Here is a 41,142-nt window from a genome sequence, read left to right as displayed (position 1 = left end):
CTCTCTGAAAAATAAATGTTTTTATTGCTTATTATCCGCACCCAAAAAGTTGCATTTATAAGTTGAACTCAAGTTTTATATTATCCGTAAATGTTAAATCTTTTATGAGATTAATTGAAAATATATCGCCATCTGCTAATTTCTCAATGAATAATGGCCAACTGGCTTTGTCCATTTCAGTGCATACTTTCAATAATGCAGCATATTCTTTTGATTCTGCATATTTGCGTGGATTGCTATAAACTGCTACTGCAATATTATTCCATGTTTTTTTCCATGCTGAATATGCTTCTTCAAACTCTGTAATTTTTCTTGAAGGGAGGGATGCTTTCAGAGATATTCTGTTTTTCAATGAAAGTGTATTGACAGTGTCTTTTGTAATGGCCTGACTGATAGAATATACATTGGAAGTAGGCTTATAATAGTGAGCAATTTTGCCATAGCTTTTCCCATCAAGGGCATCACGGGTATGCATTACTCTTTCTAAACTGCCACATTTGCTTTCCCATTCAAAACCATGTGGTTTCTTTGTATTTGCATTTTTTCTTATTGAAGCATGAGTATATTCTCCATTTAATGCCCATAATGCTATACCTGCGTTATCTGCTGTTGCTCCAGAACGTGTATATCCGTATGCTGCATACAACTTGTCAAAAGCGGTAAGGAGATTAGGATGATAATAGCTTGAACCTCTGTCTCCTGGCCATTCCCAATAATCGGTTCTCTCTACCGACCAACTTATGCAATTATATATAGGACTCATTAAACCGGATTTAAATGAATTATTACTAGGTAAATTGGGAAAAAGACTACGAATTTGGGAACTACTGAAATCTAATCCTAAATAAATATCTGCACATCTTTCTGGAACAACTGGATTTGTTGTATATACAAAAATATACGAAGAAGGACCTTCATACTCAAGAAAACTTGTATGGTCGTAAATATTGAACTCATAAGGAGGATTAGGATATGTTCGTAAAAAATGTGTTCTTTTAATCACTTTGAAATTTTCATCAATCAGTGATAAGGGAACACCTCCTGCATCGTTAAGTGTGTGAGTTACCATATAAATTTTTCCAGAAAGATTTCTATTTATAGGAAGTGTACTTCCTCCAACAAGTACATCTCTATCTTCAATCATACCTGTAAAATTGTCCTCACTATCTCTGTATATTATATTTGCAGTGCCTATAGTTCCAGGATTCAAAGCTCTTATGCGTATATTGTAAAAGCCCCATCTGGGAGTTACCATTTCCAAAAATGCACTTGATGTACCGGATGCAGCCCATGACCAGACATTTCCTTTTTTGTCTTGTTCGTAAACTTCAATCACATGTGGGATATTGCATGTCGTTGTTAAAGTCAAATGTATTCCTTCGGGCCATGGGTCATAGCATTCGTCATAAGTATGTGGAGCTATAAGATTCAGTGTGTAGTCATATATTTCTTCTGATTGCAAACTTGTTGTATAAGCAGCTGATTTTTCTTTGTTAAAGTTAGAGTTATTCTTCACTTTATTAAGAAAATCCCTATATACTGAATCGTCTATTTTAGCATCAAGTACATTAGACGATATTTTTAGTTGTTCTATTTTAATTGTTCTTTTACTAGTAGAGACTATTGATATAGTATTAATACCTTTTTTTAATTGTATCAGAGATGGGGTCTTATTTTTATCTGTGATATATAAAGATTGTAATCCACCTATGCTTGGCTTTAGTGTGTTTTCATTGATTATTCCATTTATTTCTACCTCGTATTCGTGTAAACTTCCATTGATAATAGGAATTCGAACTAATACACATAAATAATAAAGACCTTCCTCCAAGCATTCAACTTCAAATTGAGTATGACCAATATTATTTATACGATCAGAAGAAAGTGCATTCACATTAGAAAAAGAATGTGTAGTACTAATTCCAGAATTTTGTTCTGACAACATTGATTTGTCATCACAAGATGACATAATAAATGTCATGAAGAATGTAAAAATCAAAAAATGCTTCATAATATATTGCAATTTAAATTAATAAAAGGTTTTTGCCATTTTACTATTTACTTGCTTTTAGAGAATGATTACAATGAGAAATGATTTCTTTAACTGAAGATAAAGAATGCCCAGACTCAATGTTTTGTTGCTTTATTCCCCGAAAGCACTAAAACTATGTTGTCTTGGCAGGTCTTCTGACTCATCCCTCTTTGAATGCCTTCCCATCCCGGATACTGGACAGTGACTTATAGAATATTCAAAGATTTTGAAAGGATTTACAGCAGCGGGTCTGTTCAGGACTTGCACCTGATTCCCTTTTTCATCACTCTTCTCCAACGGAATCGGGAGAGGTGAAACCAAAACTGCGGGCAAAGGTAGCAAAAACACTTAATAAATACTCAATCTCTGCAAAAAAATAAAGGAATGCCTCGTTCATGATAGAATCAAGAGTTGTTATTTGTTGCATATCGAACCCAGGTTATATTCGGGTAAAAAAGTAATGGTAGAATGAAGGGATTATTATTAATCCGGAAATATTTTAATAATTTTGTGTCTTTTTATAAAAATAATAATACCTTTACCTCCGTTTTGGTGAAACAATAGTATTTCTAGCTATTTGTTTAAAAGGGAATCCGGTGAGAAGCCGGAACAGTACCCGCTACTGTGAACACCTTAATAAAGAGGAATATTCTATCTACATGCCACTGTCGTAAGACGGGAAGGTTTTATTCCTTGGGTGAAGTCAGGAAACCTGCCAAAAAAAACTATTGGATGTCTATTTCCCGGGGTTAGGAAATGGCTGAAGGTTCTGGTCGAATCTACAAGAAGGTTTGTACTTTTTAAGTGGGCAGGTGAAAATCTGTTCTCTGTTGTTTGCTGTGAGCACACATGTACATCTCTGCTATTTTTTCGTATCAGGTCTCTAACGATAATAATTAAAATATGTAAAAGACAAAGCCATTGGTTTTAAACTGAAATTTTTATAAGTTTATGATTAGAAAAATCGTCTTTAATATCCATTTGATATTGGGATTATTGCTTTGTGTGCTTTTTCTGATGTGGTTTCTTTCAGGATTTGTGATGATATATCATAGTTTCCCAAGAGCCTCTCAAGAGTACAAACTGCAAAGACAGCAGCCGCTTCAAGGTGCATTGCCGGCAATAGATAGTATAATAGCTTATGTGCCGGACTCTGCCAAGTTACAATCTCTCTCCATAGAAATGCGTTTTGATCGTCCTGTGGTTAGTTTCCGCGGGAAAGACGTACCGGGAGATAAGTATTTGGATACATTGGAACCTGTGGAAGACTTTAATGAGGAAGTGCGGCAGAAAATAATAAGCCTATGGTGCGACGCTTCTGTCCATCGCATTGATACTTTGCAGGAAGTGGACCAGTGGATACCTTTCGGCAGGTTAAGTGAGGAAATGCCGATTTATAAATATTATTTTGATGACCCGGAGCAGCATCAACTTTATATGACTTCCCGCGATGGAAGAGTATTACAGTTTACGGATAAAAACAGCCGGTTCTGGGCATGGTTGGGAGCAATCCCGCATTGGGTATATTTCACCTCATTACGTCAGCATCAGACGGCTTGGATAGAATTTGTCAAGTGGGCTGCTGGAATAGGTTGCATTATGTGTTTTGCCGGACTTTGGTTGGGTATTCAAGACTGGTGGAAACAACGCAAGCTGGGCTATTTTCGCTCTCCCTATCGTAAAAGTTGGTATAAGTGGCATTTTATCAGTGGTGTGTGTTTTGGCTTGTTTGCCATTACTTTTGCTTTCAGCGGACTTATGTCGCTGACAGATATGCCGGACTGGATGAAGAAAGCTCCGAAAGAGAAGCAGAAGCAAATGTTTTCCGGACGTTTTCGTCAAGACAGTATGTTACCCGTCGAGGCTTATGCACTGGACTACCGGACTGTGCTGTCCACCTCTGATTCAATAAAGAGAATTACTTGGAACAGCTGGCGAAGAAATCCTTATTATAAAATCAGAATGAACAATACTGTACAGAACATAGATTCGTCAGACACTATTTCCGTACGTCCTTTTCGGTTGACTGAAGAGATGATCCGTATGGATGTCAGACAGCAGTTTGGTGACAGTGTTCGTTGGAAAATGGACTTACTTTCTGAGTATGATGCCGATTATTATGGTAAGGAGAAGGAGCGCAATCCGCTTCCCGTTTACCGGGTAATTGTAGACGACGACATGCATACCCATCTGTATTACGATCCGGAGAATATCTCGCAAAGGCGTATAGATGATGATGGACGTACCCGTAGGTTTTTATACAGTGGCTTACATAGTTTGAATATCAAATATCTCACAGACCGCCCCATTCTTTGGAATATTGTCATGTTTACCTTAATGATAGGTGGAACTTTCCTTTCTTTGACGGGGGTAGTCTTATCCGTTAAATGGATTCTTAGGAAGATAAAGAAGTTTAGGAAATAGGTAATAGATTTTTTAATTTAAGATGTAAAGATGAACAAGAAAGTATTTTTAGTATTAGCTGCTGCTTGCCCATTATGGGTGTTTGGGCAGAGTAAAAGTCTCACAGACAGCATTTTTAAGATTAATGAGGTGGAGATTACGGCCAAGCAGAAGAGACCTTTGCAAGAGCAGCCGGTAGATATGTTGAATATGGCTGTTCCGTTGAAGTATCTTCCCATGACTGTGACCAAAATAGACCGTGTCACCCTGCAGCGTAAGCATATCACCAACATGGAAGATGCTGTACGTTTCTTGCCTGGGGTCGTTTTAAGCTCGAATCAGTTAGGAGCCTTCCAGCGTTACAGTATCCGTGGAACTTCTGATGCTGTGATTGCTTATGACGGTATACGTGATGAACGTTCTTTGACGAATACAATACCTTTCGGCGACCTCTCTTCGGTTGAGTCCATAGAGGTTATCAAAGGGCCTGCTTCTATATTGGCAGGCCATTCTGTGATGGGTGGGATTATCAACATCATTCGAAAGAAACCATCAGAACGCTTTACGGGTAATGCCAGTATAAGCTATGGCAGTTGGGAACAAAAAGAAGCTAACGTGGGATTTGGTGGCAAGTTGGCAGGGCCGGTAAATTATCGTGCCAATATTTACTATGCCAACGGTGATGGTTATCGTATGGTAAATGCAGACCGCTTTTCCGGAATGTTTGCTATCGGCTCTCAAGTCGGTAAGAAAGGATATCTGGATGCAAGTGTCAATTTCAATGATGACCATTATACCACAGATATAGGCGGTGCTCCTACCATGCCCGGAGATGTCTATAGCGTGGACGGAGACAGACTGTTTGCTAAAAATGGTGAACGTAACCCGCTTTGTGACTATGAAGATGTATTTAATGACATCGCCAACAATAGCATGCGCCGCCGCAATGTAGATGTACTGGCTACCTATACTCATGAATTGGCGGGCTGGCTGACCTTGCGTGACCGTTTTTCTTATAATCACAGTAACTTAGACTACTCTTGTGTCGAAAAAGTCAGTTACCGTACCAGTGATGAACCTATATATGACTGGTATTACAAAGATAGTAGAACCGGAAATATAAAATATATAGAAGTGGATTCAGTACGTAGCGGATCTCCTCTTTGTTTTAATCCCGACCATCGTACCACCAGCAATATGCTCGATTTTACCGGTAAGTTCGAGACTGGCAACGTCAAACATAACTATACACTTGGATGGACTTATTCCTATTTCAATTTCACCCAATATAACGGTTATGGCGATGGAGATGTGTGGGGACCGGGATTGAATGAAATGGTGTCTGTTGCCAATCCTCATTATGTACGTGATTGGTGGGATAGTAAAGTTTCTGCCGCTTCCATCAGCCATTATACTACGAATGCAATTTACCTGACGGATGTTTTTGATATTAACGAACACTGGAAAGGTATGCTTAGCGGTCGTTTTGATACCTATAGATACAAAAAGGCAACAGCGACTATCAGTGACGGACGTCAGCATTATGATGATGCCAATCGTACAGACTGGCAGAAAGTTTCAACTTCTGCTTTTACCTACCGTGCCGGATTGGTGTATTTGCCGATTCCAGAAGTCTCGCTTTATGCTTCTGCCGCTTCTTTCTTCAAACCATATAATACCATGTATAATAAAGATGTGATTTATTATGATCGCAACGGGCACGAATTTATTCCAGATGATGCCGGTGGTGAAGTATTCAAGCCGCAGCGTGGTAATCAGTTTGAATTCGGGGCACGGTATGAAAGCAAGTGGATAGATGTAAATGCCAGTGTCTATTATATCCGTAAATTTAATGTAGTAACCAAGATTGGTGAACAGACCGTACAGGAAGGCGACGAGGTGATAAAGAAGACGGTACAAGCTCAAGTCGGTCGTGCCACTTCCAAGGGATTTGATTTTGACATCACACTGCATCCTGTGACCAATCTTCAGATTGTAGGAGGTTTGGGATGGTCCGATTATCGCCAAATTGCCAGCAACATGGATTGGATTCCTCAAGATGCAGACTGGGTTACTTTGGACGAGGATGGAAAGATTAATATTCGTGCAACTGGTGTTCCGCGTACTACTTTCTATACCTATGCTGACTATACCATTCCACGTGGTATACTGAAAGACTTTTCTTTCCATTTAAGTGGTACCTTCACCGACCGTATATATAGTAGTATTGAAAATAATGTTTATGATCCGTCACGCTATATTGTGGATGCAGGTATTTATTACACTATAAAAAATAGTATAACATTGTCTTGCAACATCAATAATATTTTCAATAACCATTACTTCAGTAGTGCTACAAAACTTGCAAAACCCCGTAACTTTATAGCAACCATCGCTTATAATTTTTAACTCCAATAAGTAGTGGCAGGATAATCTTTTATTCGATGGTTACCTCTTGAAATAGTGTTTGTATGAGGAACGGCACATTTTCTGAAAGAAAATGTGCCGTTCTGTTTTTTTAATCTGTCTGAACTATATAATTTTTGCAGGATAAATGTCTTATAAGGAATGCTTCGTTCATGAGTTATTATTTATAGTAAATGGAAGTTGAAAAGTAATTGATAAGATTTCCTTGGATAATGCTTGGATTTCGTGAGTTCTTTTTATCTTTGTCTCCCGAAAAATGGTTTTCGAGTCACCTTGGCGTGATAAGGAATTAAAAGGGAATCCTGTGAAAGTCAGGAACTATCCCCGTAGCTGTAAGCTTTGGCTCCTTTGCAGGAGAGGTGTTGCGACACTCTATAAGCCACTGGTCCGATGACGGACCGGGAAGGCGTCGTAACAGAAGCAAGTCAGAAGACCTGCCGTTTTTACATCATTCATTCAATGCTTTCGGGTGAAAAAGCTATAGAACGAGTCCATTGAAGATTCATTTTATTACTTGGTTTCTGTGCATTGTTGTATGAATTGTCGTTGATAATTTTTTAAATCTTAAATTATAGACATGATTAATTCAGAAACTTTTATCGTCAAGAGGGATGGTAAGAAAGAGGCTTTCTCGCTTGATAAAATCAAAAATGCAATCAGTAAGGCATTTTTATCGGTGGGCAGCTTTGCTACCCAGGATGTCATTACCAATATTCTCAGCCGCGTGAGCATCAGCGACGGAACCAGTGTGGAAGATATACAGAATCAGGTAGAGGTGGCTCTGATGGCCGAGCACTACTATGCTGTGGCAAAGTCATTCATGCTTTACCGGCAGAAACATCTGGAGGACCGGGAAGTGCGTGACAAACTCCGTTTCCTACTGGACTATTGTGATGCCTCCAACCCTGCCACTGGCAGTAAATATGATGCCAATGCCAATGTGGAAAATAAGAATGTGGCTACTTTGATAGGCGAGCTTCCCAAACCGAACTTCATCCGCTTGAATCGTCGTCTGTTGACGGACCGCCTCAAAGATATGTATGGCAAGGAGATATCCGACCGTTATCTGGAGCTGCTGAATAACCACTTTATCTATAAAAACGATGAAACCAGTCTTGCCAACTATTGCGCCAGTATCACCATGTATCCCTGGCTGATAGGAGGTACCATGTCGGTGGGAGGTAACTCTACGGCACCCACTAATCTGAAATCTTTCTGCGGTGGTTTTATCAATATGGTGTTTATTGTATCGAGCATGTTGAGTGGCGCTTGTGCCACACCGGAATTTTTGATGTACATGAACTACTTTGTTGGTAAAGAATATGGCGAGGACTACTATTTGCATCCCGAAAAGGTAGTGGACCTTTCCTCTAGACAGCGGACCATAGACAAGGTAATCACGGACTGCTTCGAGCAAGTGGTCTACTCCATCAACCAGCCTACCGGCGCAAGAAATTTCCAAGCCGTTTTCTGGAATGTGGCATACTATGACAAGTATTACTTCAACAGTCTTTTCGAGCATTTCATGTTTCCCGATGGCAGTAAGCCCGATTGGAATTCCTTGAGCTGGCTGCAGAAACGTTTCATGAAATGGTTCAATAAGGAGCGCACTAAAACTGTGCTTACTTTCCCGGTAGAGACTATGGCATTGCTGACGAAAGACGGTGATGTACTGGATAAGGAATACGGTGACTTCACGGCGGAGATGTATGCCGAAGGCCATTCTTTCTTTACCTATATGAGCGACAATGCCGATTCTTTGAGCAGCTGCTGCCGCTTGCGCAATGAAATTCAAGACAATGGATTCAGTTATACGTTGGGTGCCGGAGGTGTGTCTACCGGTTCGAAGAGTGTCCTTACCATCAACCTCAACCGCTGCATCCAGCACGCTGTAAAGTCGGGGCTGCTTTATCATTTCTTCCTTGAAGAAGTGGTAGACCTGGTGCACAAAGTGCAGATGGCTTATAATGAGAATCTGAAACAGTTGCAGAGTAAAGGCATGCTACCACTGTTCGATGCGGGATACATCAACCTCGGACGCCAGTATCTGACTATCGGTGTGAACGGGCTGGTGGAAGCTGCACAGTTCATGGGCATAGACATCAATGATAATCCTAAATACGAAGCTTTCGTGCAGGAGATATTGAGTATTGTGGAGAAGTACAACAAGAAATACCGTAGCAAGGACCTGCTGTTCAACTGCGAGATGATTCCCGCCGAGAACGTCGGTGTGAAACATGCCAAGTGGGATAGGGAAGCCGGGTTCCAGACATTCCGCGACTGCTACAACAGCTACTTCTACATTGTGGAAGATAGCTCGCTGAACATTATGGACAAATTCCGCCTGCACGGTCGCCGCTACATCGAGCATCTGACCGGAGGCTCTGCACTGCACATGAATCTGGAAGAACATTTGAGCAAAGAGCAGTACCGACAGCTGCTCCGGGTAGCCGCTACCGAGGGCTGCAACTACTTCACCTTCAACATTCCGAACACCATCTGCAATGACTGTCATCATATAGACAAACGTTACTTGAAGGAATGCCCGAAATGTCATAGCAATAATGTGGACTATTTGACTCGAATCATCGGCTACATGAAGCGTGTCAGCAACTTTTCTCAGCCACGGCAGAAGGAGGCCGCACAAAGATACTATGCTCCGGTACACTGATTATGACATCGTATTTCAAGAGATACCGGACGAGGTGACGCTTGCCATCAATATATCCAATTGTCCCAATCGTTGCAAAGGCTGCCATAGTGCCTATCTGATGGAGGATGTGGGCGACTTGCTGACGGAAGAGAGCCTTTCCGCACTTCTCCAAAAGTATGGAAGTGCGGCAACTTGCGTCTGCTTCATGGGGGGAGATGCCGAACCGATGGAAGTGGAACGGTTGGCAAGGTTCATTTCCTCCGGGCAGGCTTTCCCTGCTGTAAAGGTAGGCTGGTACTCCGGTAAGGAGGAGCTTCCCGAAAGATTGGATACACGGTACTTCCAGTATATCAAGTTGGGACCGTACGTCGAAAGCCTTGGCGGCTTGAAATCGGAGCATACCAACCAGCGTCTCTATCGCATAGAGCAGGGAAGGATGGAAGATATTACTTACCGTTTCAGACGGTAACAGTCAATAGATATCTGTTGATATATGAAGGGAAATTTGAAAATACCAATAAATATGTAGTCTGATTTTTTGCATTGCATCCGGTTTCCATTATCTTTGCCCACGAATTGGTTCCGGATGCATGTTTCCATCATCTGGATTAAAAGGGAATCGGGTGCAAATCCCGGACAGTCCCGCTGCTGTGAAACTCCGTTTTAAATCATGAAAAACACCCTCGCCACTGATATGTGTTGAACAATCGGGAAGGCTTCAGGATTAGGAGTCAGTCAGAAGACCTGCCATTCATTAAAGGCTGCCTTTGCTCGTGGGATTAGGAAGACAGTACGAAAATTTTAGTTTAACTTCTAAAGAAGAAAGGGATGCCTATGCTAAAGGTATGTCCGCATTGTGGTGCAACGTTTGAGTGCATGCACGATGATATTGTACACTGCCATTGCGCATCAGTCCGATTAACTTCGGAACAGCGCGCGTATCTACAACAGAACTTTTCCGATTGTATATGTCCGCATTGTCTGGATGAGGTAAGCCGTTCGTTCAGCAATAGCAAAATATACCCTTTATATATTAAAGAAAAAGTAAAATGATTAAGAAAGTATTGATTGCCAACAGAGGTGAGATTGCCTTGCGCGTCATGCGTTCGTGCCGGGAGATGGGACTGCTTACGGTTGCCGTCTTTTCCGAGGCTGACCGCACCTCTCATCATGTGGCTTATGCCGATGAGGCCTATCCGATAGGACCGGCTGTGGCAAAAGAGAGTTATTTGAATATAGATAAAGTGATTGCCACGGCAAAGCGATGCGGTGCCGATGCCATTCATCCCGGTTACGGCTTTTTGTCGGAGAATTCAGAGTTTGCCCGCCGTTGCAAGGAGGAAGGGATTATCTTTATCGGTCCCGCTGCCGAGACGATGGAGGCGATGGGCGACAAGATAGCTGCCCGCAAGCGAATGATTGCGGCAGGCGTACCCGTGGTTCCCGGAACGGAACAACCTTTGCAGAGTGCCGAAGAAGCCGTGCGTATCTGCAACGAGATAGGCTACCCCGTGATGCTGAAGGCGTCTATGGGTGGCGGTGGTAAAGGTATGCGCCTTATCCATAACGAGAGCGAAGTGGTGGAAGCCTACAACACGGCACGCTCCGAGTCCATGTCCTCCTTTGGAGACGACACGGTCTATCTGGAGAAGTTCGTGGAAGAACCGCATCACATCGAGTTCCAGATATTGGGCGACAACCACGGCAACGTTATCCACCTTTTCGACCGCGAATGCTCCGTGCAACGCCGCAACCAGAAGGTGGTAGAAGAAAGCCCGTCACCCTTCCTTACGCCGGAATTGCGCCGGGAAATGGGAGAGAAGGCGGTTGCCGCAGCAAAGGCAGTGAACTACTCCGGTGCAGGTACCATCGAGTTTCTGGTAGACAAGAACCGCCGTTTCTATTTCCTCGAAATGAATACGCGCCTGCAAGTGGAGCACCCCATCACGGAAGAGGTGGTAGGCGTAGACCTGGTGAAAGAGCAAATCCGTATTGCCAACGACGAGGTGTTGCACCTCAAGCAGGAGGACCTGTTCCAGCGCGGTCATGCCATAGAGTGCCGCATCTGTGCCGAAGATACGGAAAACAACTTCATGCCGTCTCCCGGTGTCATCAAGCAACTGACGGAGCCGAACGGAATCGGTGTGCGTATAGACAGCTATGTGTACGACGGCTATGAGATTCCCATCTACTACGACCCTATGATAGGTAAGCTCATCGTATGGGCAACCACCCGCCAGTATGCCATCGAGCGTATGCGCCGTGTGCTCTATGAGTACAAGATTACGGGCGTAAAGACCAACCTTGCCTATCTGAAGCGCATCATGCACGTGCCCGACTTTGTGAAGGGAGAGTACAACACCCTCTTTATCGAGAAGAACGCCCGCATGCTGGTACGCACCAATACCACCAACGAAGAGTTGGAGAACATTGCCATGATAGCCGCCTATATGGACTATCTGGTTAATCTGGAGGAGAACGTTTCGGCACAGCTGTCCGATGGCCGCCCCATCAGCCGTTGGAGGGAATTCGGCTTGCAGAAGGGAGTGCTTAGGATTTAAGGAATGGAAAATTGATAATGGAGATTTAATAATGGAAATACATATAGGAGACCGTATAGCAGACATTACCCTGGTGGGTAAGGAAGGGAATAAGGTACAACTTACCATTGACGGAAAGCCCTACGAAGTGGACATTGTGATGGCGGAGAACGGAAGTTGCTCCATCCTGCACAACGGAAACTCGTTCAACGCAGGCCTTGTGCGCGGCGAGGGAGGAAAGAGCTATGACATCAGCATGCTCCAGCGTTCCTTCCACGTAGACATTGTAGACACGCAAGCCAAGTATCTGCACATGAAGAAAGGAGCCGACGAGAAGCAGGGCGACAAGATTCTGGCACCGATGCCGGGCAAGGTAGTGAGCATCCCCGTCAAGGTGGGCGACCGACTGGCTGCCGGAGACATTGCCGTGGTGCTGGAAGCCATGAAGATGCAGAGTAACTATAAGGTAAATGCCGACTGCATCGTCCGCAACATTCTCGTGAGCGAGGGCGAACCGGTAAATGCCAATCAAGTATTGATTGAATTGGAGTTGATAAAGGAGGAATAATCCCGAGTCGCATTCAGTCCGTATATTATAAATCACTAAATTGTAAATGCAAATATGAACAGAGAAGAAATATATCGCCAGTTTGAGGAACTGGACAAACGTGCCTCGCTGGGTGGGGGCGTAGACAAGATAGAGAAACAACACGCCTCCGGCTGCATGACTGCCCGCGAACGTATTGACATGCTGCTGGACAAAGGCTCGTTCAATGAACTGGACAAGTTCGTGAACCATCGCTGCACCAACTTCGGCATGGAGAAGAAGCAGATTGCCGGAGACGGCATGGTGTCCGGTTACGGAAAGATAGACGGCCGCCTTGTATTTGTCTATGCCTACGACTTCACGGCGCACGGCGGTTCGCTCAGCGAGACGAATGCCGCAAAGATTGTGAAGGTGCAGCAGCTTGCCCTGAAGAACGGCGCTCCCGTCATTGCCCTCAACGATTCGGGCGGCGCGCGCATTCAGGAAGGTGTGAACAGCTTGGCAGGCTATGCCTCCATCTTCTATCAGAACACCATTGCGTCGGGTGTCATTCCGCAGATATCCGCTATTCTGGGTCCGTGTGCCGGTGGGGCATGCTACTCTCCGGCGCTTACCGACTTTATCTTCATGGTAAAGGAGCAGAGCCACATGTTTATCACCGGTCCGGACGTGGTAAAGACCGTGACCCACGAGGAGGTGGACAAGGAGGAACTGGGCGGTGCCTATACGCATAGCAGCAAGAGCGGCGTTACCCACTTCATGTGCAATACGGAGGAGGAGACACTGATGAGCATCCGCGAGCTGCTGAGCTTCCTACCGTCCAACAATATGGAGGATGCTCCCTTCACTCCCTGCTCCGACGATATCCATCGCCGGGTAGAGACGCTTCAGACCGTCATCCCCGAAGACCCGAACATGCCTTATGACATCAAGGATATTATAGAACCGGTGCTGGACAACCAGTACTTCTTCGAAGTGATGCCTCACTTTGCCAAGAACGTCGTTATCGGTTTCGGTCGTCTGAACGGGCGTTCGGTAGGTATCGTGGCAAACCAGCCTGCCTATTTGGCGGGTGTGCTCGATATTGATGCCAGCGACAAGGCGGCACGTTTCATTCGTTTCTGCGACTGCTTCAACATCCCGCTGATAACCTTCGAAGATGTTCCCGGCTTCTTGCCCGGAACGATGCAGGAGCACAACGGCATCATCCGCCACGGCGCCAAGATTGTCTATGCCTATGCCGAGGCCACCGTGCCCAAGATAACGCTGATTACCCGCAAGGCATACGGCGGAGCCTACATCGTGATGTCCAGCAAACCGACGGGTGCCGACGTGAACCTGGCTTATCCGCAGGCGGAAATCGCCGTGATGGGTGCCGAGGGTGCGGTGAACATCCTCTACCGTAAGTCCTCTGCCGAAGAGAAGCAGGAGATTATCAAGGAGTACGAAAGCAAGTTCTCCAACCCTTACCGCGCTGCCGAGCGTGGCCTCATAGACGAGGTCATCATGCCGCGCGATACCCGCTACAAGCTGGTGCAGGCATTGGAGATGGCGCACAACAAGAATCAGAGCAATCCACCGAAAAAGCACGGCAACATGCCTTTATAATAGTAGTTATTTTTTATGTGTGAAATGCGTATCCCCGGAGAAGTGATTTCTGTGGGGATACACTTTTTAAATAGAGAATTAAGAATTAAACAATAAGGCTGAAAAGTAAAAACTAAAGATAGAAACTATGGAACTATTAAGAAACCTCTTTGAGGGTTATCCCAATCTTTGGGGCGGAGGAGTGGCACACTCTGTCCTGATTCTGTCCCTGGTCATCACCTTCGGTATCATGCTGGGCAAGTTGAAGGTGGCAGGCATCTCGCTGGGTGTCACCTGGATTTTGTTTGTGGGCATTGTCTTCGGACATTTCGACATGAACCTCGACGAACATCTGCTGCACTTCCTGAAGGAGTTTGGCTTGATACTGTTTGTCTATTCCATCGGTCTGCAAGTGGGACCGGGATTCTTCTCCGCTTTCAAGAAGGGCGGACTTACGCTGAACATGGTAGCAATGCTTTCCGTCTTTCTCAGCGTGCTTATCACCATTGTGTTGCACTTTGCCACCGGAATCCCCATTACTACGATGGTGGGTATCTTGTCCGGAGCCGTGACCAATACTCCCGGTCTGGGTGCTGCCCAGCAGGCAAACAGTGACCTCAACGGGGTGGATGCTCCGGAAATCGCACTCGGATATGCCGTTGCCTATCCGCTGGGTGTGGTGGGCTGCATCCTGGCGCTGCTAGCCTTGAAGATTTTCATGCGGATTAATACCCAAAAAGAAGAGGAGGATGCCGAGCACGGGCTGGGCCATCTGCAGGAGCTGACCGTGCGTTTGTCATCTCCCGCATCCGGCACACCGGCAGTCAAGAAACCGTGAGCCATGCGGAGAAGGTGCTGGGTAACTCGCTGAAGCGTCTCAACCATCCCAATTTGATTCCTATCTTCCTGGGTATTGCCCTGGGATGTATCTTGGGCAGTCTGCCGTTCATGTTCCCCGGCATTCCCCAACCCGTGAAACTGGGACTGGCCGGTGGACCGTTGGTGGTTTCCATCCTCATCAGCCGTTTCGGGCCTCAATATAAGCTGATAACCTACACGACGATGAGTGCCAATCTGATGATACGCGAAATCGGTATCGCCTTGTTCCTGGCCTGCGTGGGGTTGGGTGCAGGAAAGGGATTCATCGATACCATTATCTACGAAGGCGGCTATGTGTGGATTGGCTATGGGGCCATCATCACGGTTGTCCCGTTGCTGGTGACAGGATTCATGGGGCGCTATTTCTGGAAGCTGAACTACTATACGCTGATAGGTGTGCTGTCCGGAGCTAACACCAATCCACCTGCATTGGCCTATTCCTCGGACTTGACATCCTGCGATGCCCCTGCGGTGGGATATGCCACGGTCTATCCGCTGGCTATGTTCCTGCGGGTGCTGACGGCTCAGTTGCTGATACTGGCGTTGGCGTAGTTTCACCATAGATAATCTATGGTACATAGGTTGATTTGATAACAAGTAATGTAAAGGGAGCTAACAAGTAATGTTAGGCTGCTTTACATTACTTGTTATTTTTGTTTGTAGTATTCCTCCGCTTGTGCCAGTGTCTCCGGTTTGCCGATGTCGAACCAGCGGAATCCTTGCAGCGGATAGCCTTGTATGTGCACCTTTGTGCAGGCGGACAAGTAGAAAGGAATGATGGAGAACTTGCCGTCCCATTGCCCATCATCCATCAGGCGGAAGAGGGAGGGGGAGATGACATGGATTCCTCCGAAGGCGAGTTCCCGGTACTTCGTTTCCCGGTAGTCGAAGCCTGCCGGTTTCACCTCTCCGGTGGACTTGTTTATCCAGCCGTGCAGGTGGTAGTCGTCGTCAAAAAGGAGATAGCGGGAAGTCTTGCGCTCGCTCACAAGCAGGGTAGACTCCGCATCGCTCTCCAGATGGTGGCGATAGAGACCTGCAAGGTCAATATCCGTCAGAATATCCGCGTTGTGCACCAGAAAAGGTTCTTGTCCGTCCAGAAAGGGGCGTGCCTTTTTGATGCCTCCTCCGGTGTCGAGCAGCATGCCGCGTTCGTCGCTGATGTGAATCTCCGTGCCGAAGTTGTCGTGGGTACGGAGGAAGTCGATAATCTGCTCCCCGAAGTGGTGGATATTGACCGTTATCTCGTTGAATCCTGCTTCCTTCAACCGCAGTATCACCCGTTCCAGCATGGGCTTTCCTGCTACGGGAACGAGGGCCTTGGGCATGTGGTCCGTCAAGGGGCGCAACCGGGTGCCCAGGCCGGCGGCGAAAATCATGGCTTTCATATTGGCATATTCTCACATTAGCACATTAAACTTTGGCCTTAAACGTCTGTTCAATATTCTGTTCTCTATGTATCAGGTTCACTTGCACGCCGAACTTCTTGTGCAGATGTTCCGCCAGGTGTTGTGCTGAGTACACGGAGCGGTGCTGTCCGCCGGTGCAGCCGAAGCAGACAGACAGATTGGTGAAGCCGCGTTCCATGTAGCGCTTCACGGAAGCGTCGACAAGGGCGTAGGCATGCTCCAGGAATACGGCTATCTCGCCGTCGTCTTCCAGGAAGCGGATAACGGGTTCGTCCAGTCCCGTGAAGGGTTTGTAACGCTCGTACTTGCCGGGGTTGTTCACAGCGCGGCAGTCAAAGACGAAACCTCCTCCGTTGCCCGTGGAATCTTCGGGGATACCTTTTTTGTAGGCAAAGCTGGTGACTTTCACCACGAGGCGGCGCTTTTGCAGGTCGTCTGTAAACTGTTTCAGCTCGGTAAGTTCGCGCAGAATCCGGCAGAGGTAGGGATATTCGGGATAAGGCTCTTGGAGCAGCTGGCGCAGGTTCTCGATGGCGAAGGGGACACTTTGTATGAAGTGGGGCTTCTTCTCGAAGTAACCGCGGAAACCATAGGCACCCAGCACCTGCATGGTGCGGAACAATACGAAGTGGCGAAGCTGGGCATAGAAATAAGCCTCGTCCACGGGCTGGTACTTGCGCAGGGCGTCGATGTATTCCTTCAGCAACTCTTGGCGCAGGCTGTCGGGATAGTTTGCTTTGGCTTGCCACAAGAAGGAGGCTACGTCGTAGTAAACCGGACCTTTGCGTCCGCCCTGGAAGTCGATGAGCCACGGCTCGCCGTCCTTTATCATAACGTTACGGCTCTGGAAGTCGCGGTACATGAAGGTGGCGGAGCTGCTACGGAGCAACACGTCTGCCATCTTCTGGAAGTCGTCCTCCAGCCGGTCTTCCTGAAAGTCCATCCCCGTAGCCTTGAGGAAGCAGTATTTAAAGTAGTTCAGGTCCCACAGAATGCTGCGGCTGTTGAACTCTGCCTGCGGGTAGCAGTAGGAGAAGTCCATGCCGTCGGCTCCGGCAAACTGCACGGCGGGCAGCAGACGGATGGTCTTGCGCAGTAACTGCTTCTCATCCTCGCCGAATACGCTGGTCTTGCGGCCTTTCTCGATGGCATTGAATAGGAGCGAGTCGCCCAGGTCTTCTTGCAGATAATAGATATCATCTTCGGAGCGGATGAACACTTGCGGTACGGGCAGTCCTTTCTGGCGGAAATGTTCTGCCATGTAGAGGAAGGCGCGGTTCTCCTCCACAGACTCTCCGCTGACGCCGATAAGTGTAGGACTTCCGATGAGGCGGAAGTAACGGCGGTTGGAGCCGGAGGAGGGGAGTTCGTCAATCTGTTCCGGTTCGTGTCCGGTATGTGCGATGTAGAGTTTCTTAAGTTCTTCGGTTATCATGGTGGTATGTTTTATTTTGGCAGCTAAGATAAAACTTTTGTCGGAGATATGCTTATCTTTGCACGTTGAAAATGTGCTAATGTGCCAATATGCCAATGTGCCAATGACCTGCGGCATGGGGAAGTAGCGCAAGTATAGCGCAGCCGATTAGCACATTGGTACATTAAATCATTAGCACATTAATTATGCGTTCCATCTCTCAGTTTCTCATAGCCGCCCCTACATCGGGCAGTGGAAAGACCACCGTCAGTCGTGGACTGATGGCATTGTTTGTGAAGAAAGGTCTGAAGGTGCAGCCTTTCAAGTGCGGTCCCGATTATATAGATACTAAGTATCACGAGGCGGTATGCGGCCGTCCTTCCGTCAATCTGGATACTTTCATGGCATCTCAGGAGCACGTAAGCAGTCTGTATGCACGCTATTCGGCGGATGCGGATGTTGCCGTGGTCGAGGGGATGATGGGGATGTACGACGGGTACGACCGCGACCGGGGCTCGTCGGCAGAAGTGGCACGGCTCTTGGGTATTCCTGTGGTGCTGGTGGTTGATGCCAAGTCGGCTGCCTATTCCATGGCTCCTTTGTTGTCGGGGTTCATCAATTTCCGTCCGGATATACGTATTGCGGGAGTTATCTTCAATCGTGTCGGCTCGCTCCGCCACTACCGGATGCTGCAGGAGGTCTGTGAAGACTTGAACGTGACTTGTCTGGGCTATCTGCCCAAGCAGAAGGAACTGGAGCAGGAGTCACGCCATCTGGGGCTGGATTTCAGCCGTTCTAAGGAGACGGAGGGGCTGGACATGCTGGTAGGCTTGCTGGAGGAACATGTGGACTGGGAACTGCTGCTCTCGACAACCGGGCTTCCATTGCCTGCGGCGGCTGTGGAGGAGAAGCCGATACTATCAGAGCCGGGGAAGCTGCATATCTCGGTAGCGCGCAACGAAGAGTCCTTTTCCTTCCTCTATGCGGAACATCTGGATATTCTGCGCCGTATGGGCACGGTCACTTTCTTCAATCCGGAGCAGGACCGGGCTGTTCCGCAAGAGACGGATTTGCTCTATCTGCCCGGCGGCTATCCCGAGAACCGTCTGGAGGAACTTGCCGGGGCAAGGCTTGCCAGGGAGTCTATCCGCAGCTATATAGAGGCCGGTGGCAGGACGCTGGCGGAATGCGGGGGGATGATATATCTTTCGCAGTCCGTTCTTTCTGATGGGGATATGGACGGGGGAAGTTTTGATACCGATGGAAGAATCGCCGGAGATGGCGGGAGAAGCAGCGGAAGCGATGGAAGAAACGCCGGGAGCAGTGTAGGCAATATCAGAAATGAGATGGTAGGAGTATTACCTTTCAGCGTTACAAACGAGCGTAAACGCAGGAAACTGACATTGGGATACCGCCGGTTCGACTATAACGGATGGCGGCTTAAAGGACACGAATTCCATTATACGCAGTTTGCCGTGCCCGAAACTGATGGAAAAGAAGGTGGTGCGTGCAGTCTTCCTCCCTCGATAGCGCAGGTTTACAATGCCAAAGGAGAGAAGGTAACCACTCCCGTCTTTCGCTATAAGAACCTGATAGCCAGTTATACGCATCTGTATTGGGGCGAGGTGGATGTGATGGCTTTGTTCGGTGAACTCTAAAATAGCGCATTGATATTTTATGTAATTTCGTTTGTGTTCTTGAAATAGTGGAGTATCTTTGTTTTCATTTAAATATATTATGATTATGAAACTGAATACTTATCGCTTGTCTTCTTTGGAAGACCCTACTGATTTATCAAATAGAGTATGAAAAGAGTCTATACCAAAACTGGAGACAAAGGAACAACGGGTATTCATGGTGGCGCGCGCGTGCCGAAAGATGACATCCGTATCGAGGCAAACGGATGCCTTGATGAATTGAATGCCGTGATTGGTATCGTGCGCTCCATGCTGGCGGCAGAAGATGGATGGCAGGAGTTGCTGCATGCTGTCCAGCGGGAACTGATGGTGGTGATGAGCCATGTGGCCACTCCCTCGGGAGTGGTGAACCCTAATCCGCTTTCTGCCGCAGAGCTCACGCTGCGCTGTGAGCAGGAGATGGATGCCATGACCGTCCTGCTGATGACGGACAACGGCTACTTCCTTTTGCCTGGTGGCACTCCCATATCAGCCCAACTGCAGTTTGCCCGTACCGTGGCCCGCCGTGCCGAACGCCGTTTGTGGACACTCCATCGCCAAGACCCTGTGAACGAGGATATTCTGCGCTTCATCAACCGCCTTTCGGACTTGTTCTTCGTCATGGCCCGCATGGAGATGCAGCGGCAGGACTGGCCGGAGGAGAAATGGCAAGAGTTTGCCTACAAAAGGAAAAGACAGTAAGCACTTATCGCTAACCGCCGGGAAGCTGTTTTCAGCATAGGGGTTCTATTTGCTGTCCGAGCCTTAAATCATACAGACATGCCCGTACTTCCGCTTCGCTGCCGATATGCTTTCCTGCATCGTCGGACAGCTTCACGCATTCGCGCCATTCCTGGTTGACGTTCATCTTGCATTGCGTCAGTTTCATTACGATGTTGGAGGGCTTGAATCCGGTATCATTCGTCAGATTGGTGCCGATGCCGAAGGAGCAGCGGATTTTGCCCCTGCAATGCTCCTGGATGTCGAGTGCCTTGCCAAAATCGAGCGCATTGCTGAAGACGATGGTTTTAGTGGTAGGGTCGATGCCCAGTTCGCGGTAGCGGGCAACGAGCTTGTCGGTGAAATCGAATTCATCGCCGGAGTCGCAGCGTACACCGTCGAATAGTTTGGCCTGCTTGCGGCTCAGGTTACTTAAGAAAATGCCGGAGGTATAGGTATCGGACAGTGCGATGCCCAAGTCACCGTCGTACACGTTCACCCAGTTTTCCAAGGCCATGTAGTTGGCGTGTTTGTAGCCGAACTGTGCGCCGTGGAACATGAACCATTCATGCGGATGCGTCCCCATAGGCTTCATGCCGTATTTCATGGCGAAGTGGCAGTTGGAAGTCCCGGTACAGTATTCGGCGGCTTCCTTCAGACGGTCTATGACTTTGTCCTGTACCTCGAACGAGAAGCGTCTCCGGGTGCCGAACTCCGAAAAATACAGCTGGTGTCGGTTGGAGAGTGCCACCTTTTCGGACAGTTTGCAGAGTATGCCGTCCATGTCGGCCACGTTTCCCAAAGAACGGTTCTTTATTTCGGATACGATGGAAAGCAGGGGGACTTCGTAAAGGGTGGCCTTGTACAGATAGTCCGTGATTTCAATGTTCAGGTGCCGGTCCTCGTCCAGATGGATGCTTACCTTCTCCGGCTGGAAGCGGAAGGAGGAGAGCCACTCCCAATAGACCCTCGGCAGGAAACGGCAGTGGCGGGTCATGTATTCCAGCTCTTCGGCAGTAAGTACGGTCTGTGCCAGGCTGTCCACCGCCTCTTGCAGTTCCTTCAGAAACGTGTCCGTATAGGCGGTGTCGTCTCTGTCCTTGAAGCTGAAAGTGCCCATGGCATAGGGAAACAATTTGATGTAGGCATACGAGGTGGTGAATTTGTAAAGGTCTGTATCGAGTATGGTATGAATCATGGCAAAATATTCTTTAGTTATGATGTTCGATTTTGGGGATGAAGATAGTGAAAATTTCTTATTTGACCAGCCTCTATCTGTTAACAACGGCATATTCCTATTAAACCATGTTATAAATGAGACCGTCATGGACAGAAATTTTGGATATTTCGGGGAAGTCCGTACATTTGCAATGTGTTTTTCATAGTATTAGATTTAAGGTTAACAAAAGATTGGCTGTCTGGGATAGATAGCCTTTTTTTATGCCTTCACTTTTCCTTTTCCGTAGAGGTGGCGTGTAGTGCAGAGCGCCAAAGTTCCATAGACCAATACTTGTATCCACATCGTCAGCATCTGCGGCCATACGTCGGCCAGCGTTCCACCCATTGAATTCAGTTTTACAAAAGCAAGTACGGCAGGACCTGCCGGAAACAGATAATGGGCTGTCTGCCAATACCACGGCATCAGCTCCAGCGGATAGGACACGCCCGAAAGGAAGATATAGCCCACAGAGAAGAAGGCTATCATCAGCAACGGCGCTTCGGAGTCTGTAAACCAGCGGGAGACGGCCAGGGCAAGGAAACTCGTGCCCAGCAGGAAGGGTATCATCATTGTGACGATGTCTCCTCCGCTGCCGATGTGTGGGATGCTGAACAGGTGCGGCAACAGTCCCAGCAGGAATAGGGAAAACACCACGTAGAGCATGAAGTATACGAAGGTCCTGCCTCCGACAATCCGTAATGTATCCTTCAATGAGTCGGCACGCATCAGCCGTATTCCTTTTCTTCGGGCTTCCGCTTCCTCGCCCGTCAGCATGGCAATCACCATCAGCATCGTCTGGAAGATGATGACAATTAGGACGGCGGGAATCAGATAGGAACCGTAGCCCTCTGTATAGTTGTAGAGCGCCGTGCCGGACACGCTGACGGGAGCGGACGAAGCCACTGCCAGCAGTCCTTGCGGAGGTAGGAATACGGTGCCCTCCATGCGGTGGGCATCGTTCACGGCAAGCATGACGCGCGCACTGGATTCTTGCAGTCCTTTGAAGTTGAGGAAAGCGTCCGTGGCGGCATAGAGCACGAAGACCGAAGTCTCGCCCCGTGCCACACGTGCCTCGAAGTCGGCAGGCAGGTAAAGGATGCCTGCCACGTCGCCCTGCTTCATCCATTGGCGGGCTTCGAGGATGTTGGGTGTCTGGCCGTAGACGGCGGTCTGGGGAGTGGCGTCGAGCAGTCGGATGTATTCGCGGCTGAGGGCGGAGTGGGAGAGGTCTACCACTGCGACGGGAGCCTTGCGCACTAGGTTGGGGGCGTACATGTAGTTGTAGAGCAGTCCGTAGAGGAAGATACCGCCTGCCAGCACGAGCAGGATGGCGGGATTGGTGGCGATGGCATGCCACTCGTGGCGGATGACAGAAGCTGTTGACAATGCGGTAGGTGGGCAAGGTGATGGGGAGGCGGAGATTGCTTCTTCCCTTATCTCTTTTTTTATCCACCATTTCAGCAATGGCAGTATCAGCAGTGCTGCCAATAGGAAGATGAAGAGTGTAGCTACCGACTGCCAGAAGTAGGCAAACCCTGCATCGAAGTAAATCATGGCTTGTGCCGCCTCCGTGAAGTGCCGCACGGGGAAGAGGTAGGAGGCCGCATGCACGGGCGCATACATGGCTGTAACGGGAAACGTGACTCCGGACAGCGTAGCCCCCAACGACCCCACCATGGATACTACACTGATGATATAGGCAATCTTGGGAAAGACAGAATAGATAAAGACCGCCAATGCCTGGGTAGCGATGATGAAGAGCACGGTCACTGCATTCATCAGCCACAGACTGCCAGCGAAGGGGATATGTAGCGGGCCGAACAGTACATAGTTTGCCAGGATACCGATGGACGAGAAGATGAGGGTATAGGGCAGCAGTTTCCCTGCTACGGCAGTGAGGATATTGCCTCGTGCCATCTCCAGCCATTCGCCGGCGCTGCCGAATTTCAGTTCGCTGCCTATGGAGTAGACGGTGGTGAGCAGGATGAGTATCTGGAACAGTACGAAAAAGAAAGGCTGGCTCAGGTAGATGGAGTAGTCCATGTCCGGATTGTAGAGGGGATGGGTACTGGCTTCTACGGGGAGCAGAAAGGTCTGTATCTGTTCTCCGCTGACTCCCAGAGCTTCGGCCTGCATCACGATGGGCGAGAGCGCCACGGGGGCAAGCGTATTCTCGAACGCTGCCATCAGCTCGCTGCCTACCGAAAGAAGGGCATAGTGGTAATAATAGGTGAGCGTTGCGCCAGTTCCCGTCACCGCCTTCTGTTCGAAGCGGGGCGGGATGACGAGGTAGCCGTATATGTCCTTCTGTTGCAATGCCCGGCGGGCGTCGGCTTCGTCGGTGAAGTGCTCCGTCACACGGAAGGTGGGGGCGGCAGAGATGCGTCGGGAGATATTGCGCGAAGTGGCAGTGTTGTCCAGGTCGACGATACCCACGGGAATGTTCTCCATCTGTCCGTTTCCAAAGATGGTGGCCATGAAGAACAGACAGAGTAAGGGTAGCACGACGCAGACGCCGAGGTATAGACGGCGGGAGGTCATGCGGTGCCATTCGCGACGGATAACCATGCGAAGCGCTTTCATTGCGCAGCCAAATTCTTTATCTTTCATTTTTCATTCTTCATTTTTAAAAGTACGGACATCCCCGGTCTCAATCCCTCTACCTGCTGTGTGGGACGTGCGTGTATCTCGAACGTCTGCATGTCATAGCTGCCCGTCTGTTTGGTGGATTTCCAGGTGGCGAAGCTGCCCAGCGGACTGATGTAATAGATGCGGAATTCAATGTCCTTGCCGTCGATGGCGGGGACATCGGCACGGAAAGTGCCTCCCATCTTGAACTGCGGCATCAGGTCCTCGCGTATGTTCAGTACCACGTGTGCATCGTCCATCACGACAAGGCTCATGATGGGAATGCCGGGGGCCACCAGCTCTCCGCGTTTGGGGAAGATGGTGGCTATCTGGCCGTCTTCGGGAGCAGTCAGGCGGGAGTCGACGAGGAGGGAGGAGACTTCATCGACGGTGCTTCGCGCCGCTTCCACCAGGCTGCGGGCCGAGGCGCGGTCCTCGCTCTGCGCTCCGTCTACGGCCATCTGGTATTGCTCGTAGGCGGCACGTTCGGCGGCTTGGGCGGCTTTGTACATGGCTTCCACCTCGTCACGCCGCTGGGAGGTGACGACACTGTCCTTATAAAGCGTTACAATGCGCTGGTAAGTGGTCTTGGCGAGGGCAAGGTCGCTCTGCGTCTTGTTCCAGAGTTGCCGGGCGGTGGCCACAATCTGGCGGCGGGTACCGGCGTCTATCTTCTTGTTCTGCTCCTGGGCCACCTGCTCCAGGGCATTCACCTGGCGGTATTTGGCTTCGATGGTGGGGCTGTTGATGACGACAAGCGTATCGCCTGCCTTCACCCAGTCGCCCTCTTGTACGAGGAAGGAGTCCACACGTCCGGGTAGCTTTCCGCTGATACGTATTTCCGTTGCTTCCACTTGTCCTTGCAGGACCAGGGGCTGCCGGCTCATGAGTAACATGCCGGCAAGTGAAATGATGACCGTTGCAGCCAGGATAATGACGAATGCAATGCTGATGCTTTTATTATTGATTTTCATAAAGGGTAGGTTTTAATAAGTTGTCTCGAAATATTTCTCGAACCGTTCCGGCGTTCCGCAGATAGCCAGCAGGTTCATCAGTGCCACATCATATTCGTAGTAGGCTGCCAGACGCGCCACGCGGACGGTTGCCAGCATCGTTTCCGCATCTACGACCTCGGTACTGGTTGCCATGCCTTCGGCAAAGGATTTCTTGCGGATTCGCACCAGCTCTTCGCTCAGCTCGATGGTGGTATTCAAGGCGCGTACGTTGTCTTGTGCCTTTTGCAGTTGGGTGTAGAGCTTGTCGATGCCTACGCTCAGGTCTTCTTTGGCTTTTTCTTGTCCCAGGGCAAGGGTCTGCTGGGCTATCTTCGACTGGCGGATGCGCTTCTCACGCGCCAGTCCGTCGAACAGGTTCCAGGTGAAGCCCACGCCTACGATGGTGCGGGGGACGAGGTTGCTCTGTATGCCGTGGGCATAGAGGGTCTGCTTGCCGAATACGGCGATGTCCGGCAGGTAGTCGCTCTGGTCGATGCGGAGCTGCTGGCGGGCAATCTGTGACTGCAGTTGCAGTTGGTTCACGGTGTAGTTCTCCACCCGCATGGCTTGCAGGAACTCCTCTTTGGCGGGCAGTTGGTCGTTGATGAAAAGCTCCGAAGTAGGATGGATGCTGCATGTGTCTTGCAGGTTGAGCAGGGTGCGCAGGGCACTTTGCACGACGGAGGCCTCCTTCCGGGCAGCCTCCAGTGAACGGGCAGCTTCATCCATATTCACTTGGGCAAAGAGCCGGCCTGCCTTGTCTATCATGCCGGCAGCTTCCAGTTTAAGGGCATTCTGGTAATGGCGTTGCAGGCTGTTGTAAGTCTCCTGCCGCACGCGTACTACCTCTTGCGCAAGTTTCAGCCCGAAGTAGCTTTCTGCCAGCAGGGTGCGTTGCGTGGCATCGGTCTGTCCCCGGTTTTCGCGGGCAATGTCTATCATGGTGTTGCCTATCTTCGAGGCCCGGATGCGCTTGCCGCCGGAGAATACGACCCATTCGGCGGTCAGGCCGACGGAAGTCAGGTTGCGTGGAGCCAGTGGAAAGGCAAGGGTATGGGAGCCTATCTGGTCGAGTATGCTGCTGATGAATTGGTCGTCCGGCACGATGTTGTGCACAAAGTCCTTTGCCGGGTCGGTGAACTGGGAAAGGGGCTGTTTTACCTCTATCTTTTCGGAAAGATGCACGAACGTACCGGCACCTTGCAGGGAGGGGTACCAGAGGGCATTCAGTTTGTCACGTTCCGCACGGGCGGCTTCAATTCCCTTGTCGGCTATTTTCAGGCTGCGGTTGCCGTTTTGCATCTGCCTTAGGGCATCACCGAAGCTAAGGGGAAGGGAGGTTTGTGCGGCCACTCCACCGATGGCAAGCAGTACGCAGGCAGCAGCCGGAAAGAATCTCCGGCATAATAGATTATTCATAAGTTCGTTCGGTTTAGGGGTTCTTGTTTCTCTAAACAAGAGGAGGTGGGAATTGTTCAGTAGTCATCTTTTTGAATAGAACGTTACAAATATAACGAATAGTTTCCGAAGATATGGCTTATGAATGGGAGAGATATTCGGATTTGCACTATCTTTGCATTCGCTAAAATGGAATTTATGGAGAAACTTCATCCGATTATGTTTGCCGGGACGGGTAGTGATGTGGGAAAGAGCATCATTGCTGCCGCCTTCTGCCGCATCTTCAAGCAGGACGGCTATCAGCCCGCACCGTTCAAGGCACAGAATATGGCGCTCAATTCATTTGCCACTCCCGAAGGGCTGGAGATAGGCCGTGCCCAGGCTGTGCAAGCAGAAGCCGCCGGAGTGCCTTGCCACACGGACATGAATCCGCTACTGCTGAAACCACAGTCGGACCATACCTCGCAGGTTGTTCTTAACGGGCGTCCTATCGGCAACCGCAATGCTTATGATTATTTCCGCAAGGAAGGACGCGACGAACTGCGCCGGGAGGTTTGTGCTGCCTACGACCGCCTTGCCGCCCGCTATAATCCCGTCGTGCTGGAAGGCGCGGGAAGCATCTCCGAAATCAATCTGCGGGATACCGACCTTGTCAATCTGCCGATGGCCCTGCATGCCGGAGCCGATGTAATTCTTGTGGGCGACATTGACCGTGGCGGTGTGTTTGCCAGCGTCTACGGTTCGCTGATGTTGCTTCGTCCCCATGAGCGGGAGCGAATTAAAGGAATTCTTATCAACAAGTTCCGGGGGGATATACGTCTCTTCGAGTCGGGCATTACGATGCTGGAGGAGCTTTGCGGCATTCCCGTTGTCGGGGTGGTGCCTTACTACCGTGATATCTACATTGAAGAAGAAGACTCCGTGGCGCTTGCCGCAAAGTCTGTCCGTGCCGAGAAGGGAAAGGTGAACATCGCCGTCATTCTGCTGCGCCACCTCAGTAACTTCACCGATTTTAATGTCCTGGAACGTGACCCGCGCGTACATCTCTTCTATACCAACAATGTGGATGAGCTGGCAAAGGCCGACGTCATCCTGCTGCCCGGCTCCAAGAGCACGCTTGATGACCTTTACGAATTGCGCCGTAACGGTGTGGCGGCTGCCATCATCCGTGCCCACCGTGAAGGTGCCACCGTGATGGGTATCTGCGGCGGCTATCAGATGATGGGGCAGGAGGTGCTCGACCCTGAGCATGTGGAGGGGGACATTGAACGCCTGCCCGGACTGGGGCTGTTGCCCATCAGTACCCGCATGTCGGGAGAGAAGGTGACCCGCCAGGTGAAGTTCGGTCTGTGCAATCCCCATTCTCCATCTTCCACTCTCCATTCTCCATTAATGCAGGGCTATGAAATCCATATGGGAGTGACCACCCCTGTGGAAGGTACTCCCGATTCTCCTTTGAATCTTCTGGAGAACGGCTCTACCGACGGTTACTACGTGGACTCCACCTGCATGGGGACCTATATTCATGGCATTCTCGACAATCCGGAATTCATAGATTTCCTGCTTGTGCCTTTTGCAGACAAACTGTCCGGGAATGCCGGCGCTTTCGATTACCATACATTCAAAGAAGAACAATACGATAGGCTTGCCGAGCACGTGCGCCGCCACGTCAACCTGCCGCTTATCTACCAAATATTGACAAAGAACCATGATTGAAGGACACGGAGACGATTCCTATAAATACAGCCGTCCCATTACGGCAAACTTCAGCTCGAACGTTTACAGCAGGGTAGACCTCTCTGCCTTGAAGGCGCATCTGTGTACCCGGATTGACGGCATCGGCAACTATCCCGAACCGGAGCCTTACACGCTTGAGGCCTGTCTTGCCCGCCACCACCGTCTTCCTGCCGAGGCAGTGTGCGTGACGAATGGAGCTACCGAAGCCATCTATCTTACCGCACAGACTTTCCGCGGGACAAACACCGCCATTGTGCAGCCCACTTTCAGTGAATATGCCGATGCCTGCCGCATGCACGGCCATCGGGTCACTTCCCTCTATTGGTTTCCTGCGGAGAGCGAGGGGTATCGCTTGCCGGAAGAGGTGCGCATGCTGTGGCTGTGCAATCCCAATAACCCTACCGGAACGGTCGTGGAGAAGGAATATCTGGCAACACTTATCAGTCATAATCCGCAGGTATGTTTCGTCATCGACCAGTCCTACGAATTTTTCACCTTGCGTCCGCTTTTCTCTGCTGCCGAGGCTGCGGAGTTTCCCAACGTCTTGCTGCTGCACTCCATGACCAAGCGTTATGCCGTTCCCGGTCTGCGACTGGGATATGTCACCGGCGCTCCCCACCTGCTGCACCGTCTGCGTACCAACCGTATGCCCTGGTCGGTCAACCAGCTTGCTATTGAGGCAGGGCTCCATCTGCTGGAACACGATGTTCCCAATCCGCTGGATGTGGCGTCTTACTTGCAAGAGGCTGCCCGCCTGCGCAGTGCGCTCGAGGCATTGGGAGGACTGGAGGTATGGGCCACCGAAACCCATTTCATGCTGGTGTGCCTCCGTATGGGTAGGGCTTCCGCCTTGAAAGACTATCTGGCAGGGGAGCATGGTATCTTGATTCGGGACGCCTCCAACTTCGACGGACTGAATGAACACTTCTTCCGCATAGCCGCCCAGAGCCGGGAGGAGAATGACAGGCTTGTAAAAGCAATAGGACAATGGCTTGAGGAGGAATAACCGATGGAAGAAGATGTGCTTATACTTTTGGGTGTCGCCTTCAACTTGAACCTGCCGCTTCTCACTGCCTGGCTGCTCGACCATTGGCTGGGCGACCCGGCGTGGCTACCCCATCCGGTGGTCGCTTTCGGCAAAGCCATCTCTTTCTGTGAGCACCGGTTGAACCGGGGCGATTCGCGTTTCCTGAAAGGTGCGTTTGTGGCGGTGTCTCTTGTCTTGGGGGTATATGTCATTACGCTTTTGTTGCTCCGCTTGGCGGCACTCTTTTCTCCGGGCATGCTTCTGACGGTGCAAATATTGCTGATATTCTATTGCTTGGCGGGCACTACGCTGGTTCGCGAGGTGCGTATGGTGTTCAAGGCGGTGGACCGTTCCTTGGAGGAAGGGAGGATGCAAGTGGCACGTATCGTAGGGCGTGATACGTCTGCACTCTCGGCGCAGGAGGTGAGAACCGCGGCATTGGAGACTTTGGCAGAGAATTTGAGCGATGGGGTGGTTGCTCCCTTGTTCTGGTATCTGCTGTTGGGAGTTCCGGGCATGCTTGCCTATAAGATGGTGAACACGCTGGATTCCATGGTCGGCTACAAGAATGAACGCTACCGCCGGTTCGGCTGTTTTGCTGCCCGTTTGGATGATGTTGCCAATTATATTCCTGCTCGTCTGACAGCCTTTCTGATGGTACTGGTTTCCGGTCGCCTTTCCTTGTTTGCTTTTGTGGGCAGATATGGCAGCCAGCATGCCAGTCCCAATTCCGGTTATCCGGAAGCCGCCCTTGCCGGTATTTTGAATTGCCGTTTCGGGGGTCCGCACAACTATTTCGGCGAGGAGGTGTGGAAACCTTATATCGGTTCTAATGAACGGCCTCTGAAGACGGAAGATATGCGTATGGCTGTCCGCATCAACCGGCGTGTGGAGTGGTGGATGGTGGTTGCCGTAATAGTGACATCGACCTTGGCTTCCTTTTGTTTTTAAAATGTTGTTATTTTAACTGATTCTTTGTCCGTTCCAAAAAGATATAATATCTTTGCAAGACCGCGTTGCATTAAAAATGTAACTTTTAAAGCAGACAAAGTCTTATAAATGAGGATAAAGCAACTATATATATTCCTTTTCTTTATTTGGTTCGGGAGCACAATAATTGCATCGACAACAGATAAAGCGGATTCTTGGACTAAAGAAAAGGAAAGTATAGTCCATGAGGTCATCTCTACTTTTCACAACAGCCTCGGTTTCGACTATCTGACCCGGGAGGAGTGTGACTCGCTGAATGCCGACGGCCTTTTGTCCCAATTGGATGAATCCCAGCGCTATTACACCTATTTCGAACTGGAAAGAATACTTATAAAATCCTCCCTTTTCCGTGGAGAAATCCGTATGGCCATTGCCCAGAGCGACCAGATGTACTCCAAAGCCCGCGCGCTTGCCTACCCCTTCGGCAATGCCCTTGCGCTGAATGCCATGGGAGAGGTGTACAGCTATACCGGCAGGCTCCGGGAAGCCGGTGCCGCTTATGAAGAGTCCTTGAGACTGCTGGATGGGATGGACGGGGAGGATGTGCATATCCGTATGCTACTGGTGGAACTGATAGATTATAACCTGCGCATACGGAATGTAAACGGTGCCTCGCGTTATCTTGCACGTCTGAACCTCTATCCGGAAGACCGGCTTTCTCCGCTGGAGCTGGCCATGCGTCACATCTCCAATGCTTCCTGCCAATTATTCAAGGGTGACTTGAAAGCTGCCAGCCATTGTCTGGCACAGATAGGCCAGCTTGAAACGCAGCTGATTCCGGAGATACGGCAATACCTTCTGATTATAGATGCCCGTTATCTGGTGGCCACCGGAGAGCATGAGGCAGCCTTGACCGCCTACAATGATTTCCTTCAAACCGAATATGCCCGGATAAACCGTAACATCTACAAGGAAGCTCTGCTCGAAAAGGCGGATTTACTGGTGAAGATGGGGAACAAGGAAGAAGCCTACGGACAGTACGGCAAGGTCTTTTCGTATATCAAGACTTCGTTCGAGAAGAACTATCCCAAGGAGATAGACCGGCTCTGTACCCGTTTCCAGGCCGACCAACTGGCCTACCAGAACGAACGCGACCGCATTGTATCCATGCGTTTCTATCTGGCAGGCATCATTGTGTCCGTACTGTTTCTGATATTCCTCCTGGTGCTGGGCTGGAAGAAGATATTCCGTTTGAAGCGTTCCCAAATGCGGCAGGAGGCGATGAAGGAGAAAGCGGTGCAAGCCATACAACGGAAGAATATGTTTCTTTCGAACATGAGCCATGAGGTACGTACGCCGCTGAATGCCATTGTCGGATTCTCGGCGGTACTGACGGATGAGGACGAGTCGTTCGATGACGAATCGCGCCGGGAGTTCTCCGAAATTATCAAGGTGAATTCCTTTCAGTTGCTGAAACTTATCAATGACATTCTGGATTTCTCGGATTTCGAGAATGACAATATAACCTTCAACATCCGCACGCATGATGCCGTGAAGTTGTGTAATGAGGTCGTGGAGACCGTGATGGCCTCGCGCAAGCTGGAGGTTGAAATGCGTTTTGACACGGATTTGTCCGTCTTGATGCTGGATACGGACGATGCGCGCCTCCGCCAAGTCTTGATAAACCTGCTGGTGAATGCCGCCAAGTTTACGGAACAAGGCTCCATCGTGCTGGAACTGAAGATGGCTGATGCCGGTACGGCACTTTTCTCCGTGACGGATACCGGATGTGGCATTCCACCGGAAAAGCAGCACTTGATTTTTGAACGCTTTGAAAAGCTGAATGATTTTGTGCAGGGAAGCGGACTGGGTCTTTCCATCTGCCAACTGATTGTGAAATATATGAACGGCAAGCTGTGGGTGGACAGTGGGTACACCCGTGGCGCGCGTTTCTGTTTTACGCATCCTTTGAAGTATAATCCCGCATTACACGGAGGAACGGCGCAATGAAACGAATACTGATTCTCATCCATGTTTTGTTTTGCGGATATATTTGTCCGCTGCTGGCAGAAGACACGGGGGCTGTCCGGTATCAGGACAGCATCCTGAAGGTTGCCGATACCCTGCCGGCCACCCTTGTCCGGCTGACGTATCTCCGTGACATGGCCTACAAGCACCAGTATGCTCCCTATAACATGACTTTTTCCACCCGTTTGTACGAGGAGGCGCGGCGGCAGAAGAACGCTTTCTATGAGAATATGGGCGCTTACTATCTGGCGGCATGTTATGACAAGAAACACGACCCGGACAGTCTGTCGTATTGGGTGGATGTGCTGAAGGATTTTGTCTCCCAGGTAGGCACTTACGATTATTATCTGGAGCAGAAGGCTGCCATCAGCCGCGCCCTGGCTTCCAAGAGACAGATAGAGAAAGCGGTGTATGTGGCTAAGGAGACGTTGGAGGAATCAAAACTCCGCCATAGCAATAACGGGATGATAGCGGCGTATAACAGTCTGGGATGTGCCTACGGAGTGTCCAGCCGCCCGAATGAGGCACTGGACTCTTTCTTGGAGGCTTACCGGAATTTCTCTCCCCAGACAAAGGCCAGCCTGAAGGTGGATATACTGTCGCGTATTGCCCAGGTATACGGCAATGGCGGTAAAGACAGTCTGAAGCTGCCCTATTTGCATGAAATGGACACGACGTTGCAGACGGTTATTTCCAAAGAACCCGAGACACGGAAGAACTGGAGCAATTTCGAGATTGACTGCGAAGTGAAGTATATCCTGCACTACATGAACCAGAAGAACTTTACAGTGGCGCACGAGCATATCGAGAAAGTAAAGAAACTGCTTGAACCGCATGTAGATCCCGTCTTCTGGCTGAATGTCCAGTTGATACAGCTTCAATACTATGCCAAGACCGATGAGTATGACAAAAGCATCGCATTGATAGACGAGGTGACCCCTACGGTACTGAACAACTACGTCTCCACCTTTGCCACTTTGATAAACTACAAGGCGAGTACGCAATATGACAAGGGGGACATTGACGGGGCCATCGAGACCCGGCGCTACCTCATACGCAAGCAGGATTCGCTGAACAATGCCTTCTCGGCCAACCAGTTGAAGCAGGTGAAGGAGATTTACCACATTGACGAGCTGTTGTTGGAGAAGCAGAAGATTCAGGACATGAATTACCGTATAGGATTTATACTCCTGGGCGTCTGTCTGCTGCTGATGCTGCTTTTCTATCTGTATACGCGCTATGTCTCCGGAAAGATTGCTGTCGTAGAGAAGAAGACGGCTGAAGCCGCTTTGCAGGCAGAGACGGACAACATCGCGAAGGAACGTCTGAAATCGGAAATCAGCCATGATATACGTACCCCGCTGAGTGTGGTGGTGGGCTTTGCCGAATTGCTGACCGGGAAAGAGGAGCTGGATAAGGAGACTAAGAGGGAGTACGGACAGATGATTCAGACCAATGCGGAGAGCCTGCTGAATTATGTCAACAGCATTCTGGAGTTGTCCCGCCTGGAGTCCGGCAAGATTCAGTATGAGGACGAGGAGTGTGACATTATTCGGTTGTGCAGTGAGGTGCTGGATAAAGTGAACGGCCGTGAGGAGAGCACCGTGTCTGTCAGCCTGCAGACCGACCTCAAGGAACAGCTTGCAAGGACGGACCGGAAGTGGTTCGATACATTGCTTTTCAGCCTGCTGACTCCGTCAGAGAATGACACTTCCCGTTATGAGGCGGTTATCCGTATCAGACGAGACCGCAGTAGGCCGGTTCTCTATTTCGATGTGGTCAACGCTCCGTTTGCAAAGGTGCATTTTGAGAATAAAACAAGCTTGATTCGCCATGAAATCAATGCCCATTTTATTCATTATTTTGGAGGTATCTACAAGGTGCAAACCGAAGCGGAGGAAGGCCCTACTATTTCGTTCACTATTCCTTGTCGAGATTGATGCGGACGATGCCGCCGTAGGGCGTCAATGCGTCGAAGGCTTCTTCGGCTTTGAGGGTTCCGGCATAGAGTTGCGCGCAGATGAGTACGCCGCCATGTGCGAAGATGGCAACGCGTGTATAGGGCTTCTTCCTCAACTCATCCAGAAACTGGCCGACACGTCGGTATTGCATGGCAAAGGATTCTCCATCGGTAGCTGCCACGTTCATGTAGTCGGCATACCATTCCTGCAGGCGTGGGTCTTCATTCTGTTCGAACGGCTTCATCTCCCAGTCGCCAAAATTGATTTCCATAATCCGTTTGTCCCGTTCTGCATCGGGATAGCCGCAATAGGTGGCGAGGCGCACGCAGCGGGTCAGGGGACTGGTGTAGACGTGGTCGAACGGAAGGTATGCCTTCAGGTTTTCTGCTGTCACGGCGGCTTCCGCTTCAAACGTGGGTTTCAGGGGAACATCGGTCTGTCCGTAGCATACGCCCGGAGGAACATCTACCGAAGTGTGTCGAATGAGTATTACTTCCATCTTTAATTTTTGGTTTTAATTTATAATTAGGATAAGGCTTCCCAAGTAGAAGGACAGTTCGCATAGCAGGAAAGTGGCCCCGCAGCAGTCCCCCGTATATCCTTGCAGGCGTCGCTTCATCAATCGGTAGAGCAGGAAGAAGGTGAGCAGTGGGAAGAGGGTGGCAATCCACAGTTTTATAGGCAGCAGCAGTACGAAAGGAAGCAGGCCGCAAAGAAATCCGGCCAGTAACTCGTGCCGGCTCATGCGGTTGTAGACGGTTTTGCTTTTGCTGTCTTCCTCTTTCCGGGCATAGGGCAGGTAGTTGACAATCTGGGAGGCACAGAACTTGGACCAGCAGTCACCGCTGAGCACAAGGATGCAGAGAAGTCCCAGTGGCAGGTGATGAAGTTGGAACAACAGCAGGAAATAGCATATCAATCCGATGACACCGTAGCTTCCGATGTGGGAATCCTTCATGATGGCAAGAGTCCGTTCTCGGGTGGTGCCGCCGCCGAAGCCGTCGAAAAAGTCCGCCAGTCCGTCTTCGTGCAGGCAACCGGTGACAAGCAGGCGTGCGATGAGGGCAAGAATCCATGCCAATGACACCGGCATAATCTGTCCGGCAAGCCACAGCACTGCCGCCATCACGCCTCCCGTCAGCCAGCCTACAAGCGGCCAATAGGGAACCACATGCTTGAAACACTCTGCCGGTACTTCCTTGATTTTCCAGAAGGGCAGTCGGGTGAGCATTATGAATGCAGCCAAGACATTGTTCATGTTAAAAGTATTTGGTGATGGAGGCATGTGCAAAGTTATCCATTTCATTGAGCATCCGCACGGCCGAGTCGACAATGGGATATGCACAGATGGCCCCCGTTCCTTCTCCCAAACGCAGCCCCAGATTCAGCAACGGACGGGCATGCAGGGCGTCGAGTACCAGTTTGTGGCCCGACTCGTCTCCGCAGTGTCCGAAGATGGCGTAATCCGTCACTTCCGGGTAGAGCCTGGCGGCGGCAAGCAGGCAGTTGGTCATGATGAATCCGTCAACAAGGATAATCATCCTCAGCTCGGCAGCTTGCAGCATGGCGCCTATGGCCATTACCATTTCCAGTCCGCCAAAGTAGCGGATGATGTCTCGGGGAGAGCCGTCGCCCTTGTAGTTCTCCATAGACTGCTTCAGCACTTCGTATTTGTGGCGGATGCCCGCGCTGTCGAGTCCGCTGCCTGCGCCGACACATTGTTCCAGAGGAATACCGGTAAAGCAGGTCATCCACAAGGAGGATGAAGAGGTGTTTCCGATACCCATTTCACCGAAGCTGAGGACATTGCTGCCTTCTTCATGGCATTGGCGCACCACCTCGGCACCCCGTTCCAGGCACATCTCCATTTCCTCTTCCGTCATGGCTGCCTCGTGCAGATAACTCCGGGTACTTTTGCGCACTTTCATATTGATGATGCCTTTCTCGTAGGGGAGGTCGTAGTCTACTCCTGCATCTACTATTTTCAGGGTAAAGCCGTGCTGCCGGCAGAGGAAATTGACACCTGCCCCTCCATGAAGGAAGTTGCTGATTTGCTGCCAGGTGATTTCCTTTGGAGACAGACTGACCCCTTCTTCTACAATGCCGTGGTCGGCGGCGAAGATAATGTTTTGCGGATGTTTCAAGGTGGGGGATAATGTCTGTTGTATGAGTCCGATTTGGAGTGCCAGTTCTTCTAAAATGCCCAATGAACCTTTGGGTTTGGTCAGGTTGTTGATTTTGTCAATCAATGCGGGACGGATTGACTCGTCCGGACGGGTGATATGAAATGTTTTCATCAGTCTGTTGAATTTTAATTGTCTGTTGTTTTATGAATGAGTGTTTTTTACGGTAAGTGGGATGCCGGATACCATCAGTATCACTTCGTCGGCACGGGCGGCTACATATTGGTTCATCCAGCCTTGCATGTCCGTGAACTTTCGTTGCAGTTCGTTCTCGGAAGTTCCTCCCATACCTATTTCATTGGTTACAAAGATGAAGGTTGCGTCTTGTGCCGTGAAGCGGTCGAACTCTGCCTTTACTGCGGCAAGTGCCCGGTCGGTATCTGAATGCAGGTCGAAGAAAAAGTTGGTACACCATAAGGTGATGCAGTCTATCAGGACGATCCGTCCCTCCAGCCGGTGGCGGCTGAGTTCTTTCTCCTCTTCGATGTTTGTCCATTCCGGTCCCCGGCGTTCCTGATGCCGGATTACCCTCTGGCGGAATTCTTCGTCCCAGATGCGTGCCGTGGCAAGATAAACGGGAGTGGGAGAGAGCTCGAGTGCCAGCTTTTCCGCATAGGTGCTTTTGCCGGAACGTGCTCCTCCGGTGATGAGTATGATTCGTTTCATTGGTATTTAGTCTGTATTTTGAAAGAATATCTTTGTTTTCCCGAGCAAAAATAGGAAATATTTGACGAAACGTTTGTTTTTTTAGGAAGGAATTTATTAACTTTGCCACCGTTTTTAAGGCATGACCTTGGAAATGTTTATGCGGCAGTAGCTCAGTTGGTAGAGCATCAGCTTCCCAAGCTGAGGGTCACGAGTTCGAGTCTCGCTTGCCGCTCATAAAGAAAGCCTTGATAGTTAAGAAATTAGCTATTGAGGCTTTTTGCTTTTAGTAGGTTACGAAAAGTCTGTTTTCGAGTGGTTTCAAAGGGTGCATGTAAACCAAGATGTAAACCGAAAATTCATTATGAATGCTTGTGTTTCAGTAGTTTGCTACAAGTCTAAGACATTATCAAATGGCGAAAATCCATTGATGCTCCAAGTATCTAAAGGAGGAAAGCGTAAATACCAAAGTTTAGGCATATCTATCAATCCTAAATATTGGGACTTCGCACGAAATAAGCCTAAGCCCAACTGCCCTAACAAAGAGTACATCCAAAAGATTATCTTGGATAAGCAACGGGAACTTCAACAACGAATGTTGGAACTGAATAGCGAACAAAAAGAATACACTACCACCACCTTACTCAATAATGAGAATACCAAGTTTGAACTAAAAACAATCAGTATGTTCTACAAGGAACTTATAGAGCAATACACACGTGAGGGCAAATGCGGAAACCGTCTTATCTATAAAGGCTCATTCAATTCACTCAAAGTTTTCACTAATGGGAAATTGGATATTCCATTTAATGAAATAGATATTGCTTGGCTTAACAAATATGAGAAGTGGCTACGCTCCAAAGGTAATAGGGAAACTACAATCAGCCTACTCTTTCGTACTCTTCGTAGCGCATACAATAAAGCTATCAAAGCTAAGTGCGCCCGGAAGTCCGATTATCCGTTTGACGAATATAAAATCAACAAGTTCGACACCACCACCCAAAAGAGAGCCATTGGCAAAACAGATGTGCTGAAATTCACAACCGAGGTGCAGCCTATCGGAAAGCAACAATACATGGAGTTGAGCAAAGACATATTCGTGTTCAGCTATCTATGCGGTGGAATCAATTTCACAGACATAGCTAATCTAACAAACGAGAATATTCAAAATGGCAGATTACACTATATCCGCCAAAAGACAAAAAAGCTAATCAAGATAGGAATACCGCAGGAAGCTATGCTGATAATCGAGAAATATTCAAAAGAGAGTAAAGGCTATCTGTTTCCGATTTTAGACAGTAAGATACATAAGACCGCCCTACAAAAACAGAATAGAATACATAAGATATTAGGAAAGGTCAATAAGAATCTAAAACTACTTGCCGCACAGCTTGGAGTTGAAGCCAACTTGACAACCTATGTCGCCCGGCACTCATTCGCAAGCGTCCTAAAGAAATCGGGGGTAAACATTGCATTGATAAGTGAAGCATTGGGACATTCAGACTTAGCCACCACTCAAATATACTTGGATAGTTTCGATAATGAGCAAGTGGATGAAGCCATGAAGAACCTACTATAATTTCAAAATAATCCCATTTGCACAATGCAGGTGGGATTTTCTTTATATTTTTGCCTAAAATAAATATCACATGGAACTCTATTTCTTTAAAAATAAGATTATTCGTGAAGTCAAGGAAGAGCTAATACATTGTTTCGCTTACAGCGATTTCGATTTATCCGCTGATTTATGCGGACTAAATCTCAAACCTTTTATAGATGCAGGGATTGATATTAGTAATACCTCATTGACGTTTGACCTTAAAACAAAAGAATGGAAAGAGGGTCCAATTGACCGCCTATTATTCGTTCGTACCATTTCTGAATTCAAGCAATATGCTGAATCATTCGCCAATAAATGCGCTATACGGCAAATAGAAGAAAAACATGTCTGTGCCTTAAAATTCATGGCTGCTATTTTTACACGAACTATTCATCATTTGATAAATGATACAGATGTGTTTGACATGGAACAAAACCTACGCATGTATAGTATCGCCGTGCGTCCTGATTTGCTGAATTTATACATCGCATTAAAACAGAATAAAGGGAAAACCGCAACAATCCGTTTTGGCAAAGGTAAGCCTATTACAGTTGATGATAAAGGTTTCGCATGGTTTCACTATATGATGGAAAAGTACCTGGATAAATTCCTTGCTGTAAATAACGTAGAAGAGGCACAAGAAGAATTAGAAGACTTATATCCCTCAATGATGGGGAAAAAGGTAAAAAGTGACCAGCTATACCTCAACTATATAATGGCAAGCACATACACTTACATTTCTCGCAACATTATCCCATCTCAAGAAAACAAGATAACGGTTGAACAATGTACGTTTTTATTAGAATTCCTCACTGAATTCAAATTCATATCACCTCAGGATAAGAAAAACAAATTAAACAATCTACAGTCCACCATAAAATCATTAATTATTGATTCTAATTCGTATATCATCGAACGATTTCGCAGAAATAAACGCATGAGAGCATTCCCCCGTCCTCGCTTATTCGATATATATGATATTTGTTGGGACGATAGATGGGAATAACAAGCTTTATCCTACCATTACTGCCACAAAGGAAGTTGCATCTTTTTCGCATCATATCCTTTGTGGCAGTTTCTTTTTACCTACGCTAAATTTTATATTTCTCATTTTCAATTCAAAGGATATGACATGAAAAATCGGATATTCCTTTGAACTTGATGGCATTTCGTTTGCACTTAGATAGGCGGCAGCAGCCTGAAAGACGTCGCAGGAAGAAGCCCCTAATACTCACGGGAAGTTGAGTAAAGAGTTCTGAATCATCGTAAAAAAGAAGAATATGAAAGATGATACAAAGGTGGTTGCGACCTCAAACGCAACAGAATTAGTTAACGCTACAGAAGTAGCAAGTATTGAACAATCAAATACCAATATCATGGAAAAGAAAGAAATATCTGAGAATGGAAACGCTGCAAATGCAGCAAGTAATGAACTTAAATCATGGGGAAAAGATATGGGAATTAAACCTACCACTGTTAAAGCTCGTATTGATGGCGAAGTGCAAACGATTATCGTAGCCCATACAGAATACGGGATGAGGCATGACAAGAAGATGGATAAGATGCTAACAACGGCAAACAGGGATAAACTGCTTACGCCAAGATACCACTTCTGCAAGCCGGATATATTTTGGAAAGAGGGATATAACCTTTTTGACAACAACGGGGAACTGATAGAGCAAGGTACGGCAAATGTCCTTACTCACTGTGAGACCCCCGAAACTTCGGAAAGAATCTATATTGATGATTTTTTGGAAGATGTGGAGATACACGATTTTGAATCCGTTGCCGACTATGCACAGCATATAGGTGAGACAGTCTTAATCAGCCGTATGCCGTCTAAGGTAGAAGAAATGGGCATCGCAGCATTGGCTACCGGAGATGAAGCCGTAAAAGAAGCATACGAGTTTGCGATAGAGAATGGCATAACATATACACAGTCGTTAGGCTTCTTGGCTGGAGAAATGAAAGCCGCTACATTGAAATTAATGATGCGTGGCGTCAAAGCCAAACCTACATTGGCACTTGGACGTACAAAAGAACAAGCCCAAATGCTCTACGATGAATCATGCAAGAGCTTAGGTGAAGGAGAATCTAAAAAACGTTATGTTCCCCGTGCACTTAACATCATTCTAAAGAAAGAAAAATTTAGCTTTGATATGGTGATTGAAGCATTGAGAACTATTCCGTCAAGTGAGGTGACAATGGCAAAACTCGCAGATTGCGGAGAGAAAGAGGCTTGTATTGCAGGAGCACTCATAAGTTGGATTCTCACGTTACAACGTCAAAAAGAGACAAAAACCGCTGCATAGCAAGCTGACACGGAAGCCTACGTGAGAGGTGGGCTTCTGTTGAATCAAATTCAATGGCGGTAGATTTTTCAAGCCCGGGCATATAAAGTGAAAATTTTCTGAAAGCCTACCGCCCTGGAAAATCCAGTGTAAGCTGCCCCCTAAAACCAAGCGATTCTGCCCCCTTAAAACATTCAACAATGCCCCCTTAAA

General features: G+C 48.6%; 29 protein-coding genes, 1 tRNA gene, 1 pseudogene and 4 riboswitches. Of the genes and pseudogenes, 20 read left to right on the top strand and 11 right to left on the bottom strand.

Going from position 1 to position 41,142, the window contains the following annotated elements:
- Window positions 1–55: 55 nt before the first annotated feature.
- Window positions 56–2,011 carry a hypothetical protein gene (locus ACESTD_RS17005; protein ID WP_373170146.1) on the bottom strand — a complete coding sequence of 652 codons (1,956 nt, stop codon included), beginning with the start codon at window positions 2,009–2,011 and terminating at the stop codon, window positions 56–58.
- A gap of 148 nt (window positions 2,012–2,159) precedes the next feature.
- Window positions 2,160–2,369, bottom strand: a riboswitch (cobalamin riboswitch).
- A 196-nt stretch (window positions 2,370–2,565) separates the two neighbouring features.
- Window positions 2,566–2,767, top strand: a riboswitch (cobalamin riboswitch).
- Between the two features lie 216 nt (window positions 2,768–2,983).
- On the opposite strand from ACESTD_RS17005, the gene ACESTD_RS17000 reads away from it, so the two are divergent.
- The 9 genes and pseudogenes from ACESTD_RS17000 (at window position 2,984) to ACESTD_RS16960 (ending at window position 15,620) form a co-directional block, all read left to right on the top strand.
- Complete coding sequence (locus ACESTD_RS17000; protein WP_373158891.1) at window positions 2,984–4,456, top strand: PepSY domain-containing protein; 1,473 nt, start codon at window positions 2,984–2,986, stop codon at window positions 4,454–4,456.
- A gap of 30 nt (window positions 4,457–4,486) precedes the next feature.
- Window positions 4,487–6,844, top strand: a complete 2,358-nt coding sequence (locus ACESTD_RS16995) for a TonB-dependent siderophore receptor (protein WP_195325955.1) — start codon at window positions 4,487–4,489, stop codon at window positions 6,842–6,844.
- A 258-nt stretch (window positions 6,845–7,102) separates the two neighbouring features.
- Window positions 7,103–7,319, top strand: a riboswitch (cobalamin riboswitch).
- Between the two features lie 120 nt (window positions 7,320–7,439).
- Window positions 7,440–9,533 (top strand): anaerobic ribonucleoside-triphosphate reductase, encoded by a 2,094-nt coding sequence (gene nrdD / locus ACESTD_RS16990; RefSeq protein ID WP_373158892.1) that lies wholly within the window; start codon window positions 7,440–7,442, stop codon window positions 9,531–9,533.
- On the top strand, window positions 9,517–9,984 hold the full coding sequence (gene nrdG, locus ACESTD_RS16985) for an anaerobic ribonucleoside-triphosphate reductase activating protein (RefSeq protein WP_022401009.1): 468 nt from the start codon (window positions 9,517–9,519) through the stop codon (window positions 9,982–9,984). Before nrdD ends, nrdG begins: the two co-directional genes overlap by 17 nt.
- 91 nt (window positions 9,985–10,075) lie before the next feature.
- Window positions 10,076–10,282: riboswitch (cobalamin riboswitch) on the top strand.
- Between the two features lie 61 nt (window positions 10,283–10,343).
- Window positions 10,344–10,568, top strand: a complete 225-nt coding sequence (locus ACESTD_RS16980; protein WP_181979400.1) for a cysteine-rich CWC family protein — start codon at window positions 10,344–10,346, stop codon at window positions 10,566–10,568.
- Window positions 10,565–12,076: an acetyl-CoA carboxylase biotin carboxylase subunit gene (accC, locus tag ACESTD_RS16975; RefSeq protein ID WP_022401008.1), complete on the top strand. Its 1,512-nt coding sequence runs from the start codon at window positions 10,565–10,567 to the stop codon at window positions 12,074–12,076. Before ACESTD_RS16980 ends, accC begins: the two co-directional genes overlap by 4 nt.
- A 31-nt stretch (window positions 12,077–12,107) precedes the next feature.
- Window positions 12,108–12,623, top strand: coding sequence for a biotin/lipoyl-containing protein (locus tag ACESTD_RS16970; RefSeq protein ID WP_005836686.1), 516 nt, complete (start codon window positions 12,108–12,110; stop codon window positions 12,621–12,623).
- A 54-nt stretch (window positions 12,624–12,677) separates the two neighbouring features.
- Window positions 12,678–14,210: an acyl-CoA carboxylase subunit beta gene (locus ACESTD_RS16965; RefSeq protein ID WP_005836687.1), complete on the top strand. Its 1,533-nt coding sequence runs from the start codon at window positions 12,678–12,680 to the stop codon at window positions 14,208–14,210.
- Window positions 14,211–14,337: 127 nt separating this feature from the next.
- A pseudogene (locus tag ACESTD_RS16960) lies at window positions 14,338–15,620 on the top strand (transporter).
- A 95-nt stretch (window positions 15,621–15,715) separates the two neighbouring features.
- Here ACESTD_RS16960 and ACESTD_RS16955 read toward each other — a convergent pair.
- Together ACESTD_RS16955 and ACESTD_RS16950 are read right to left on the bottom strand one after the other, a co-directional pair.
- The gene (locus ACESTD_RS16955) at window positions 15,716–16,456 is read right to left on the bottom strand and encodes a nucleotidyltransferase family protein (RefSeq protein WP_288881109.1); all 741 of its coding nucleotides are present in this window, start codon (window positions 16,454–16,456) and stop codon (window positions 15,716–15,718) included.
- Window positions 16,457–16,481: 25 nt separating this feature from the next.
- Window positions 16,482–17,912 carry a phosphotransferase gene (locus tag ACESTD_RS16950; RefSeq protein WP_008663434.1) on the bottom strand — a complete coding sequence of 477 codons (1,431 nt, stop codon included), beginning with the start codon at window positions 17,910–17,912 and terminating at the stop codon, window positions 16,482–16,484.
- A gap of 185 nt (window positions 17,913–18,097) precedes the next feature.
- Between ACESTD_RS16950 and ACESTD_RS16945 the strand changes: the two genes are divergently transcribed.
- Window positions 18,098–19,549: a cobyrinate a,c-diamide synthase gene (locus ACESTD_RS16945; RefSeq protein ID WP_195325957.1), complete on the top strand. Its 1,452-nt coding sequence runs from the start codon at window positions 18,098–18,100 to the stop codon at window positions 19,547–19,549.
- Between the two features lie 147 nt (window positions 19,550–19,696).
- On the top strand, window positions 19,697–20,269 hold the full coding sequence (locus ACESTD_RS16940; protein ID WP_005836935.1) for a cob(I)yrinic acid a,c-diamide adenosyltransferase: 573 nt from the start codon (window positions 19,697–19,699) through the stop codon (window positions 20,267–20,269).
- Window positions 20,270–20,300: 31 nt separating this feature from the next.
- Here the strand turns inward: ACESTD_RS16940 and pncB are convergent, their stop codons facing one another.
- The 4 genes from pncB to ACESTD_RS16920 form a co-directional block, all read right to left on the bottom strand.
- Complete coding sequence (gene pncB, locus ACESTD_RS16935) at window positions 20,301–21,485, bottom strand: nicotinate phosphoribosyltransferase (RefSeq protein WP_005829296.1); 1,185 nt, start codon at window positions 21,483–21,485, stop codon at window positions 20,301–20,303.
- A 240-nt stretch (window positions 21,486–21,725) separates the two neighbouring features.
- Window positions 21,726–24,116: an ABC transporter permease gene (locus ACESTD_RS16930; protein WP_117689292.1), complete on the bottom strand. Its 2,391-nt coding sequence runs from the start codon at window positions 24,114–24,116 to the stop codon at window positions 21,726–21,728.
- Window positions 24,113–25,108, bottom strand: coding sequence for an HlyD family secretion protein (locus tag ACESTD_RS16925; protein ID WP_373158893.1), 996 nt, complete (start codon window positions 25,106–25,108; stop codon window positions 24,113–24,115). Before ACESTD_RS16925 ends, ACESTD_RS16930 begins: the two co-directional genes overlap by 4 nt.
- Before the next feature lie 12 nt (window positions 25,109–25,120).
- Window positions 25,121–26,548: a TolC family protein gene (locus ACESTD_RS16920; protein ID WP_022400997.1), complete on the bottom strand. Its 1,428-nt coding sequence runs from the start codon at window positions 26,546–26,548 to the stop codon at window positions 25,121–25,123.
- A gap of 177 nt (window positions 26,549–26,725) precedes the next feature.
- On the opposite strand from ACESTD_RS16920, the gene ACESTD_RS16915 reads away from it, so the two are divergent.
- The 5 genes from ACESTD_RS16915 to ACESTD_RS16895 all read left to right on the top strand — a co-directional run bounded on the left by ACESTD_RS16915 (window position 26,726) and on the right by ACESTD_RS16895 (window position 34,189).
- The gene (locus ACESTD_RS16915) at window positions 26,726–28,243 is read left to right on the top strand and encodes a cobyric acid synthase (RefSeq protein WP_178495523.1); all 1,518 of its coding nucleotides are present in this window, start codon (window positions 26,726–26,728) and stop codon (window positions 28,241–28,243) included.
- The gene (locus tag ACESTD_RS16910) at window positions 28,236–29,270 is read left to right on the top strand and encodes a threonine-phosphate decarboxylase (protein ID WP_005836943.1); all 1,035 of its coding nucleotides are present in this window, start codon (window positions 28,236–28,238) and stop codon (window positions 29,268–29,270) included. The genes ACESTD_RS16915 and ACESTD_RS16910 overlap by 8 nt, the downstream gene beginning before the upstream one ends.
- Window positions 29,271–29,273: 3 nt before the next feature.
- Complete coding sequence (gene cbiB, locus ACESTD_RS16905) at window positions 29,274–30,242, top strand: adenosylcobinamide-phosphate synthase CbiB (protein ID WP_272203440.1); 969 nt, start codon at window positions 29,274–29,276, stop codon at window positions 30,240–30,242.
- A 108-nt stretch (window positions 30,243–30,350) separates the two neighbouring features.
- On the top strand, window positions 30,351–32,231 hold the full coding sequence (locus tag ACESTD_RS16900; RefSeq protein ID WP_373158894.1) for an ATP-binding protein: 1,881 nt from the start codon (window positions 30,351–30,353) through the stop codon (window positions 32,229–32,231).
- Entirely contained in the window at window positions 32,228–34,189 is a 1,962-nt protein-coding gene (locus ACESTD_RS16895) for a sensor histidine kinase KdpD (RefSeq protein WP_272203439.1), read from the top strand. The genes ACESTD_RS16900 and ACESTD_RS16895 overlap by 4 nt, the downstream gene beginning before the upstream one ends.
- Here ACESTD_RS16895 and cobC read toward each other — a convergent pair.
- The 4 genes from cobC to cobU are packed head-to-tail and all read right to left on the bottom strand — an operon-like array spanning window position 34,170 to window position 37,059.
- Window positions 34,170–34,709 (bottom strand): alpha-ribazole phosphatase, encoded by a 540-nt coding sequence (cobC, locus tag ACESTD_RS16890; protein ID WP_117990924.1) that lies wholly within the window; start codon window positions 34,707–34,709, stop codon window positions 34,170–34,172. The two genes, ACESTD_RS16895 and cobC, sit on opposite strands and share 20 nt — an antisense overlap.
- Before the next feature lie 15 nt (window positions 34,710–34,724).
- On the bottom strand, window positions 34,725–35,468 hold the full coding sequence (gene cobS, locus ACESTD_RS16885) for an adenosylcobinamide-GDP ribazoletransferase (protein ID WP_117689289.1): 744 nt from the start codon (window positions 35,466–35,468) through the stop codon (window positions 34,725–34,727).
- A gap of 1 nt (window position 35,469) precedes the next feature.
- Window positions 35,470–36,507: a nicotinate-nucleotide--dimethylbenzimidazole phosphoribosyltransferase gene (gene cobT / locus ACESTD_RS16880; RefSeq protein ID WP_044467841.1), complete on the bottom strand. Its 1,038-nt coding sequence runs from the start codon at window positions 36,505–36,507 to the stop codon at window positions 35,470–35,472.
- Between the two features lie 30 nt (window positions 36,508–36,537).
- The gene (gene cobU / locus ACESTD_RS16875; RefSeq protein ID WP_005829269.1) at window positions 36,538–37,059 is read right to left on the bottom strand and encodes a bifunctional adenosylcobinamide kinase/adenosylcobinamide-phosphate guanylyltransferase; all 522 of its coding nucleotides are present in this window, start codon (window positions 37,057–37,059) and stop codon (window positions 36,538–36,540) included.
- Window positions 37,060–37,200: 141 nt separating this feature from the next.
- Here cobU and ACESTD_RS16870 point away from each other — a divergent pair.
- The 4 genes from ACESTD_RS16870 (at window position 37,201) to ACESTD_RS16855 (ending at window position 40,950) form a co-directional block, all read left to right on the top strand.
- Window positions 37,201–37,273, top strand: a tRNA-Gly gene (locus ACESTD_RS16870).
- A 129-nt stretch (window positions 37,274–37,402) separates the two neighbouring features.
- Window positions 37,403–38,617 (top strand): site-specific integrase, encoded by a 1,215-nt coding sequence (locus ACESTD_RS16865; protein WP_057098160.1) that lies wholly within the window; start codon window positions 37,403–37,405, stop codon window positions 38,615–38,617.
- Window positions 38,618–38,687: 70 nt separating this feature from the next.
- Window positions 38,688–39,644 (top strand): hypothetical protein, encoded by a 957-nt coding sequence (locus ACESTD_RS16860; RefSeq protein WP_057098148.1) that lies wholly within the window; start codon window positions 38,688–38,690, stop codon window positions 39,642–39,644.
- Between the two features lie 274 nt (window positions 39,645–39,918).
- Complete coding sequence (locus tag ACESTD_RS16855; RefSeq protein ID WP_057098147.1) at window positions 39,919–40,950, top strand: hypothetical protein; 1,032 nt, start codon at window positions 39,919–39,921, stop codon at window positions 40,948–40,950.
- The last annotated feature ends 192 nt before the right edge of the window (window positions 40,951–41,142 follow it).

The organism is Bacteroides sp. AR20, assembly GCF_964250605.1.
GTDB classification, from domain to species: Bacteria; Bacteroidota; Bacteroidia; order Bacteroidales; family Bacteroidaceae; genus Bacteroides; species Bacteroides uniformis.
This window is presented reverse-complemented; position numbering and strand designations above follow the sequence as displayed.

What these genes read in the sequence shown, in the direction of transcription:
- cobC (WP_117990924.1), bottom strand. Translation starts at nt 34,709, where the DNA reads ATGGAAGTAATACTCATTCGACACACTTCGGTAGATGTTCCTCCGGGC.
- ACESTD_RS16860 (WP_057098148.1), top strand. Translation starts at nt 38,688, where the DNA reads ATGGAACTCTATTTCTTTAAAAATAAGATTATTCGTGAAGTCAAGGAA.
- pncB (WP_005829296.1), bottom strand. Translation starts at nt 21,485, where the DNA reads ATGATTCATACCATACTCGATACAGACCTTTACAAATTCACCACCTCG.
- ACESTD_RS16925 (WP_373158893.1), bottom strand. Translation starts at nt 25,108, where the DNA reads ATGAAAATCAATAATAAAAGCATCAGCATTGCATTCGTCATTATCCTG.
- ACESTD_RS16920 (WP_022400997.1), bottom strand. Translation starts at nt 26,548, where the DNA reads ATGAATAATCTATTATGCCGGAGATTCTTTCCGGCTGCTGCCTGCGTA.
- cobU (WP_005829269.1), bottom strand. Translation starts at nt 37,059, where the DNA reads ATGAAACGAATCATACTCATCACCGGAGGAGCACGTTCCGGCAAAAGC.
- ACESTD_RS16945 (WP_195325957.1), top strand. Translation starts at nt 18,098, where the DNA reads ATGCGTTCCATCTCTCAGTTTCTCATAGCCGCCCCTACATCGGGCAGT.
- ACESTD_RS16865 (WP_057098160.1), top strand. Translation starts at nt 37,403, where the DNA reads ATGAATGCTTGTGTTTCAGTAGTTTGCTACAAGTCTAAGACATTATCA.
- cobS (WP_117689289.1), bottom strand. Translation starts at nt 35,468, where the DNA reads ATGAACAATGTCTTGGCTGCATTCATAATGCTCACCCGACTGCCCTTC.
- ACESTD_RS17000 (WP_373158891.1), top strand. Translation starts at nt 2,984, where the DNA reads ATGATTAGAAAAATCGTCTTTAATATCCATTTGATATTGGGATTATTG.
- cobT (WP_044467841.1), bottom strand. Translation starts at nt 36,507, where the DNA reads ATGAAAACATTTCATATCACCCGTCCGGACGAGTCAATCCGTCCCGCA.
- ACESTD_RS16910 (WP_005836943.1), top strand. Translation starts at nt 28,236, where the DNA reads ATGATTGAAGGACACGGAGACGATTCCTATAAATACAGCCGTCCCATT.
- ACESTD_RS16900 (WP_373158894.1), top strand. Translation starts at nt 30,351, where the DNA reads ATGAGGATAAAGCAACTATATATATTCCTTTTCTTTATTTGGTTCGGG.
- ACESTD_RS16895 (WP_272203439.1), top strand. Translation starts at nt 32,228, where the DNA reads ATGAAACGAATACTGATTCTCATCCATGTTTTGTTTTGCGGATATATT.
- ACESTD_RS16995 (WP_195325955.1), top strand. Translation starts at nt 4,487, where the DNA reads ATGAACAAGAAAGTATTTTTAGTATTAGCTGCTGCTTGCCCATTATGG.
- ACESTD_RS16950 (WP_008663434.1), bottom strand. Translation starts at nt 17,912, where the DNA reads ATGATAACCGAAGAACTTAAGAAACTCTACATCGCACATACCGGACAC.
- nrdD (WP_373158892.1), top strand. Translation starts at nt 7,440, where the DNA reads ATGATTAATTCAGAAACTTTTATCGTCAAGAGGGATGGTAAGAAAGAG.
- ACESTD_RS16915 (WP_178495523.1), top strand. Translation starts at nt 26,726, where the DNA reads ATGGAGAAACTTCATCCGATTATGTTTGCCGGGACGGGTAGTGATGTG.
- ACESTD_RS16980 (WP_181979400.1), top strand. Translation starts at nt 10,344, where the DNA reads ATGCCTATGCTAAAGGTATGTCCGCATTGTGGTGCAACGTTTGAGTGC.
- ACESTD_RS16955 (WP_288881109.1), bottom strand. Translation starts at nt 16,456, where the DNA reads ATGAAAGCCATGATTTTCGCCGCCGGCCTGGGCACCCGGTTGCGCCCC.
- nrdG (WP_022401009.1), top strand. Translation starts at nt 9,517, where the DNA reads ATGCTCCGGTACACTGATTATGACATCGTATTTCAAGAGATACCGGAC.
- ACESTD_RS16970 (WP_005836686.1), top strand. Translation starts at nt 12,108, where the DNA reads ATGGAAATACATATAGGAGACCGTATAGCAGACATTACCCTGGTGGGT.
- cbiB (WP_272203440.1), top strand. Translation starts at nt 29,274, where the DNA reads ATGGAAGAAGATGTGCTTATACTTTTGGGTGTCGCCTTCAACTTGAAC.
- ACESTD_RS16965 (WP_005836687.1), top strand. Translation starts at nt 12,678, where the DNA reads ATGAACAGAGAAGAAATATATCGCCAGTTTGAGGAACTGGACAAACGT.
- ACESTD_RS16855 (WP_057098147.1), top strand. Translation starts at nt 39,919, where the DNA reads ATGAAAGATGATACAAAGGTGGTTGCGACCTCAAACGCAACAGAATTA.
- ACESTD_RS17005 (WP_373170146.1), bottom strand. Translation starts at nt 2,011, where the DNA reads ATGAAGCATTTTTTGATTTTTACATTCTTCATGACATTTATTATGTCA.
- ACESTD_RS16930 (WP_117689292.1), bottom strand. Translation starts at nt 24,116, where the DNA reads ATGAAAGATAAAGAATTTGGCTGCGCAATGAAAGCGCTTCGCATGGTT.
- ACESTD_RS16940 (WP_005836935.1), top strand. Translation starts at nt 19,697, where the DNA reads ATGAAAAGAGTCTATACCAAAACTGGAGACAAAGGAACAACGGGTATT.
- accC (WP_022401008.1), top strand. Translation starts at nt 10,565, where the DNA reads ATGATTAAGAAAGTATTGATTGCCAACAGAGGTGAGATTGCCTTGCGC.